This window comes from Kitasatospora sp. NPDC088160, from assembly GCF_044741445.1.
Classification (GTDB): domain Bacteria; phylum Actinomycetota; class Actinomycetes; order Streptomycetales; family Streptomycetaceae; genus Kitasatospora.
Map to the genome: position 1 here is coordinate 1 of NZ_JBIUSS010000017.1, position 54,543 is coordinate 54,543.

The following is a 54,543-nucleotide window of genomic DNA, read 5'->3' on the forward strand; positions in this document are numbered from 1 at the left end:
AAGTCGACGCTGACGTTGTCGAGGGCCACGACGCGGGTCTCCCCGTCCCCGTAGACCTTGTTGAGGCCGGTGGCGCGGGCGGCCGCCAGGCCGGTACGGACGGCGGTTGCGGGGGTCGTCACGGGGGTGCTCCTGAGGGCGGGAACGGACATTCGGGGTTCCGTTCCATCCTCCCAATCCGTTCGAGCGCGATGCGTATGTCCCGAGGAGGGGCGACCCCCGCCGTCTCGGCGGCTCGGCGGGGGTCTTCTCCTCCTCAGGTATGACACCGACCCCTGAGGACCATGGTCCCCGTGCTGCGGACGATGGTCCCGTGCTACTCCACCGCGACGCCGAACGCGCCCGCCAGCCCGAGCAGACCGTTCGTCACCGCGCGGCCCGACGGGCTGAACTGCCAACCGTCGCCCGCACGCTGGAACGAACCCATGAGCATCGCGCTGTCCGGCACGCCGCCGGTGCCGGCCGCCCACTCCACCGGACCGGCCGCGCCCGGGCCGTACGTCGCCGCCAGGGCGACACCGTGCACGTAGCCGAGCGGCAGGGCCCGCGGCTCCTCCTCCTCGGTGGAGACGGCGACCACCACCTCGTCCACCGTGGCCGCCAGCCGCTCCAGGTTCAGGGTCAGCCGGACCGCGCGGGCCGGCTCGCCCGGCACCGAGTGGGTGGGGTGCAGCCGCACGGCGCCGTCCGGGTCCTGCGGGTTGTTGAAGAACACGAAGTGCTCGTCGCTCAGCACCCGCCCGGCGGCGCACAGGAACGCGGTGACGTCCAGCTCCACCGCGTCGCCGCCGGCCGTCCGGCTCTGCCAGCTGACCGTCAGGCTGCTGTGACGATCCGTCGGCGCGGCCGCCGGCGCGGGCTTCTCCTGTTCCGCGGAGCCGCCGCCGAGCCGCCCCCGCAGCCCCTGCTCGGCCAGCAGCTCCACCAGTTCCGGCCCGCTGACCAGCGTCAGCGGCTTCCCCTCGATGTAGCTGTACGAGCCGCGGCCGAAGCCGGCGGTGGTCACCAGGATGCCCTTGTTCGCCCCGTGGTGCCGGACGGTCGACTCCAGGTCGCGCACGGCCGTCGGGGGCACCGTCTTGCGGTAGCGCTTGGCCTGGATCACGATCTTGCCGCCGGTCACCGGGTCCAGGTCCTCGGCGACCACGTCCACCCCGACGTCGCCGCTGCGGGCCGTGGTCATCACCCGGAAGCCGCGCAGCCGGAACAGCTCGGCGATCAGCTCCTCGAACTCGATCGGGTCCATCTCGAACAGGTCCGGGTCGCCGTCGCCGCCGTGTCCGGCCAGGCTTCCGCCGACCGTCTCCGGCAGCCGGTCCGGCCGCACCTCGTCCAGCCGCTCCGGGCGCGCCGACAGCTTGCCGCCCAGGCCCTGGAAGCAGTCCACCGGCGCCACCCGGTCCAGCGCCAGCCCGGCGAACTCGGCCCGGGAGGCGGTCAGGGTGGACAGGAAGCGCTCCGCCTCCCGGCCGGTCGCCGGGTCGATGCCCAGGACGAAGCCGTTCAGCACCACCGAGTCCAGCATCCCGTCCCGGTCCGCCCGGAACAGCTCCGCCGCCAGCCGCAGCGCCGACTGCGCCAGCACCTCCCGATACAGCGCCTTGCGCTCCGTCGCCGGGCGGGCCACCTCCGCCTCGCGGTCGTCCGTCTTCACGTACCGCACCCGGCCGGCGGCCGGCACCACGTCCGGGCCGGGCAGCTCCCAGTTCACCACCAGCTGCCGGGTCGACGCCTCCCAGGCCGCCACCAGCCGGTGCGGGAAGCCCTCCGGCCAGGCCGCCGAGGCGTACAGACCGGCGGTGAAGTACTCCTGCACCGCCTCCGGCTCGCCCGCGCGCAGCCGCCGCAGCAACTCCTCGGTACGGGCGGCGCGGTCCTCGTCCTGGCGGCGGAACTGCGCCGCCCAGGCCAGGTACTCCTGGTGGTACACGGCCAGCCGGCGCTGCCGGTCGGCCTCCTGCGCCTGGGCGGCGTACCAGTCCTGCTCGAACCGGGCCCGGGCCTGCGCCAGGTACTGCTCGTACTGCCGCCGCACCCCCGGATTGCGCGCCTGCACCTGGTCCGGCGGCGGCACGTGGTACTTCGGGCCGCCCTGATCGGGCAGCTCCACCGGCCGGCCCAGCGGGCCCGGGTCGAACGGCGGCACCGGGCGCGGGGCCAGCAGTGCCTGCGGGCCGAACGCCGGCGCCGCCAGCCCGGCGGCCAGCAGCCCGCGCAACTCCTCGACCCGGGCGTCCAGTTCGGCCGTCAGCCGGGCCGCCTCCGCCTCCCGGGACTGCTGGTAGGCCCGCTGCGCCTCCCGCTCGTTGCGGGCGGTCGCCCGCTGCTCATCCCGCTGCTCGCGCTCCAGCCGGCGCTGCTGCGCCGCCTCGGCACGCCAGCGGGCCTCCTCCCGGCGCTGCTGCTGCCGCTGCGCCTCCGCCCAGATCGCCAGCACTCCGTCGTTCCGCCGCCCCGCCACCGTCCACCCCTTCATTGCACGCCGGACCGGTCGCGCCGCCCACCTCCCGGCCGCGCCGCCAACCGCGCCCGCAACAATAGAACGTGAACACCCCACCGGGCCAAGCCCCGGGAGCAGCGCGGCTGCACTGCACCGGTCAGTGCACCTGGGGGGCGTCCTCGGGCCGGGCGTGCCAGCGCCAGTCGGTGCGCAGCGGCCGGCCGGGCAGCGGGGTGCGGCCGGTGGCCCACAGGAGGGTCGGCCAGGGGGCGTCGGCGGAGGTGACGGGGACGTCGGGGAAGAGGCGGGCGAGGACGCGGCGGCAGAGGTCGGCCGGGGGGTCCCAGGGCAGGCCGAGGCCCTGGGCCACGTCGTGCAGGTGTACCAGCGTCTCGACCAGGCTCATCGCGACGAACCCGGCGGGGTCGGCGACACCCCACGGGTGGTAGGCGCGGACCTCGGGCGTCGCGGCGCGGGCGATCGCGACCATCAGCCCGCCGCTCGCCTCCAGCACCTCGATCAGCCCGTCGGGCCCGCTCGCGCGGTCGGCGCGGACGAAGTTGTTCGGCCCGCCGGGGAAGCGGCGCTCGGTGGCGAAGGGGACGTACCGCTCGCGCGGCGGGGCGGCCGGGCCGAGCTGGGCGGCGTAGGCGAGCAGGTCGTCGGCGAGGTGCTCGACGGTGGTCCAGCAGTCCCAGGTGACCGTTCCGGCGGGCTGGGACCAGTCGGCGTCCGCGGGTGCCGCGCGCAGGGTGGTGGCGGCGAGCCGGAGGACGAGCGCGAGGTCGTCGGCGGTGACGGGGGACTGGGCGGCGGTGTCGGCGGCGTCGGCGGGCTGGGCGGCGGTGTCGGGCGTCATGATCGCGGAGGCTAGCAGGGGGCACTGTCAGGGGGAGCACTGTCAGGGGTGGCGGGTACTCTGCACTGGTTCGAGAGGGAGGGATGCCCGTGACGATCGCACCGCAGCACCCGGACCGGCCCGCCGGCTGGGTCTCCACCGGGCTGAGCTGGCACGAGGGCCGCGCCCTGCTCGGCGCCGTGCGCGCAGGCCAGGCGCACGAGCGGGCCGTCACGCCCGGCGCGGAGGTCGGCTGGCTGCTGGGCGGGCCGCGCCGCTGCACCGGCGCCTGGCTGGCCGGGGCGGCGGAGCGCACCCCGTGCCCGCACCACGCGGTGATCGCGCCGGACGGCGCCGCGGTGCAGTGCCCGGCCTGCCAGAGCGTCGACCGCGGCCTGGCCCTCGCCCGGGACCAGATCCTCGACGACGGCCGGACGTACCTGCTCTACCTCGCCTGGTTCGGCGACGGCCTGCTGAAGGTCGGCCTGACCGCCGAGCAGCGCGGCGACAGCCGACTGCTCGAACAGGGCGCACTGGCCTACGCGTTCACCGCCCGGGGCGGGCTGCCGGCCATCCGGCGCGCCGAACTCACCGTCGCCGCCTCCGGGTTGGCGCGCGAGCGGTTCAAGGCCAGGCTGAAGACCGAGCACTGGTGGGCGCACGGCGACGAGCCGTACCGCCGGGCCGTGCTGGCCGAGGCCCGGGCGCAGGCGCACCGCTTGCTGGCCGGCCACGCGCTGGAACTGCTCGCCGAGCGCCCGGTGGTCGACCACGTGGCGCGGTTCGGGCTGTCCGACGGCGCCCCGGAGGCGTACCGGCAGGTCGGCGGCCTGGCCGACGGGGCGGTGATCGCGGGCACCCTGCGGCCGCCGGTGGGCCGCCACCTGTTCCTGGACCAGGCCGACGGCTCGGGGCCGCTGCTGCTGGACACCCGGCTGCTCACCGGCTGGACGCTCGCGCCCGTCTCCGGCCGTCCGACGTCCGGGGTGGCCCTGGAGGAGCGGGTCCGCCCGCCGGAGCCGGACACCCAGGAGGCGCTCTTCTAGAGCGGGCCAGGGACGCCGCCGGGCTGGGACGGTCCCTCGCGAGCGCGAGCGCGAGCGCGGGGGCGGGGCTGAGGGCTCAGCCCAGCTTGCTGCGCACCCCGCCCGGGCCGGAGTGGGCCCGGCGGGACAGCGGCGGCCGGGACGGGCGGACGTCGGCGCGCGCGACGGGCTCGCCCTCGGCGGTGCGCCGGGCGAGTGCGGCCCGGGCGGCGGCCAGGGCCACGCGGGTGAGCAGCGGGTCATCCTGGACACCGGCGGACCGTTTGGCCGCCTGGCAGCGCGAGCACCAGATCGGGGAGGCGGGCCCGTCCGGGTACGCCATGCTCTCGGGCGGAAGGTAGTGTGCGCCGCACTCGACACACTCGAAGACCAGCCTCATCCGGCGATCACCGTCCCGGATCCGTGGCACCGACCGCAGGGCGACCAGAAGGTGTGGATCCTCGGCACCATGCTCCCTTCCTCGTCCCGTTCGACCGTGGCTTCGGTCTTCTGGGTCCCCCCGGACCCGCCGCAACCGGAACAGGACTGAACCTCGGGCATATGCCGTCCTTCCGTAGCGGAGCACCACGGTAGCGCGAATTCCCGGGTGCGGGCGCGGGACCTGACGATCCACCACCCCTCGGAGGAGCGTGCGAATGCCCCGTACGCCCCACTGCACGCCGTCGGCCCCGCGCCCGGGGGCACGGGGCCGGTCGGCGTGGCCCGTCAACCGCGCGCGGCCCGCAGGAATTCGCGGTTCATCGCGGCGATGCTGGGCAGCGGGATGCCCTTGGGGCAGGCGGTGGCGCACTCGCCGGTGTTGGTGCAGCCGCCGAAGCCCTCGGCGTCCATCGCCGTGACCATGTTCCGCACCCGGGAGGCGCGCTCCGGCGCGCCCTGGGGGAGCACGTTGAGGTGGACCACCTTGGCGGAGGTGAACAGCATCGCCGAGCCGTTCGGGCAGGCCGCCACGCAGGCGCCGCAGCCGATGCACTCGGCGTGTTCGAAGGCGGTGTCGGCGGCCTCCTTGGGGACGGGCGTGGCGTGCGCGTCGGGGGCGCTGCCGGTGGGGGCGGAGATGTAGCCGCCGGAGCCGATGATCCGGTCGAAGGCGGAGCGGTCCACCACCAGGTCCTTGACCACCGGGAAGGCCGCCGCCCGCCACGGCTCGACGTCGATGGTGTCGCCGTCCCGGAAGTGCCGCATGTGCAGCTGGCAGGTGGTGGTCCGCTCGGGGCCGTGGGCCTGGCCGTTGATGACCATGCCGCAGGCGCCGCAGATGCCCTCGCGGCAGTCGTGGTCGAAGGCCACGGGCTGGTCCCCGCTGGTGATCAGCTCCTCGTTGAGGCTGTCGAGCATCTCCAGGAAGGACATGTCGGGGCTGATGCCGCCGACCTGGTAGGTCGTCATCGACCCGGGGGCGTCCGGGCCCGGCTGGCGCCAGATGCGCAGGGTGAGGTTCATGCGTAGCTCCGCTGGGTGGGGTGGACGTACGCGAAGTCGAGGGCCTCGCGGTGGAGGACGGGGGCGGTCCCGGTGCCGGTGAACTCCCAGGCGGCGGCGTAGCCGTACTCCTCGTCGCGCCGGGCGGCCTCGCCGTCGGGCGTCTGGCTCTCGGTGCGGAAGTGGCCGCCGCACGACTCGGCGCGGTGCAGGGCGTCCAGGCACATGAGTTCGGCGAGCTCGAAGTAGTCGACGAGCCGGTTGGCCTTCTCCAACGACTGGTTGAGCTCCTGCCCGGTGCCGGGCACCTTGATCCGGCGCCAGAACTCCTCGCGCAGCTGCGGGATCCGCGCCAGGGCTCGACGCAGTCCGGCCTCGTCGCGGGCCATTCCGCACTCGTCCCAGAGGAGTTCGCCGAGTTCGCGGTGGAAGGAGTCGGGGGTGCGGTCGCCGTCCACCGCGAGGATGAGGTTCAGCCGGTCCTCGACCTCGGCCTCGGCCTCGGTGACCGCCGGGTGGTCGGCGGGGACGGCGGGCAGCGGGTTGCGGGCCAGGTAGTCGTTCAGGGTGGGCGGCAGGACGAAGTAGCCGTCGGCGAGGCCCTGCATGAGCGCGCTGGCGCCGAGCCGGTTGGCGCCGTGGTCGGAGAAGTTGGCCTCCCCGACGGCGAACAGGCCGGGGACGGTGGTCTGCAGGTCGTAGTCGACCCAGAGTCCGCCCATCGTGTAGTGGATCGCGGGGTAGATCCGCATCGGGACCCGGTACGGGTCCTCGGCGGTGATCCGCTCGTACATGTCGAACAGGTTGCCGTACTTGGCGGCGACGGCGTCCCGGCCCAGCCGGCGGATGGCGTCGGCGAAGTCCAGGTAGACGCCCTGCCCGCCGGGGCCGACGCCGCGGCCCTCGTCGCAGACGTTCTTGGCGGCCCGGGAGGCGATGTCGCGCGGCACCAGGTTGCCGAAGGCCGGGTAGATCCGCTCCAGGTAGTAGTCCCGCTCGTCCTCGGGGATCTCGGCCGGCGGCCGGGTGTCGCCCTGGGCCCTGGGCACCCAGATCCGGCCGTCGTTGCGCAGCGACTCGCTCATCAGGGTGAGCTTGGACTGGTGGTCGCCGGAGCGCGGGATGCAGGTGGGGTGGATCTGGGTGAAGCACGGGTTGGCGAAGTGGGCGCCGCGCCGGTGGGCCCGCCAGATCGCGGTGGCGTTGGAGTTCTTGGCGTTGGTGGAGAGGTAGAAGACGTTGCCGTAGCCGCCGCTGGCGAGGACCACGGCGTCGGCGGTGTGGGTGCTGATCGCGCCGGTGACCAGGTCGCGGGCGACGACTCCGCGCGCCCGGCCGTCGACGACCAGCAGGTCGAGCATCTCGGTGCGCGGGTGGATCTCCACGTTCCCGGCGGCGATCTGCCGGGACAGCGCCTGGTAGGCGCCGAGCAGCAGTTGCTGGCCGGTCTGGCCGCGCGCGTAGAAGGTGCGGGAGACCTGCACGCCGCCGAAGGAGCGGGTGTCCAGCAGGCCGCCGTACTCGCGGGCGAACGGGACGCCCTGGGCGACGCACTGGTCGATGATCTCGACCGACACCTGGGCGAGTCGGTGCACGTTGGACTCGCGGGCGCGGAAGTCGCCGCCCTTGACGGTGTCGTAGAAGAGCCGGCGGATCGAGTCGCCGTCGTTGCGGTAGTTCTTGGCCGCGTTGATGCCGCCCTGGGCGGCGATCGAGTGAGCGCGCCTCGGGGAGTCCTGGAAGCAGAACTGGACGACGTGGTAGCCCTGTTCGGCCAGGGTGGCGCCGGCCGCGCCGCCGGCCAGGCCGGTGCCGACCACGATCACGGTGTGCTTGCGCCGGTTGGCCGGGTTGACCAGCTTGGCCTCGAACCGCCGCTGGTCCCAGCGCTGTTCGATCGGCCCGGCGGGGGCCTTGGTGTCGGCGACGGGCTCGCCGACGGTGTAGTCCAGGTAGCTCATTTGACGACTCCGAACATCACGGCCACGGGGACGGACAGGAAGCCGGCGGTCAGCACGAGCGCCAGGCCGTTGGCGGTCAGCTTGAGCGCCCGGTCCCGGCGGGCGTTGTTGGCACCGAGGGTCTGCGCGGCGCTCCAGAAGCCGTGCCGGATGTGCAGGCCGACGGCGAGCATCGCGACGATGTAGATCACGCAGCTGTACCACTGGCCGAAGGAGGCCACGATGTTCTGGTACGGGCGGCCGTGCTCGGCGGCGGGGTTCACGGTCAGCGTGGTCAGGTCGAGGATGTGCCAGACGATGAACAGCGCCAGGATCACCCCGCCCCAGCGCATGGTCCGGGTCGCGTAGCTCGCCCGGCGGCGCTTGTGGACGTACTTGCTCGGTCGGGCGGCGAGGTCGCGGCGGCTGAGCTGGTAGGCGGACACGCCGTGCAGCAGGACGGCGGCGAGCAGGCCGAAGCGGGCGATCCACAGGAACCACTCGTGGCCCAGGAACGGCTGGCCGATGGTGCGCAGCCAGGCCGCGTAGCCGTTGATGTCGTCCGGGCCGGCGAACACCTTGAGGTTGCCCAGCATGTGCGCGACCAGGTAGAGCAGCATGGCCAGTCCGGAGACGGCCATGACCGCCTTCTTGCCGACGGTCGACCGCCAGAGCGTCGCCAGGGTGGACGGATGCCGGGCCGTCCGAGTCGCGGTTGTCATGGCAGCAACGGTAGGGACGGTCGCCAGGGTGCGTCCAAGACATGCTGCGGCTCACGACGATAGTCAGGACCTATCGATGCGGCCTATCCTGGTGGGGTGCAGCTCCAGCAACTCCGCTACTTCCTGGCCGTCGCCGAGACCCGCCACTTCACCCGGGCGGCCGAGGCGGCGCACGTGGCGCAGCCGTCACTCTCGCAACAGATCCGTTCGCTGGAGCGGGAGTTGGGCGCCGAGCTGTTCCACCGCACCCGGGGCAACATCGCCCTGACCGACGCCGGGCAGGCGCTGCTGCCGCTGGCCCGGCGCATCCTCGCGGACACCGAGAGCGCCCGGCTGGCCGTCCAGGAGACGGTCCAGCTGCGCCGCGGCCGGGTCCGGCTGGGCGCGCCGCCGAGCCTGTGCACCAGCCTGGTGCCGGACGTGCTGCGGCTGTTCCGGGACCGCTACCCGGGGGTGGCGCTGGTGGTCCGCGAGGGCGGCTCGCGCGATCTGGTGCGCTGGCTGGCGGCGGGGGAGCTGGACCTCGCGCTGATCATCACCCCGCCGAGTGGCGAGGCGGCGCCGGCCCTCGCGGTCACCGAGCTGCTGCACGAGGAGCTGGTGCTGGTCTCCGCCGAGCGGCGGGCCCGGCGCAAGGTCCGGGTGGCGGAGCTCAAGGGGCGCCCGCTGGTGATGTTCCGGGAGGGCTACGACGTCCGGGAGGCGACCCTGGCGGCCTGCCGGGCGGCGGGCTTCGAGCCGGAGTTCGCGGTGGAGGGCGGCGAGATGGACGCGGTGCTCGGCTTCGTCCGGGCCGGCCTCGGGCCCGCGGTCGTCCCGGGGATGGTCGCGGCCCGCTCGGGCCTCGCGGTCACGCCCTTCGCCGGGCCGGGCCTGGGCCGCACCATCGCCGTCGCGCACGGCCACGAAGTGCCGCTCACCCGCGCCGCAGGGGCCCTGCGCACGACCCTGCTGGCACATCTGCACCACGCCGCCGGATCCGGTGAACTCCCACCGGGGACCCGCCTGTTGCTGTGACGGGGAGGGCTACCACCTGCGGCTCTCCCCGTCGGCGAGTGGGGATCAGGCCGACCGGACGGCATAGGAATGACTGGTCTTTTCGCCCTGGAGGAGTCCAGATGGACCAGAGCAGCCATGATGACGCGAGGAAACCACCTTGTCGTTTTAGGCAGTGACCACGTCGCTCGGCCGCCTTACCGCCTACAAGTCAGAATGCCACCGAGGCACGTGATCTTGAATGAGCCTTCTGTCTTGATGGCGGCGGCAGCGATCTCTGCCGCCCGACTGACCGTCTCGCGGAAAGGGACGCCGCATTGGTCAGCCCACGCTTCATAGGAGGCGAGGTGGGAAACGATCGGCGCAGGATCGGTGATCTCGATGGCGCCAGGCAGTTCCCGCACTCGGATGTCCTTGAACGCTGTTCCGAGGTAGCCGGGGGCCTTTTCCAGGGAGAAGCGGGAGCTGAGGGAAACCCGCGCCGGCCCCTCGGGAATCCCGAGGATGTCGCCTGCGGCCCGGGCCCAGAGCCGGTCCAACTCCTTTTTATCGATGGTGCTGTTGGTCGAGGCGATGAGCACACCGCCAGGCCGGAGGACGCGGGCCAGTTCCTCGATCGTGGCCTCGATATCGCTGACGTGGTACAGCATGTGCAGGGCCAACACGGCGTCGGCGCTGTCGTCGGCGAAGGGCAGGGCCTGGGCGTCGGCTACCAGGACCGGCTTCTCGACGTCGGCGAGGATGCCCGCCGAAATGTCCATCCCGACGACCTGAAGGTCCGGGCGATCCTTGTGCAGGCGGCTGACGAACTTGCCGTTGCCGCACCCGGCGTCCAGGACGATCCCGCTTGTGCCGGCCAGCTCTTCGAGGACGATCCCGGGCAGGTCGTACCGCGGCTGCTGCCACCGGTAGATGGACTGGCGGGCGGCCAGGTGGCGTCCGTCGGCGTAGGCGCTGTTCGCGAGGATCGCCTTGTCGGCGATAGCGGCGTCCTGCTGTGCGGTGTTGCTCGTCACTGGGGCAGCTCCGGAGGATTCGTGAGTGCGGGTCGAGAGCAGGCTTCTCTGACATTCTCGCGGAGACTCAGGACGATCGGGGAGCCTGCGTAGGCGGGCTCGGCGAGACGGGTGCTCAGGGCTCGAAGTCGGGCAGAGATGCTCGCTGTTCGCCGGTCCGGTGCGGCGTCCAGCACCACCGAGAGCTTCTCCTGCACGCCGTCGAGGTCGCCGTGGGCGAGGTGGGCGTTGGCGAGGTCGAGGCGGGCCGCCAACAGGTCACCGGAGGACTGTTCCTGCCGCGGTGCGGACTCGTACAGGGCAATGGCCCTGGAGGACGCCTCGATGGCACGGTTCACGTGAACCTGGCTGCCCAGGGCAAGGAGGGCGGTGCCGGCGTAGGTCCACTGCTTGGCATCGGGAAACGTGAATACGCCGGGAAGATCCACTCCGGCTACGGCGCTCCGCGCCGCCTCGGCAGCTTCTACGGCCCGTAGCGCGCTCGCGCTGTCGCCGAGCGCCGCAGCAGCCCGTGCTTCGAGGCTGAGCAGACGCGCTGCGATCGTCCCGCTGTCCGCATACGGCAGCCCGGCTCTGGCCAGCTCGGCCGCCTGGCCGTGGTCCTGCTGCCAGTAGGCGATCAGGGACTGGACGGATCGGATCCAGGCCCGGAGACCGTTGTGGCCGGCTGACTCCGCGCAGCGCCAGGCTGTTCGCGAATGCGTAGCCGCAGCTGTGTACTGGCCGAGGCCGAGGGCGACATGGGTGGCCAGGCCGCAGAGGCGTCCGGCCTGCAGGTAGAGATGGCTTGCCAGGTAAGGGTGTTGGCGACCTCGGAGTAAGTCGAACACTCCTCGCCGGAGGGTACCGATGTCGTGGAAGAGCTCGAACACCGGCTTGCTCACGTAGTCCCCTGCCAGCCTCGCAATGTCCGCGTCGATCTGTTCGAGCAGAGTGTCGTCCACGTTGGACGCGCTCGCGAAACGGAGGAACAGCGCGGACTCTGCCGAGTCGGCTGCCACGGCCGATACGAGGTCGTTGTCGTGGTCCGTGCGCCGGGCAGGCACAAGAAGCGAGGCTTCACTGACGCTGCTGGACGGTGGAACTGCTTTGGCGGCTGCAGGGGGTGCTGCCAGCAAGTCGGCCAACTGGTCGACCGAGAGTTTCAGGGCGCGGGCGAGCTTCGGCCGCATCCAGGGCTGTGGGGCGCCTCTGCCGCTCTCCCATCGCCCCACGGTCGTACGGTCCACGTCGAGGGCCTCAGCCAGAGATTCCTGGGTGTGGCCGACCGCCTCCCTGCGCTGGATCACCCGGGACCTCCTGGATGCCATCCCGCGTCCTGCGGAGGTACGTCAGTTCGTCTGTAGCCATAACAGGCCAGGTCATGCCCGGGTTTGCAGCACGGATGCCTCATTGCCGCTTCAATTCTGCTCTGGTTCACCGGCGTTGGAGGCGGTTCTGTAGATACCTGCCGGGTGAATCCCGGCGCGAATCGGCCCTCTGCCGACCTCGTCCGGTTGAAAGGTCCGCGCTCATGTCCGTCGCCACTCGCCAAACGGTCACCCCTGCCCCGTTCGGCTTTCGCATGCTGCCCACTGCCGAGGCCGTACCGAACGCCCGGCGGCGGGTGATACGGGCCGTGCGCAGTTCTACTGGCCCAGTTCAGTCGAGGCCGACTCGGCAATCGAGAGGGGCTGCTCGACGGCCCGGGGGAACGACGGACCGGCCCCGGGCGGGTGCCCGGGGCCGGTCCGTCGGCGGGTGGGTGGGGGTCAGGCCGGGAGGACGGCCTCGATCGCCGCGATCAGCTCGGCCGACTCCGGCTCGACCCGCGGCCGCAGGCGGGCGGCCACGGTGCCGTCGGGGGAGATCAGGAACTTCTCGAAGTTCCAGCTGACGTCCCCGGTCTCGCCCTCGGCGTCGGCGACCTGGGTCAGCTGCCGGTACAGCGGGTGCCGGTCGTCGCCGTTGACGTCGATCTTCTCGAACAGCGGGAAGGTGACGCCGTAGGTGGTGGAGCAGAAGGTCTGGATCTCCTCGGCGCTGCCCGGCTCCTGCCCGGCGAACTGGTTGCAGGGGAAGCCCAGCACGGTGAACCCGCGTGCGGCGTACCGCTGCTGGAGGTTCTCCAGGCCGGTGTACTGCGGGGTCAGGCCGCACTTGGAGGCGACGTTGACGATCAGCAGCGCCTTGCCCTTGTACTCGGCCAGCGAGGTGGGCTCGCCGGTGAGGGTGCGGAGCGGGATGTCGTACAGGCTCACGGTGGTGGTCCTTTCGAAAGGAGTGCGGAACAGGTGGTCGCCTGGCCACCGTAGTGGCCGCGACCACCTGGACCGAGCCCGACCTACCGGTCTTGCGACAGGTCGGCCCCGAAGGATGAGAAGTCGGCGCTCGACCAGCGCTCGGGCCGCATCCGGAAGGTGATGTCGGCGGCCAACTGTTCCCGGGCGGAGGCCAGGTAGTCGCGCGCGGCCTCGGGTGACAGGTAGCGGTTCGCGAGGGCGGCCCACTCGTCGCGGTCGAGCCGGTCCTCGACCGCCACCACGGGGCCCTCGACGCTCACGTACGCGGCCGGGCCCTGCTCGCGCTGGGCGCAGAGGGTGAACCGCCCGGCGGCGCGGATCCGCCGGGCCTTGACGGAGCCGCGGCCGGTGACGACGGTGAGCAGGCCGCCGGGGACGTAGGTGTACCAGACCGGTACGGCCAGCGGGCCCCGGTCCGCTCCGGCGCCGGAGTCGACGGCCAGCACACCGACGTGCGGTGCGGCGAGGAACCGCTCGCGCTCGGCCTTGCTCATGCTGAAGGGCATGGTGTCCGCTCCAGGGGGCTCCGGGCCCGCGCACGGAGGTCGGGCGCGAGCGTCTTCCGGTTTGTACCCGGTGCGCGTCCGGGCCACTCGGGGCGGGGCGCAGTGGTGGATCCGGGCCGGATCCCGCCCCGAGCGGCCCGCGGCGGGCTCAGGGCGCCAGCGGCTTGACGGCGGTCGGCGCGTGCTCGGGGAGGGTGGCGATCTCCTCCCACTCGTTGACCTTGTCGATGTCGGCGGCGGCCATCGAGATGTTGGTGACCCGCTCCAGGATCGCCTCGACGACGACCGGGACGCGGAACTCGGCGGCCAGCTTCTTGGCCTCCTCGAAGGCCGGCAGCAGGCCCTCGGGCTCGGTGACCCGGATCGCCTTGCAGCCCAGGCCCTCGGCGACCCGGACGTGGTCCACGCCGTAGACGCCCAGCTCAGGCGCGTTGATGTTCTCGAACTCCAGCTTGACCTGGAAGTCGATGTCGAAGTTGCGCTGCGCCTGGCGGATCAGGCCCAGGTACGCGTTGTTCACCAGCACGTGGACGTACGGGATGCGGTGCTGGGCGCCGACGGCCAGCTCCTCGACCATGAACTGGAAGTCGTAGTCGCCGGAGAGCGCGACGACCTGGCCCTCGGGGTCGGCGGTGGCGACGCCGAGCGCGGCCGGGATGGTCCAGCCGAGCGGGCCGGCCTGGCCGCAGTTGATCCAGTGCCGCGGCCGGTAGACGTGCAGCAACTGCGCGCCGGCGATCTGGGAGAGGCCGATGGTGGTGACGTAGCGGGTGTCCGGGCCGAACGCCTTGTTCATCTCCTCGTAGACGCGCTGTGGCTTGATCGGCACGTCGTCGAAGTGGGTGCGGCGCTGGAGCCGGGCCTTGCGGTCCTGGGTGGCGGCGGCCCACTCGCTGCGGTCCTTGAGCCGCCCGGCGGCCTTGAGCTCCTGGGCGACCTGGAGGAAGAGCTCCAGCGCGGCCTTGGCGTCGGAGGCGATGCCGAGGTCGGGGGCGAAGATCCTGCCGATCTGGGTGGGCTCGACGTCGACGTGGACGAACGTGCGGCCCGCGGTGTAGACGTCCAGGCCGCCGGTGTGGCGGTTGGCCCAGCGGTTGCCGATGCCCAGGACGAAGTCGGAGGCGAGGAAGTTCTCGTTCCCGTAGCGGTGCGAGGTCTGGAGGCCGACCATGCCGGCGTTCAGCTCGTGGTCGTCGGGGACGATGCCCCAGCCCATCAGGGTCGGGACCACCGGGACGCCGGTCAGCTCGGCGAACTCCCGCAGCAGTTCGGCGGCGTCGGCGTTGATGACGCCGCCGCCGGCGACGATCAGCGGGCGCTCGGACGCCTGGAGCAGCGCGAGCGCCTTCTCGATCTGGATCCGGTTGGCGGCGGGCTTGTAGACGGGGAGCGGCTGGTAGGCCTCGGGGTCGAAGTCGATCTCGGTCAGCTGGACGTCGATCGGCAGGTCGATCAGGACCGGGCCCGGACGGCCGGAGCGCATCAGGTGGAAGGCCTGCTGGAACACACCGGGGACCTGTGCGGCCTCCAGCACGGTGGTGGCGGCCTTGGTGACGGGCTTGGCGATCGAGGCGATGTCGACGGCCTGGAAGTCCTCCTTGTGCAGGCGGGCGACGGGGGCCTGGCCGGTGATGCACAGGATCGGGACGGAGTCGGCGATCGCCGAGTACAGACCGGTGATCATGTCGGTGCCGGCCGGGCCCGAGGTGCCGATGCAGACGCCGATGTTGCCGGCCTTGGCGCGGGTGTAGCCCTCGGCCATGTGGGAGGCGCCCTCGACGTGCCGGGCCAGCGTGTGCCTGATCCCGCCGGAGGCCTTGAGCGCGGCGTAGAACGGGTTGATGGCCGCGCCCGGCACGCCGAACGCGACCTCAACGCCTTCGAGCTTGAGGATCTCCACGGCCGCGCGGGCGGCTGTCATACGAGGCATCGGGTATCTCCTGCGTCGGCCCGCAGTGGGTCGGAGGGCTCATCTCCAGAATTCCACCATACGGAAGAACGGTTTCTGTATGTGGAAATACGGTACGGCTGGCCTCGGCGGGGCGTCAAGGGGAGGTCCAACAGAATGTGGAAGCCGGCCCCGGGGGGTGAAACCGCAGGTCGCCGCGGGCGTCCGAGGGGCGGGGAGACGGGGCCGGGCTCGTACAGGTGGGCGCCGATCGCGCTGGTGTGCCCGGGGAGCCAGTCGTTCCGCGCCGGAAAGCGCGGCCGGTGTGCAGTGCGGGTGAAGGGACGGTGCCCGAGGTCGGCCCACCCCGCACCTCTGGGTACCGTCGGTGGCACGCCGGGCCCGTGATGTCCAACTGAGGCCGTGGCAGGGGGATTCGGGACGGTCCGGGAGTGGGGGAGCTCCGGCGGCCGGTCCCGTCCAGGACCAGCGTGCCCGGTCCGCCGCACCCGAGCGAGGGACGCACCCCCTGGCCGCACCGACCCGACACCCGCCGCCGCCGTCCGGTCCGCCCGGACCTGCGGCCGTACCGCTGTCGCCCCCTCCGCGCGGTCCACCTCCCTTCCCTCTCCTCACCCCCCTGCGACCCCCATCACCTCCCTGTGACGGCGTGCCCGCAGCGGCGGGCGCGCGAAAGGAACGCCGCCATGCGCTGTCTCCCTGCCCGCCCCCCGGTGGTGACCGGGTGAGCCGAACGCCCCGCCGCCGCAAGGCCCCGCCGGGCCACCCCGGCAAGGCCGCCCCGCCGGGCCGCCGCCGGCCCCCGCTCGCCGTGCTGCGCGCCGTCCCCTGGCGCTACGACCTGCCCGCCTCGCTGGTGGTGTTCCTGGTCGCCCTGCCGCTGTGCGTCGGGGTGGCGGTCGCCTCCGGCGTCCCCGCCGAACTGGGTCTGGTCACCGGCATCGTCGGCGGCCTGGTCGTCGGCCTCCTGCCCGGCAGCAGCCTCCAGGTCAGCGGCCCGGCCGCCGGGCTGACCGTCCTGGTCTACGACGCCGTCCAGCGCTTCGGCGTCACCGCCCTCGGCCTGCTCGTCCTCGGCACCGGGCTGCTCCAGATCGCGATGGGAGCGCTCCGGCTCGGCCGCTGGTTCCGGGCGATGTCCGCCTCGGTGGTGCACGGCATGCTGGCCGGCATCGGACTGACCCTGCTGTTCGGCCAGCTGTACGCGCTCGCCGACCGCCGCGCCCCGGCCACCGGGCCGGAGAAGATCGCCGGACTGCCCGACCTGCTGGCGGACGTGGTCACCGGCGTGGCCGACCCGAGCGCGGTCGCCCTGGGCCTGGCCACCCTGCTCGTGCTGGTCGGCTGGAAGTACCTGCCCGGGCGCGTCGCCCGCGGCGTCCCCGCGCCGTTGGCCGCGGTCGGGCTGGCCGCCGCCGTCACGGCCGCCGCCGACCTGCCGGTGGCGAGGGTCCGGGTGTCCGGCCTGCTCGACGTCGTCCACCTGCCCGACCGTGCCGCGCTCGGCGCGGTGGCGGGCACCGCCGGCCTCGGTACGGTCGTCGCCTTCACCCTGATCGCCTCCGCCGAGACGCTGTTCAGCGCCGCCGCCGTCGACCGGATGCACCACGGCCGGCGTACCGACTACGACCGCGAGCTGACCTCCCAGGGCATCGGCAACACCGTCTGCGGGCTGCTCGGCGCCCTTCCGATGACCGCGGTGATCGTCCGCAGCGCGGCCAACGTCCAGGCGGGGGCGCGGACCAAGGCCTCGCGCACCCTGCACGGGCTCTGGCTGCTGCTGTTCACCGCGCTGCTGCCCGGCGTGCTCGGGCTCGTCCCGCTCACCGCGCTGGCCGCCGTCCTGGTCCACGCCGGCGCCAAGCTCGTCCCGCTGCGGCGGATCGCCGCACTCTGCCGCGGCCACCGGGGCGAGGCGCTGGTGCTCGCGGTGACCGCGAGCGCCATCATCGCCACCGACCTGTTCGAGGGGGTGCTGATCGGCATCGGCCTGGCCGTGGCCAAGTCCGCCTGGCAGACCTCGCACCTCCAGATCGGCCTGGAGGAACTGGTCCTGCCGTCCGGCGAGGCCCTGCAGCGCGTCCGGCTCACCGGCAACGCGACCTTCCTGCGGCTGCCCCGGCTGCTGGACGCCCTGGAACGGCTGCCGGCCGACCGGCCGGTGGAACTCGACTGGTCCGGGCTGCGCCACCTGGACCACGCCTGCACGGTGGCCCTCACCGCGTGGGCCGCCCAGCACCGGGCCCGCGCCACTGCTCCGCTCGCGGTCGAACCGCCGCTGCCGACCGTGGTGTGAGCGCCGGCAAGGCTGGTTAGCCTGGTCGCGGCCCGGACCGGAACCTGGTCCCGGCCACGACCAGTGCTGCCGGTGAGTGCCGTCGGCGGAAGGAGCGCAGAGCCGTGATCGCAGCCTTTTCGGTGACCCCGCTGGGGATCGGCGAGGACGTGGGAGAGGCGGTGGCAGCAGCCGTCCGGGTGGTCCGGGCGAGCGGACTGCCCAACCGGACCGACGCGATGTTCACCAGCATCGAGGGGGAGTGGGACGAGGTGATGCCGGTGATCCGGGCGGCGATCGAGGCGGTGAAGGCCTACAGCGGCCGGGTGAGCACGGTCATCAAGATCGACGACCGGGCCGGGGTCACCGACGGGCTCACCGCCAAGGTCGCCTCGGTGGAACGGCACTTGGCCGAGGACTGACCCCGCACAGTCAGTCCGTCGAGCCGCTCGTCGGGCCCTGGGCCGGGCCGGGTGCTCAGCCGGTCTGGCCCTGGTGTGCCCCGGCCGGGGCGGGCTGGGCGGCCGGCTCGGCCGTGGTGCGCCGGGCCAGCAGCCGGTCCAGGGCGTAGGGGCCGGAGCCGAGCACCGCGATGGCGAGGAAGGCCCAGCAGAACATGACGGAGGGTTCGCCACCGTTCTGCAGCGGCAGCAGGGAGTGCTCCTGGTGCACGGTGAAGTAGGCGTACGCCATCGAGCCGGAGCAGAGCAGGGCGGCGGTCCGGGTGCCGACGCCGAGCAGCACCAGGGCGCCGCCGACCAGTTGGATCAGCGCGGCCCACCAGCCGGGCCACTGGCCGAGCGGGACAGTGCCGCCGCCCTTGGTGCCACCGAGGACGCCGAAGAGCGAGGCGGCGCCGTGGCAGGCGAAGAGCAGCCCGACGACGACCCGGAAGGCCGTCAGGACGAGCGGGCGGGCGGCCTCGGCCGCCTGCTGGGGAGAGGTGGGAAGGTTCGCGGGCATGGGGAAACGCCTCCTGTGGGGGGAGGAGGAGGTACGGGGCGGTAAGGGTAGCCTTGGTCTAGTCCACTTGGCAATGCTCCGTCAGATCCCACGTGTGCGACCTTCGGGGAGGATCTTGACCGACCGTTCTGGAAAGGGTTAGCGTTCACCCATGGCGCGAACGAAGGAATTCGACCCGGACGCCGTGCTCCAGTCGGCCCTTGAGCTGTTCTGGCGGCGCGGTTACGAGGCCACCTCGATGGCCGACCTGGTCGAGGAGCTCGGGATCGCCCGGGCGAGCATCTACGCCACCTTCGGCAGCAAGCACGAACTGTTCCTGCGGGCGCTGGAGCGGTACGGCGAGCAGGCCGACCCGGCGCTCCTGGCCGAGCTCTCCCAGCCCGGCCCGGTGCTGCCGGCCGTCCGCGCGCTGGTCCGCCGGTTCGCGGCGGAGTCCGCCGAGGACGGGCTGAAGCGCGGGTGCTTCATCACCAACACCGCCGTCGAGCTCGCCGCGCGCGACCCCTCGGCGGCCCGCCGGGTGGAGGCCGGGCTCGGCCACCTGGAGACGGTGCTGACCGCCGCCCTGGTCCGGGCCGAGGCGCAGGGCGAACTGCCCGCCGGGCGGGACCCGAGGGCGCTGGCCCGGATGCTGCTGGTGCTGTTGCAGGGCGTGCGGGTTCTGGGCCGGACCGCCGACGGCGCGTCCCGGGTGCGGGACGCCGCCGAGCAGGCGCTGGTGCTGCTCGACTGACGGGTCGACTGACGAGTCGACTGACGGATCGGCTGACGGATCGGCTGACGGATCGGCTGACGGATCGTGGGGCGATGGCGGGGCGACGGTGGAGGCCGCCTCTTGCTGTCCCAATACTGGACCGAACGGTCATTATGGAGAGGGGGGTTTCCATGAGTGTCGCCACGGCCGACCGGCCCGGTTTCGCCCTGCTCGGCGGCGTGCAGGCCACGCTGATCTTCACGATCATGATCCTGTCCGTGCCACTGCCCCTGGTGGCCCGGGAGTTCGGGCTCGGCCCGTCCGGTGTGCTGCTGCTGAGCGCCGCCTACGGGCTCTCTTTCAGCGCCCTGCTGCTCCTCGGCGGGCGGCTGACCGACCGCCACGGCGGCCGCCGGCTGCTGCGGGTGGGCCTGGCCCTGCTCGGCACCTCCTCGATCGCCTGCGCCCTCGCGCCCGGCTACCCCGTCCTGCTGGCGAGCCGCTTCGCCCAGGGCGTCGGCGCGGCCCTGGCAGCCCCGGCGGCGGTCGCCGTGGTCCGGGTGCTGCGGCCCGGACCCGCCGAATACCGGCGGGCGATGGCCGCTTGGGGCGGCCTCTCGGTGCTCGGCGCCACGGCGGGCAACCTGCTCTCCGGCGCCGTCGCCGCCTGGGTCTCCTGGCGCTGGCTGTTCGCGGTGCCCGTCCTGGTCGCCCTCGTCGGCCTGGTCCGCTCCGGCTCGCTGCCGCCCGCCGAACCCGCCGGCCGACCATCGGCCGTCGGCCGGCCGGGGCTGGACCTGCCCGGCGCCGCCCTGGCCGCCGCCGGTGTCTGCGCGGCCAGTTACGGGCTGGTGGCGTCCACCGACCACGGCTGGCGAAGCCCCGGGACGCTGCTGCCGCTGGCCGCCGGGCTCGCCCTGCTGTGCGCCTTCGCCGCCGTCGAACGGCGCACCGCCGACCCGCTGCTGCCGCCCGGCTTCCTCGCCGACCGCCGCCGGGCCACCGCCCTCGCCGCCGTCATGGCGACCGCCGCCGGCACCGCGCTGACCTTCCTGCTGCTCGCGCTCTACCTCCAACAGGTCCGCGGCTGGGGCGTGCTGGCCACCTCCGCCGCCTTCCTGCCGTACGCGGCGGCACTGCTGACGGCCGGCCGCCTGGCCGGGCCGCTGACGGCCCGCTACGGCGCCGTCGCGGTCACCGCCGGAGGGCTCGCCCTCGCGGCGGCCGGGCTCGGCCTGCTGGCGGGCCTCGCGCCCGGCAGCGACTACGCCACCGGGCTGCTGCCCGGGCTGCTCCTGCTGCCCGCCGGGGCCGCTACCGCCTTCGCCGGCGCGGCCGTGCTCGCCACCGCGGGCGTGCCGCCCGAACGGACCGGCCTCGCCGCGGGCGTGCTCAACACCGCGATGGAACTCGGCCCCACCGCCGGGGTGGCCGCCCTGATGGCGCTCGCCGCCACCCGCCCGAGCGTGGTCGGCGGCTACGCCACGGCCTTCGCGGCGGCGGGCACCGCCCTGGCGCTCACCGCCCTCGCCGTCGCCATGCCGGCGCGGGTGACTCCCGAGACCACCACAGAGACCGACACCGCACCAGAACGCACCATCCAGATCAAGGAGCACCTCTCATGACCACGCGTTTCATCGGCAAGTCCGTCCTGGTCACCGGCGGCGGCAGCGGTATCGGACGGGCCGTGGCTCTCGCCTTCGCCCGGGAGGGCGCCCGGGTCGCGGTCGCGGGCCGCAGCGCGGGCCCGCTCGCCGAGACGGTCGAGCTGATCGAGCAGGCGGGCGGCAAGGCCGTCGCGCTGACCGGCGACGTGGCGGACGGTCAGGACGCCGCCCGGCTGGTCCGGGAGACCGTCGAACTCCTCGGCGGCCTGGACGTCGCCGTCAACAACGCCGGGGTGTTCGGCGCCGTCGGCCCGGTCGCCGACATCGACGAGGACGAGTGGCACCGGGTGTTCGCGGTCAACCTGACCGGCACCTGGCTCGCCATGAAGCACCAGATCGGCCACATGCGGGCCCACGACGGCGGCGCGATCGTCAACATCTCCTCCAACCTCGGCGTCCACATGCGTGTGCCCGGCCTCGGCGCCTACGCCGCCAGCAAGGCCGCCGTCACCGCGCTGACCCGCAGCGCCGCCCTCGACCACATCGCGGACGGCGTCCGGATCACCATGGTGAGCCCCGGCCCGGTGGACACCAGCATGTCCACCCGGCCCGGCGAGAACGCCGACGACAAGGCCGCGCGGATGAAGGACAGCCTCCCCGTCGGCCGGGCGGGTGCGGTCGAGGAGGTCGCCGCCGCGGTGCTGTACCTGGCCTCGTCCGAGGCGGGCTTCACCGTCGGCGCCGACCTGGTCCTGGACGGCGGCGCCACCGCCTGATCCACCCGTGGCCCAACGGCCGGGCAGCGACCCGTCGTTGGGCCATCGCCTGATCCACCCGTGGCCCAACGAGCGGGCGGGGTACCGTCGTTGGGCCATCAGATCACTGCTCGGCCAGTGCGTCCCGGGCCTCCTCGGTCCGGGCCCGGGCCACCACGAGGTCCTCGTCGAGCTCGACGACCAGCACGTCCGGCCCGGTGAACCAGCGGCAGCCACGGCCGAGCCGGGGCAGCTCCGCCAGCCCCTCCGGCACCTCCACTCCGGACTCGGCGAACACGCTCAACTCGTCGTCCTGCAACAGCTTCTCCACCATCACCATCGCCGTCGCGGCCGTCGAGAAGCGCTCCTCCCAGGGCTCCCAGCGCTCTTCCGACTTGTCCGCGAGGTCGAGCCGGCCCACCGTCGGCGGATCGTCCTGGTCGAGGTCGGCCAGCAGGACGCCCCAGTGCGCGCACGCCTGGTTCTCCTCCTGGTACACCAGGGCGCCGTCCAGGACGAACAGTTCCTCCGGCGACAGCAGCCGGTTGTGGTTGCCGGTGAGGTCCTCCCGGCGGCCGAACAGCCGGTACGCCTCGCGCAGCGCGGCCGGCAGCCGCAGGCCCAGGCGCCCTTCGGCGGCGTCGAGTTCGGCGTCCGTGAAGCCGTCGTCGGGCCGCAGCGGCTCGCCCCAGTAGGCGGCGAAGCCCTCGACCAGCGCCCGGGTGCCCGCGCGGCCCCGCAGGGATTCGGCCATCGCGGCCCGGATGTCGAATTCGGTGTCGTCCATCCGGGAACCGTACGACGCCCCACCGACAGTCCGGGAACCGTACGACTCCCCACCGACAGTCCGGTGCCACCGGAGGGCGTACCGGAACGGGTGGGGGCGCGCCGCACATCCTGCCCGCCCACGACCGGCCGGGGACGCGCCCCAACGCCCGTCCGCCCACGACCGGCCGAATCTGACGCGAACGCGTAATCCCGCCGACACCCGTTGCTCACCGTGGGGTTTCCGACCCGTCGTGTGGGCAGGACACGGTTTCGGCCGGAACCGACGCAACGAAAGGCGGGACGCGCAAACCCATGCCGACCGCACCACACACCAAGCCCCACCCGGGCCGCCGAAGCCGCTGGGGTGAGCACGGCCTCGCCTGGGCCTTCCTGCTGCCCTCCCTGGTGGTCTTCGTCCTCTTCATCGGCTACCCGCTGGGACGGACCATCTACCTGAGCGGACACGCCAACGACCTGTTCGGCGCGCCCTCGCGCTACGTCGGGCTGAAGCACTACACCGAGCTGCTGACCTCGGCGGACTTCCGGCGCACGCTCGTCACCACTGCCCTGTTCACGCTGCTCACCGTGGTGCCCGGCGTGCTGGGCGCGCTGGTGCTGGTGCTGCTCCTGGAGAACCGGATCCGGGGCGTGCGGCTGCTGCGCTCCGCGTTCGCGCTGCCCTTCGCCTTCTCGGTGGCCAGCGCGTCCGTGGTCTTCGCGGTGTTCTTCAACCCCGCCAGCGGGGTGCTCAACGGCCTGCTCTCGCACGTCGGGCTGGGCCCGATCGGCTGGCTGACCGACTCCCGGTACGCGCTGGTCTCGGTGGCCGTCACCACGGTGTGGATGAGCCTCGGCTACAACGTGCTGGTGCTGTCCGCGGGCATCGGCTCGATCCCCGGCGAGATCCTGGAGGCCGCGCGGATCGACGGCGCCTCGGGGCTGCGGCTGGCCCGTTCGATCACCGTGCCGATGCTCGGCCCGAACCTGTTCTTCCTGACCGTGGTCTCCACCGTCCACTCGCTGCAGAGTTTCGGCCAGATCCACATCCTCACCAAGGGCGGCCCCGACGGCGCCACCCGGACCCTCGTCTACTCCGTCTACGAGAAGGCCTTCGCCTACGGCTCCAGCGACTTCGGCACCGCGAGTGCCCAGGCCGTGGTGCTGCTCGTGGTCGTCCTCGCCTGCACGGCCGTCCAGTTCGGCGTCCTGGAGCGGAAGGTGCACTACGCATGACCGTGACCGCCACCGAGGCCGGGCCCGGGGCCCAGGACGGGGCCGCCGCGCCGCGCCCGCGCCCCCGCGTGCTGGCCGGTCGTTCGCCGCGCGACCTGCTCGGCCGCGCCGCCGTCTACCTGCTGCTCGCCGTCGCCGTCGTCACCGTGGCCTTCCCGGTGTACTACGCGATCGCCGGCGCCTTCATGAGCCCGTCCGAACTCTCCTCCTACCCGCCGGCGCTGGTGCCCCACTCGGTCACCGGGCGGAACTTCGCCGGCGCCGTCGACACCGTCCCGCTGGCGAGGCAGTACGCCAACTCGGCGATCGTGGCGACCGTCATCACGCTCGCCCAGCTGTTCACCTCGGTCCTCGCCGCGTACGCCTTCGTGTTCCTGCCGCTCAAGGCGCGGGCCGTGGTGTTCGGGGTGTTCCTGGCGACGCTGATGGTCCCGTGGGAGGCCATCATCATCCCCAACTACCTGACACTGTCCGGCTGGGGGCTCGGGAACACCTACTTCGGCCTGGTGCTGCCCTTCCTCGCCTCCGGCTTCGGCACCTTCATGCTGCGGCAGGCCTTCCGGCAGCTGCCCGGCGAACTGCGCGACGCCGCGCGGATCGACGGCGCGGGCCACTGGCGGTTCCTGTGGCGGATCGTCGTCCCGCTCAACAAGCCGGCCCTGGCGGCGCTGTCGATCTACGTCTTCCTGTCCGCCTGGAACCAGTACTTCTGGCCGCTCATCATCACCCGCACGGCGAACATGCAGACCCTGCAGATCGGCCTCACCTCGCTGCGCGACTCCGAGATGTCCGATCCGGGCCTGATCCTGGCCGGCGTCGTGCTCTCCCTGCTGCCCACGCTCGCCCTGGTGGTCTTCGGCCAGCGCTTCATCGTCCGCGGTCTCACCGCGGGCGCCGTCCGCTGACCCGCTCCGCCGCTTCCTCCCGCTCCTTCGAGCACGTCCCTCCCGACAGAGAGAGAACCCTCCCGTGAAGAAGAGTGCCCGCGCGCTCGCGGCCCTGCTGGTGGCCGGCCTGTCCCTGACCGCCTGTAGCTCCGGCGACTCCACCTCCGGCTCCGGCGGCTCCTCCGACGCCGTCCCCGGTGCCCAGGCGCTCGACCAGGCCTCGGGCGTCACCGGCGTCGAGTTCTGGCACTCGATGACGGGGAAGAACGCCGAGGTCCTCACCGGGCTGGTCAGCCAGTTCAACGCCGCCCACCAGGGCAAGATCGAGGTCAAGGCGCAGTTCCAGGGCAAGTACGACGACCTGGTCGCCAAGTACAAGGCCGCGGTGCAGCAGAAGGGCACCCCCGCCCTGGTGCAGGTCTACGACATCGGCACCCGGTTCATGATCGACTCCAAGCAGACCGTCCCGGCCCAGGCCTTCGCCGACAAGGACGGCTTCGCCCTCGACGACCTCGACCCGAACATCCGCAACTACTACTCCGTCGGCGGCAAGCTCGTCTCGATGCCGTTCAACTCCTCCATGCCGCTGCTCTACCTCAACGCCGACGCCTTCAAGGAGGCCGGTCTCGACCCGGCCCAGCCGCCCAAGGACCTCGCCGACCTCGGCGAGCTGGCGAAGAAGCTGACCAAGAAGGACGCCGACGGCAAGACCGTCCGCTACGGCTTCGGCGCCGCCATCTACGGCTGGTTCGTCGAGCAGCTGCTCGCCGAGTCCGGCACCATGTACTGCGACCAGGACAACGGCCGCACCAACAAGGCCGGCAAGGCCGTCTTCGACTCCGCCCAGGGCGCGCAGATCGTCCAGTGGTGGGCCGACCTCGTCAAGGGCGGCTACGCGGCCAACACCGGCCGCAACACCGACGACGCCCAGGCCGCGTTCAAGGCCGGCACCGTCGCCATGCACCTGGAGTCCACCGGCGTGCTGCGCGGCTACACCGAGGCCGCCAAGTTCGCCGTCGGCACCGCGGCCTTCCCCAAGGTCGCCGCCGCCGACCAGGGCGGCCCGGTCATCGGCGGCGCCTCGCTGTGGATCAGCGGCCCCGGCCACTCCGACGCCGAGAAGCGCGCCGCCTGGGAGTTCGAGAAGTTCGTCACCGCCCCCGAGCAGCAGGCCGCCTGGCACACCGGCACCGGCTACTTCCCGGTCAACCGCAAGTCCCTGGACGACCCCAAGGACAAGGAGTGGGTGGCCAAGTACCCGCAGTTCCAGACGGCCATCGAGCAGCTCAAGGCCACCAAGCCCTCCCCGGCCACCGCCGGCTGCCTGCTCGGCGTGATGCCGCAGGCCCGCAAGGGCGTCGAGACGGCCATCGAGCAGACCATCGCCGGCTCCAAGACCGCCCAGCAGGCCCTGGCCGACGCGGCCAAGGAGCTCCAGCCCGCCATCGACAGCTACAACAGCTCCGTGAGCTGACCACCTCCCTGCCCCACGGTCACCGGCCCGACTCACGGCCACCGGCCCGCCCCACGACGGCCCGCCCGGCGCAGCACGCGCCCGGCGGGCCGCCGCCGTTCGGGACCATCGTCGGGGACGGCCGGTCGGGGCTCAGCCGTCGGAGTCCGCCCCGGGGATCTCCGAGAAGAGGAAGATCCCGGCCAGGATGAGCGCGGCCCCCACGTACTGCCAGACGTCGATGCGCTCGCCCAGGAGCGCCACGGCGAAGGCGAGTCCGAACACCGGGATGATGTTGAGCAGGACGCCCGCCGTGGTGACCGGGGTCCGCGTCACGGCGTAGTTGTACATCAGGAACGCCCCGGCCAGCCCGCCGCCGCAGACGCCCGCCGCGACGATCCAGTGCAGCGGGCGGGCGCCGCCGGTGACCAGACTGCCGCTGATGACCCACTGGCCCACGAACAGCGGCAGGGAGAACAGCAGGCCGAAGCCGAACTGGTAGGCCGTGGCGACCAGCGGATCGGTCTCCCTGACGACGCGTCCGGTGATGATGGTGGCCGCCGCGGCGGCGAACGTCCCGGCCAGCACCAGGAGATCCCCCACGCCGAGCCCCAGCAGGGCGTGGCTCCCGCCCAGCGCGGCGACGCCGACCGCGCCCAGCACGACGCCGCCGACACCGCGCGGCGTGGGTGCCCGGCGGCTGATCACCGCGGCCAGCGCCACGACGAAACAGGCCTCGGAGCCGCGGAGGATCGACGCCTGGGTGGCGTCGATCCGCGCCATCCCCAGTCCGATGGCCCCGTACCCCACCATCGGCTCGAACAGCCCGAGGAGGGCGAGGCGCTTCAACTGGTCGCGCGACGGGCGCCGGTGGCCGCCCCGGTACAGGAGGACGGCCCACGGCAGGGCGGCGGCGGTGAACAGGGAGGCGGCGAGCACCGTCATGACGGGAAGTCCCCGGATGGAGTACTTCTCCGCGGTGGTCCACAGGCCCCAGATCGCCGAGGCCCCGATCAGCGTCAGCGTCCCTCCCGGGTGGCGGACGGCGTTGCCGAGCACGCCGGTGCCGGAGCCCCGGGGCGGGGGCGGCAGGGTGGGGTTCGGCCGGCGCGGGGTGGGTTCGGAGACCATGGGCCGGTGGTTCCCTTCGGCGGGGGCGGTCAGTCCTCGGTGGTCTTGGGCGGGTAGGTGTGCGTGATGCCCCACGGGTCGGTCACGGTCCCGTTCCCGTTCAGGTAGGTCGGGCCGATGGGCACCTTGCCGTGGCCGCCGGGGATGTCGAGCACGTAGGTGGGCTGGCACAGGCCCGAGACGCGGCCGCGCAGGCTGCGGGCGAGCGCCTGCCCTTCCTTGATGGTGGTGCGGAAGTGGCTGGTGCCCACGGCGAGGTCGCCGTGGTGGAGGTAGTAGGGCTTGACCCGGTTGACGATCAGGGTGCGGAACAGGTCCTCCAGCGCCTCGGGGTTGTCGTTGACCCCCTTGAGCAGCACCGTCTGGCTGACCAACGGGATCCCGGAGCCGGCCAGCAGCCGCAGCGCGCGCCGCGCGCCGTCGCCGATCTCCTGGCTGTGGTTGGTGTGCACGACGACCCAGACCGGAGTGTCCATGGTGAGGGCTTCGACCAGGTCCTCGGTCACCCGGTCCGGGTCCACCACGGGCACGCGGGTGTGGAAGCGGATCACCTTGACGTGTTCGATCCCGTCGAGCGCCCTGAGGATCGGCCGCAGGCGGTCGGGCGACATGATGAACGGGTCGCCACCGGTGAAGATCACCTCCCAGATCTCCGGGTGGGAGCGGATGTAGTCCAGCGCGGCGGCGAGTTGGGACTCCTTCAGCATCGAGTCGCCGGGGCCGACCACCTCCCGGCGGAAGCAGAACCGGCAGTACACCGGGCACACCAGGACGGGCTTGAGCAGCACGCGGTCCGGGTAGCGGTGGGTGACGCCCTTCACCGGGGTGAAGGGATCGTCGCCGATGGGGTCCTCCCGCTCCTCCGGCAGGGAGGTCAACTCGTCTTCGGTGGGCACGAACTGACGGGCCACCGGGTCGTCCAGCTCGACGATGCGGCTGCGCATCGCCGGTGTGATGCTCAATGCGTACCGTTTGGCGACATCGGTGATCGCCGCGACCTGATCCTCCTGGATCAGGTGCTGTGCGAGCAGTTCCTTGGGAGTGCGGATCGGGCGCGAACCAGCCATGGGTTCAACTCCTGGAGAGAAACCGAATGGGGATCGTTCAGCGACCGGGCACGGAGGTGCCCGGGGAGAATCCGGGAACGCACGTCGGCGGACAGTGGAATTCCGGGGGCGATAGCGCCGCGAGGCTGCGAGGGTGCGGATCCGGAGGGCGATCCGGCGGCGAAACCCAGTCGGGACAGGTCCGTTTGTCCCTCGGCTGAAGGCCGACAATCAAGGACGCTACCCTCGGTGGTCTGAACGCGTCAAGGATCGTCTGTGGCGGTGTCCGGAGCCTCGGGTCATCGAATGGTGATGATCGATTCCGGCCCGGCAAAAGGCCGTTAAGCCGGTAAGGCGTTAAAGCGGTAAGGCGTTAAAGCGTTAAGGCGTCACGCCGAGAGGGCTTCGCCGTCCTCCGGGAGCGCGCACACGGCCGCCAGCTCGTCCAGCGACAGATCCAGCGCGAACGCCAGCGCGGCGATGGTGAAGAACGACGGCGTCGGCGCCCGTCCGGTCTCGATCTTGCGCAACGTCTCCGCCGAGACGCCGGCCACCGCCGCCACCTCGACCATGCTGCGCGCGCCGCGCGCCTCGCGCAGCAGCGCCCCGAAGCGCTCCCCGCGCTCGCGCTCCCACGGGGTCAGTGGAGTCCTCACCATGCCGTCGATACTAGGCCCTCCCTCCGGGGTCGCGTCGTGCTCCCGCGAGGTCGCGCCGTGCGCCCCGCTCCGGTGCTCCCGTCCTGCCGCGCGGCCGCCCCGCCTTCGACCGTGATACAAATACCGGTATAAGAATTGGATTGAGGGGAGACGACCCACCATGGTCGAAATCAAGTCGGACGCCGCCCTGGACGCGATGCGCGAAGCCGGGCGGGTGGTGGCGGACGCGCTGGCCGCCGTGCAGGACGCGGCGGCCGTGGGCGTCAGCCTGCTGGAGCTGGACGAGGTGGCGCACGGCGTGCTGAGGGCGGCCGGGGCCACCTCGCCGTTCCTCGGCTACCGGCCGTCCTTCGCGCCCGTGCCGTTCCCGGCCGTCATCTGCGCCTCGGTGAACGACGCCGTCGTGCACGGCATCCCGGGCGGCTACCGGCTGCGCGACGGCGACCTGGTGAGCATCGACTGCGGCGCCCTCCTGGACGGCTGGGCCGGGGACTCCGCCGTCAGCTTCACCGTCGGCGCCGCCCGGCCCGAGGACGCGGTACTGATCGACACCACCCGGCGCGCCCTGGAGGCCGGGATCGCCGCCGCCGTGGTCGGCAACCGGATCGGCGACATCGCGCACGCCATCGGCAAGGTCGCCCGCGCCGGACGCTACGGCCTGCTCGAAGGCTTCGGCGGGCACGGCATCGGGCGGAGCATGCACGAGGACCCGCACGTACCCAACGAGGGCCGCCCGGGCCGGGGTTACCCGCTGCGCCCCGGCCTGGTGCTGGCGCTGGAGCCGATGCTGACGGCGGGCGGCCGGGGCGACTACCACACCGATCCGGACGGCTGGACGCTGCGCACCACGGACGGCAGCCGTGCCGCGCACATCGAGCACACCGTCGCCATCACCGAGGACGGCCCGCGCGTCCTGACCCTCCGGTAGCCGGAGCGCGGTGGGCTGATGGTCGGCGACGACCGGACCTGTGACGGCGGGGCGGCCGCCCTCGGCTGCGCCTTCCACCCGGTGGACCATCTGCCGGTCGAGCAGCGCCCGGCCGCCCTGACGCCGCTGCTCGACCTGCCGCCCTGACCGCCGCCGGCGGCTTCGCTTCCGGCCGCGTGAGCCGCCGTGTGCGCCGGCCTCCGAGCCGGATCCGCTGGAGGATTTGACGCACTGTCAAGTGCGGTCGGGCTTGCGGGGGTTTACCCCACCACCGGTCGGCCCGCTGCCCGGATGGGCCCAAGTCCCCGTGCCCGGAAGACTTCCGGGCATGCCGAACCTCAACCGCACCCTCGCCGTGGTCACCGCGGCCGCCGCGCTCTCCGTCACCGCCCTCGCCGCCCACCCCGCCGCCGCGGCCGGCTCGGACCGCCTCACCTGGACGGCCTGCCCGGGCCAGGCCGATCCCCGCCAGCAGTGCGCCACCGTCACCGTGCCGCTCGACTACGCGCACCCGGACGGCGAGCGCATCACCATCGCCGTCTCCCGGATCACGGCCGCCAAGCCCGGTCTGCGCCGTGGTGTGCTGCTGACCGTCCCGGGCGGGCCGGGCGGCTCCGGTGTGGACGTCCCGAGCGGCGCGGTGAAGCGCCTGCCGCAGTCCGTCCTCGACCGCTACGACCTGGTCGGCTTCGATCCGCGCGGCGTGGGCCGCTCCACGCCGGTCAGCTGCGGTCTGGAGCACGCCGATCTCGCGATGGTGAAGCTGCGCCCGTGGCCGGCCGCGGACGGCTCGATCGACGATAACCTGGCCACCGCCCGCCGGATCGCCGAGACCTGCGCCCGCAACGGCGGCCCGGTGCTGCGCAGCATCTCCACCCGGAACGAGGCCCGGGACATCGACCGGATCCGCGAGGCCCTCGGCGAGCGCCGGCTCTCCGCCTGGGGCACCTCGTACGGCACGTACGCGGGGGCGGTGTACGCCACCATGTTCCCCGGGCGCACCGACCGGATCGTGCTGGACAGCAACGACGACCCGGGCCCGTCGCGGGTGGGGCGCGGCTGGCTCGCCGCCTTCGGCCGGGGCGCCGAGGACCGCTTCCCGGACTTCGCCGCGTGGGCTTCGGCGCCGGGCAACCCGGACCGGGTCGCGGACACCCCGGACGAGGTCCGCCCGCTGTTCCTGGACCTCGCCGCCCGCCTCGACGCCGCGCCGCTGCCCTGGCCCGGCGCCAACCCTGCGGAACTGAGCGGCAACGTGCTGCGCGAGACGATGCTGGAGAGCCTGTACGCGGACGCCAAGTTCCCCGACCTGGCCCGGCTGATGTTGGTCGGCCTCGGCCGTCGGCCGCTGCCCGCCCCGGTGCTGCCGCCGGACGAGGCGGTGCAGAACACCATCGCCGTGTCGGTCGGCGCCCTCTGCAACGACGTCGGCTGGCCCGCCGATCCGGCCGGTTACGTCCGGGACGTGGCCGCCGAGCGCGCCGCCCGTCCGCTCACCGCGGGCATGCCGGTGAACGTGATGCCGTGCGCCTTCGGGCCGTTCGCGCCGGGCGAGCCGCCGGTGCGGGTGACCGGCCGGGGCCCGGCGAACATCCTGCTGGCGCAGAACCTGCGGGATCCGGCCACCCCGTACGCGGGTGCGCTCAAGCTCCGTGCGGCGCTGGGTGATCGGGCCCGGATGGTGACGGTGGACTCCGGCGGCCACGACGTCTACCGGGCCAACGGGAACGCCTGCGGCGACGCGGCGGTGACGGACTTCCTGGTCACCGGTCGTCGCCCGGCCGGGGACGTGTCCTGCCCGGCAGGCTGAGCAGGGGCGGGCCGGCCGACCGGCGGACGGCGGGATCAACAGGCCGTAGACGAACGGTCCTTGTCCGAACCCGGGCGTCCGTCCGACCGGCTGGAATGAGCCGAATCTGTGGCGGATTTGTGACAAAGCTTCGCCAACACCCTGCCCTGGCACGGTATTCGCGGCCGTAGTGTTCCAGTTATGTCACCGAAGAGCCGCATACCTGCCCCGGACGCGGGCGACACCTGGGTGCCGCGCCCGCGGCGTCGTGAGACCCCGATCGGATTCCTGGGTCACACGGTCACGTTCCTCGGCTGCTGCACTCTCGGCGGTGTCCTGCTGGCCGGCCTCATCCTTCCCGCGGCGGGCGCCGTCGGGCTCGGGGCCAAGAGCAGCGCCGAGGGCTTCGAGAGCATCCCCGACGACTTCAAGGCGCCGGCGCTGACGCAGGCCACCCAGGTCTTCGACGCCAAGGGAGGCCTGATCGCCAAGGTCTACGAGCGGGACCGCACGGTGATACCCGCCGAGCAGATGTCACCGCTGATGCGCCAGGCGCAGGTGGACATCGAGGACGCCCGCTTCTACGAGCACGGCGCCGTCGACCTCAAGGGCATCCTGCGGGCGATCACCAAGAACGCGGAGAGTGGCGCCGCCGTCCAGGGCGCGTCGACGCTGACCCAGCAGTACGTGAAGAACGTCAACGTGGAGAAGGCCGGCGACGACCCGGTGGCCGTCCTGGAGGCGCAGCGCAAGACGCTCGGCCGCAAGATCCAGGAACTCCGGTACGCCATCAAGCTGGAGGAGGATCTGACGAAGGATCAGATCCTCACCAACTACCTGAACATCACCTTCTACGGCCATCAGGCGTACGGCATACAGGCGGCCTCCCAGCGCTACTTCAGCAAGGACGCGAAGGACCTCGCCCTCCCCGAGGCGGCCATGCTCGCCGGGCTGGTGCAGAACCCGTCCCAGTACGACCCGAAGCTGCACCCGGTGGCCGCGCAGAAGCGTCGGGACACCGTCATCGACAAGATGGTCGAGAACAAGCACATCACCGCGGACCAGGCCAAGGAGGCCAAGGCCGCGCCGCTGGGCCTGAAGTACCGGGACCCGCAGAACGGCTGCATCACCGCCCAGGCCGGCATGGGCTTCTTCTGCGACTACGTGCGCCACGTGGTCAAGCAGGACCCGGTGTTCGGCAAGAGCGCCGCCGAGCGCAAGAAGCTGTGGGACACCGGCGGCCTCAACATCTACACCACGCTGGACCCGGACAAGCAGGCCGCCGCCCAGAACGCCGTCTCCGAGCAGGTGTACGTCACCGACCCGGTCTCGGCGGCGATGACGATGGTCGAGCCCGGCACCGGCAAGATCCTGGCGATGGCGCAGACCCGCCCCTACGGTCTGGCGAAGGAGAAGAACCAGACCGTCGTCAACTACAACGTGGACGCGGCGATGGGCGGCGGCATCGGCTTCCAGCCCGGCTCCAACTTCAAGCCGATCGTGGCCGCCGCCGCCCTGGAGGCCGGCCTGCCGCCCACCCAGCGGTACGACTCGCCCAACCGGATGGACTGGCCGACGACGAGGACCTGCGACGGCACCTGGAAGAACCCGAACAAGGGCAAGAAGGAGGGCAGCATCCCGAACGAGAGCCCGCGCGAGGTCGGCCCGTACGAGCTCAAGGAGGCGATGGCCCTCTCGGTGAACACCTACTTCGTGCAGATGGAGCAGGAGATCGGCCTCTGCGCGGTCAAGCAGATGGCCAACAAGCTGGGCGTCACCGGCAAGGCCGACGGCAAGCCGCTGGAAGAGGTCCCCGCCCTCGGCCTCGGCACCCAGGAGGTGAGCCCGTTGACGATGGCCAACGTGTACGCGAGCTTCGCCGCCCGCGGCACCTACTGCGTGCCGCTGGCGATCAACAAGATCTCCACGGTGGACGGCAAGGACGTCCCGGTGAGCCCGGCCAAGTGCACCGAGGCGATGTCCACGGACACCGCCGACGTGATCAACAGCGTGCTGCTCGGGGTGACGGAGAAGGGCACCGCCAAGGAGCTCAGGCTGGACGACCGCCGGCAGATCGCGGCCAAGACCGGGACGACGGACGAGAAGAAGTCGGCCTGGTTCACCGGCTACACCGGCAACCTGGCCGGCTCGGTCTGGCTGGGCAGCCCGGGCACCAAGGTGCCGATGAAGAACATCCGGATCGGCGGCCACTACCAGCAGGAGGTCTTCGGCGCGACCGGCCCGGGCCCGATCTGGGAGCAGGCGATGAGCGACGCCGTCCGGAACATGCCGGAGAAGGACTTCCCGACGGTCTACATCCCGGACCCGCCCAAGCGCGACCCGAACTGCGCCACCCCCAGCGGCTCGCCGACCGGCACCTGCGGGAGCGGCTCGGGCAAGCAGCGCCCGAGCAGCCCCGGCAACCCGAGCAGCCCCGGCACCCTGAGCACCCCGGGCACCCCGGGCGGTCCGCTCAACCCGAACAGTCCGGTCGGCCGCTCCGCGCCGTCCACGCCGTCGGGGCAGCCCGGGCAGTCCACCCCGTTGGCTCCCCCCGCGCCGGCCGACCCCGGCGACAACCAGGACCAGTGAGCCGCCCGGTCCCGCCTGAGTACCCGTACTCAGGCGGGGCCGCGGACCGGCGGCGGACGATGGGTGCCATGCCGCACAGCATCCTCGGTGTCCCCGCCGTGTTCTGGCCCTCGATCGGCTACCTGGCCGGGTACCTGGTGATCGGGCTAGCCGCCGCCCGCGAACTGCGCGCGGGCACCAGCGCGGCCAACGCGGTCCGGCAGTGGACCGCCGCCGTCTGGACGATGCCCGGCTTCCTGCCGGCGATGCTCGTCAACCCGTTCCCGGACGGCAGTGCGGCCCGCTTCCTGTCCGCCACCGCCGTGGGCGCGGCGGGCAACGCGGCGCTGCTCGCCCTGCTCGCCCACGTGGTGGGGCTGCCGTAGCGCGGACGCTACCGTGCCTCGACCGGCTCGCCGGTGTCCTGGTCCAGGTTGAAGACCCGCCGGTAGGAGTCGGTGACCACGGTGATCTGGTCCCGGCCGGTCCAACTCGCCTCCACCAGCCGGGCGTCGTCCGGTGCCCGGCCGATCTGGGCCAGCGACCAGCGCCGCCCGGACCAGCCCGCGCCGACCTCCAGCAGCACCTGCCAGTCGTCGTTGTCCTTCGGCGCGGTGGCGTACGAGCGGTGCACCACGACCAGGGCCAGCTCCGGGCGGGCCGGGGCGGTCTCCCGGCTGCGCGTCTCGGCCGCCGAGACCTTGTGCGCGGCCAGCACGCCGAGCAGGAACACCACCCCGGCCGTCACCGTGACCGCCCGGGTGGCCGTCCGTACGGCGGTGCGCCGGTCGCCCAGCCAGGCGGCGGCGATCAGCGCGGCCAGCGCCGCGCCGAGCAGCAGCTCGGGCCGGTTGAGCAGGTCGGCGACCAGCATCAGCCCGCCCGAGCGGCTCTCCCACTGCCCCTCGGTGTAGAGCAGCACGGCGGCCGCCCCGCCCGCCAGCAGCAGCCGGACCAGGACGCGCCTGGCCTTCGGCATCCGGTTCCTCATCGTCCCCCCGTCCGATGCGTCACAGCTCTGCGAGCAGCTTGCGGCCCTCCGGCCAGTCGCCCAGCCCGGAGTCCGAGTTGAGGTGTCCGTACGCGCCCGGCTCGACGTACCGGGCGCCCCACGCGCCGGCGAACAGCCGGGCCCGCTCGGGGCTGACCCACGGGTCGTCGGTGCTGGCGACGACCACGGCCGGGAACGGGAACGGCGCCAGGGCCACCGGCCGGAAGCCGGTCAGCTGCGGGACTTCGGCGGTGTCGATGTCCGCGGGGGCGACCAGCAGCGCGCCGCGCACCGCGGCGGTCCGCCCGGCGGGCGCGGCGGCCACCCAGCGGGCCACCGTGACGCAGCCGAGGCTGTGGGCGACCAGCACCACCGGCCCTTCGGCGGCGGCCTCGGCCACCGCCGCGTCCACCCGGGCGATCCAGTCGCTCTGGTCGGGGTGGTCCCAGTCCGCCTGCTGGACCCGGCGGAAGGCGTCCGGTTCGGCGGCCTCCCAGCGGGTCTGCCAGTGCTCCGGGCCCGAGTTCTGGTAGCCGGGCAGGACGAGGTGGGTGGTGCGGTCCGGCATGGGCTCCTCCGGTGTGCGGTCGTGGCGGGTAGCAGGAGTCTAGGACGCGGGCAGCCGCGGCCCGCAGCCGGGCGGTGACCCGGCGCGCACGACCCTCGGCAGGCGCGCACACCCGGTGACGCGCCGCATTACGCCCGGTGCGCCCTGTTGCCAACGGCACGGCCGGTGCGGGAGGTTGGTCCGGGCCCGCGGCCGGTGGCCACCGGCCGGGGCCCACGCCGTGTCGGACGCTCGACCATGTGGAGGGATGTCGGCGATGACATCGAAGATCCTGCTCGTCACCGGGGACGCCGCCGAGTCGCTGGAGGTGTTCTACCCGTACCAGCGGCTGCGCGAGGAGGGCTACCAGGTCGACATCGCCGCCCCGACCAGGAAGCGACTCCAGTTCGTCGTCCACGACTTCGTCGACGGCTACGACACCTACACCGAGAAGCCCGGCTACACCTGGCCCGCCGACCTCGCCTTCGCCGACGTCGACCCGGCCGACTACGTCGCGCTGGTCATCCCCGGCGGCCGCGCCCCCGAGTACCTTCGCAACGACCCGGACGTGCAGCGGATCGTCCAGCACTTCTTCGCCGGCGACAAGCCGGTCGCACAGATCTGCCACGGCCCGCTGATCACCGCCGCCGCCGGGGTGCTGTCCGGCCGCCGCAGCGCCGCCTACCCGGCGCTGGCGCCGGACGTGAAGGCGGCGGGCGCCGAATTCGTCGACGGCGAGGCGGTGGTGGACGGCGTGGTCGTCTCGGCCCGCGCCTGGCCCGACCACCCGGCGTGGCTGCGCGCGTTCATCGAGATCCTGCGCACCAAGGCGCCGGCTTCCTGACCCGCCCGCCCAGGCCCGTCGCGCCCCCGACCCGTCTCGGGGGCGCGACTCCGGGAACCCGTCAGGGTCACGCCCCTCCCCAGGTAGCAGGCGCGCCGCCCCGGAGGCTGACGACCGCCCCGCAGTCGCCCTGCCATGGTGTCAAAGACCATGGCAGCGGCGGAGGTTGACAGCCCTGCCGGCCGGAACAGGGAGGACGTCATGACCACCGACCCAGCCGCCACCACCCGGCGCCGCCGACGCGGGCCGGCCCTGCGCGCCGCCGTCGCGGCCCTCGCGGGCGCGGGCCTGATCGCCGCGCTCGCCCCGGCCGCCGCCGCCCAGGACGCGGCCCGCCCGGCGAGTGCCACCGACCGCAGCGCCGACTGGACGGCCCTCGACACCGCCCTCGCCGACCTGACCGCGAAGAACGTCGCCACCTCCTCCCTCGCCGCCGTGCGCGAGAACGGCCGGCTCGTCCACCGCGCCGCCGGCGGCGTCGCCCGGCTCGGCGCGGACACCCCCGCCGACCCCGCGGGCCGCTTCCGGATCGGCAGCACCACCAAGACCTTCGTGGCCACCGTGCTGCTCCAACTCGTCGGCGAGGGACGACTGGGACTGGACGACCGCCTGGAGAGCCTGCTGCCCGGCGCGGTGCCGAACAGCGCGGACATCACCGTCCGCGAACTCCTCAACCACACCAGCGGCGTCGCCGACTACACCCAGGACCCGGCCTTCAACTCCTACGACCAGAACTGGCTCGACACCGGCCGCTACACGTCCTACAGCCCGCAGGACCAGGTGGACATCGCCGACAAGTACCCGCCCGCCTTCCGCCCCGGCCAGGACTGGCAGTACTCCAACACCAACTACGCCCTGGTCGCGCTGATCATCGAACGCCTCACCGGCCACGGCTGGAACGAGGAGGTGGAACGCCGGATCATCCGCCCGCTCGGCCTGACGGGCACCTCGATGCCGCTCTACTCCCCGGTCATCCCCGGCTCGCACGCCCACGCCTACCTCAAGCTCGACAGCGGCCCGGCCGACGTCACCTCGCTCAACCCCTCCATGGCCGGCCCCTCCGGCGCGGGCATCTCCACCACCGCGGACCTGACGACGTTCATCCGCGCCCTGCTCGGCGGCCGGCTGCTGCGCCCCGCCGAACTCGCCGAGATGCAGAAGACCACCGCCCACGGCGGGGGCCAGGCCTACGGGCTCGGCCTCCAGCGGGTGGACACCCCGTGCGGTGCGTTCTGGGGCCACGCCGGCGGGATCCCCGGCTACAGCACGATGATGCTCGGCTCGCTCGACGGGAAGCGCCAGTTCGCCAACAGCACGACCTTCTACGACGCGCCGGATCCGGCCGCGGCCCTCGCCGCCTGGCAGCGGGCGGTGAACGCCGGCGTCTGCGGCGGGCAGGGGTAGGACGGGTGCTGCGGATCCGCCCCCTACGCTGTCCGGCGACAGGAACGGCCGACCGTCACCAGGAGGACGAGACATGGCAGAGCCGCTGATCGCCGCAGTCGGGGGCAAGGTGCCCACCGTCGACCCGGGCGCCTTCCTCGCACCGAACGCCGTCGTGGTCGGGGACGTGACGATCGGCCCTGGCGCGGGCGTCTGGTACGGGGCGGTGCTGCGCGGCGACGCCGAGTCCATCACCGTGGGCCGGGACAGCAACATCCAGGACAACTGCACCCTGCACGCCGACCCCGGCTTCCCGCTGGTGGTCGGCGAGCGGATCTCGGTCGGGCACAACGCGGTGCTGCACGGCTGCGTGGTCGAGGACGACGCCCTGGTCGGGATGAACGCCACCGTGCTCAACGGCGCCCGGATCGGCGCCGGTTCGCTGGTCGCGGCGGGCGCGGTGGTGCCGCAGGGCATGCGGGTGCCGCCCGGCTCGCTGGTCGCCGGGGTCCCGGCCAAGGTCCGCCGCGAGCTGACCGAGGACGAGAAGGCCGGCATCAAGGCCAACGGCGAGGGCTACCTGCTGCTGGCCGCCGCCCACCGCGAGCTCGAACCCCTGGCGCAGCCCCGGGCCCAGATCCAGCCCCAGCCCTAACGCTGGACGCCGACCGGAGCCGCCGCGGCCGGAGCCGTCGCGGCCGGAACCGTCGCGGCAGGCTCCGGTGCGGCGGGCACGGGCCGGCGCCGGTCGGCCGCCCAGGCGAGCACCGCGATCAGCGCGCCCGAAGCGGCCAGGCCTGCGCCCACCAGGGTCGGCGCCGTCCAGCCGAACCCGGCGTCCAGGGCCAGCCCGCCGAAGTAGGCGCCCTGCGCGTTGGCCAGGTTGAACGCGCCCTGCACCGTCGCCGAGGCCAGCGTCGGCGCGCTGCGCGCCTTCTGCAGGACCAGCGTCTGCACCGCCGGCACGATCGCGAAGCCGAACAGCCCGATCAGCACCACCGTGACGGCGGCCGACCAGCGGGCGTGCGCGGTCACCGCGAACAGCGCCAGGGTGGCGGCCAGCAGCACGAAGGCGGCGCAGACCGTCGGGCGCAGCGCCCGGTCGGCCGCGAACCCGCCGATCACGTTGCCGATCGTCATCCCCACCCCGAACAGCGCCAGCACCAGTGTCACCGAGCCGGTGGCGTACCCGGACACCTCGGTGAGCAGCGGCGCGATGTAGCTGTAGCAGGCGAAGAAGCCACCGCAGCCGAACACCACGGTGGCCAGCGCCAGCCACAGCTGCCCGTCGCGGAAGGCCCGCAGCTCGTGCCGCAGCCCGGCCTGCCCGGGGGAGGGCAGCGACGGCACCAGCCGGGCGATGGCGAGCGTCCCGGCGGCGGCGATCAGGACGACCACCAGCATGGTCGCCCGCCAGCCCAGGTGCTGCCCCAGCAGTGTGGCGGCCGGCACGCCGACGATGTTGGCGATGGTCAGGCCGGAGAACATCACGGCCACCGCCCGGGCCCGGCGGTCCGGGGCCACCAGTTCGGCCGCGGCCACCGCGCCGGCCCCGAAGAACGCGCCGTGCGGCAGTCCGGTGATCAGCCGGGCGGCGGCCAGCGTCCAGAAGTCCGGTGCCAGCGCGCACAGCAGGTTGCCGGTGGCGAACAGCCCGGCGAGCGCCACCAGCACGGCCTTGCGCGGCCGGCCGGAGGCGAGCGCGGTGAGCAGCGGGGCGCCGATGACCACGCCCAGCGCGTACGCGGAGATCAGCCAGCCGGCCTGCGGGATGGAGACGTGCAGATCGTCGGCGACCTGGGGGAGCAGCCCCATGGCGGCGAATTCGGTGGTGCCGATGGCGAACGCGGTGACGGCCAGCGCGAGCAGCGCGAGAGGCAAGGGGGTGACTCCGGGGTGACGCCCGCGGACGGGGAGGCGCGGCGGGACGGGGGGATTCGTTCGTCCGGCATCCTAATCCGGCCGGATGACGCCGCCGTGAGGTGCGTGTGACGGGAGGGGGTCGCCAGTACGGCGTCCACGCGCGAGACTGGGTGCATGTGCCGCAACATCAAGACGTTGCGCCCGCCGGTGACGCTCGACGCCGACGAGGACGACTTCCGCGCCGCCGCGCTGCAGTACGTCCGCAAGGTGTCCGGGTTCCGCGCCCCGGCGGCGCACAACCGCGAGGCCTTCGACCGGGCCGTGGACGCGGTCGCCGAGGCCACCGCCCGGCTGCTCACCGAGCTGGAGGTCCGCGGCGCGCCCGCCCGGGCCGCCGAGGCCACCGCGTAGGCCGACCGCCGTCCGGCGGGTCCGCCGACCGCGGCCACGCATCGGGACCAGGAGATCGGGACAATCGGGACAGGAGATGGAGATGACCCCCGCGAACCGTTACGTGCTCACCTTCCCCGGCACCCCCGGCACCCAGGCCCCGCAGGACGTCGTCGTGGTCGTCCGCACCAGCGCGACGGGCCCGGGCGGACACCCGGTGTACGAGGACGCCAGCGGCATCGTCCGCGCCGAGATCAGCGACGCCGGCGAGGTCCGGATGCTCGCCAGCGGCGGCCACCAGTCCCCGCACCTGCCGGTCCACGCCGAGCCGCTGCCCTGACCGTTGCCCCGGCTGTTGCCCTGACCGTCCGGCATCCGCCGACGATTTCCGCGAACCCCCCGGGTGCCGTCCGTCCCTGGGGCAGAATCGGCCGCATGACCACAGCGCGCTGGCAGGGCACCGTCGTCGCCGAGAGCGACGAGACCGTCGTCGTCGAGGGCAACCACTACTTTCCGGTCGAATCCGTCCGGACCGAATTCCTGCGTCCGTCCGACACCACCACCGTCTGCGGCTGGAAGGGCACCGCCGGTTACTACACGTTGGAAGTGGACGGGCGGACCAACCCCGACGCGGCCTGGTACTACGCCGACCCGAAGCCGGAGGCCGAGGAGATCCGCGGCCGGGTGGCGTTCTGGCGCGGGGTCGAGATCACCGGGTAGGGCGTACCCCGGGAGCGGAGGGGGTACCGGACATCTATGGCAGTCTTCCGTAAACCCGGACGTTCCAGGCCTGTCCCCGAGCCCGCCCCCACCCCCGCCGCCGTGCCCGACGCCGGCTTGGCCGGCGAACTCGCCGAACTGGTCGAGCAGGCCGAGCAGCCCGAGGGCGAGTGGCGGATCGCCGAGTACCGGGCCGGCCGCGGCCGCGGCCGGGCCCTGGTGGCGAACGCGGCCCACCTGCTCGGCCGGGGCGGCCGGGTCGCCGCCAAGGGTGCCGCGTTCGGCGGCCGCGCCCTCACCGAGCAACTGGTGCGGGCCGCGCCGCGGATCCCGGTGCGCGACCTCGCCACGCTGCGCGCCCAGCACCCCGGCGCGGCCGACCCGGAGGCGCTGGCCGACCTGCTGGTCACCGGCGCGGCCCGGGCCTCCGGCGCGCTCGGCGCCGGCGTGGGCGCGGCGGCGATGCTGCCGGTGCCGCCCGCGATGCCGGTGGAGATCGCGGCGGAGACGCTCGCCGTCGCGGCCTTGGAGATCAAGCTGATCGCCGAACTGCACGAGGTCTACGGCGCCCGGGCGCCGGGCGGTGTCACCCAGCGGGCCGGGGCCTACCTGGGCGCCTGGGCCAACCGCCGGGGGATCGACGCGAGGTTGCTGTCCCGGCCGGCCGGGTTCGCCGCCCTGGCGCTCGGGGCGGAGGTGCGCCAGCAGGTCAGCCGCCGGCTCACCCGCAGCTCGCTGCGCCGCCTGCCGTCGCTCACCCCGCTGCTGGTCGGCGCCGGCATCGGCGCCACCGTCAACCGGCGCGACACCCGCCGGCTGGCCGCCGAGGTCCGCGCGGACCTGCGTGCGCGTCCCCCGGTCGACCGCGCCTACTGGGCCGCCGCGGCGCCGGCGGTGCGGGGCGAGGTCGTCCCGGGGGACTGAACAGCTAGGGCCTGTCCGGCGGGGCCGGGGCGGCCGCGCCCCGGCCGGCCTTGACGCCGTTCACCATCGCCTGGTGTATCGCCCGCGCGGTGGTCTCGTCCGCCGCCGGGACGGGGCTGCCGGTCACCGTGTACCAGTCCAATGCGCCGGTGTACTGGACGGTGAGCCGGGCCTCGCCGTCCACCCAGGTGGTGTGCACGGTGAGGTCGCCGGAGATGGGGCCGATCTCGGTGGTGGTGACCCCGCCGGGTCCGCTGATGATCGACTGCGTGGTCCAGGTCGCCCACGACGTGCGCGGGTCGACGGGCGGTCGGGCCTGCCTGCCGTTTTGATCGTGTTCGGTCATGCGCTTATCCTCCCCCGCCGGTGAGTCGCTGCCCGGGCAGCGACACCTGCGGTCGCGAAGACCGCCCGGTCCCACCGGGCGGTCGGGTGCTCACAGCTGTTCAGCGGTCCGGACCGGACTCCTCCAGGGTGGGCTCGCCCTCCGCCTGGGAGGTGTCCTGCGCGTGCAGGTTCTGCATCGAGGTGATGCCCTCTTCGGGATCCGCGGCGCGGACGTCCTCGTCACGGTCCGTGCTCATCTCGGCCCGTTCGCTCATGTCGGTCATGGCGGGCTCCGTCTCCTCGGCCGGTCCGGGCGCGCTCCGAGCCGGGGTGCGGCAGGGCCGGGTCTGTCTCTCACCCCCCAGCCTGCCCCCGCCCCGGCCCCGGGGCCAGCCGAACGGGCTAGGGCGGGTCTGACAATTCCCGCCGCGTGCTGATCCGACGCGAATTGTCGGACACGCCCTAGTCGCCGGCCGGCCCCGCCCTCCGTCCGACGGCCGTCACCAGGTGACGGGCAGCGACCGCATTCCGTAGATGAACGCCTCCGAGCGGAACTTCCGCCCCTCCCCGGTGGCCGCCGGCCGCAGGCCGGGCAGCCGCCGGAACAGGGTGGCCAGGGCGATCTGGAGCTCGGCGCGGGCGAGCGGCTGCCCGAGGCACTGGTGCACGCCGAAGCCGAAGGCCATGTGCCGCCGGGCGTCCCGGTCGAGGTCGAGCTGGTCGGCCGGTCGCAGGTCGGCGCCGCCGAACATCTCCTCGTCCTGGTTGGCGGTGGAGATCAGCGCGATCACGCCCTCGCCGGCCCTGATCACGGTGCCGCCCAGCTCGACGTCCTCCAGCGCGACCCGGGGCAGGCCGTGGTCCACGATGGTCAGGTGGCGCAGCAGTTCCTCGACGGCGCCGGGCAGCGCGGCCGGGTCGGCCAGCCTGGCGATCTGCTCGGGCTGGTCGAGGAGCAGGGCGGTGGAGAGCGAGATCATGTTCGCGGTCGTCTCGTGCCCGGCTATCAGCAGCAGGATGCCGGTCGTGGCGACCTCGCCCGGCGTGAGGTCGTCCCGGACGGCGAGCCGGCTGAGGATGTCGTCGCCCGGCTCCTCCCGCTTGCGGGCGGCCAGGCCGCCGAGGTACTCGCGCAGTTCGTCCGAGGCGGCCTGGACCTCCTCGGCCGAGCTGTGCTTGTTGAGCAGGGTCCGGCTGAGGCCCTGGAAGCGGTCCCGGTCCTCGTACGGGACGCCGAGCAGCAGGCAGATCACCAGCGAGGGGACGGGCAGCGCGAAGTCGGCGACCAGATCGGCCTCGGTCCGGCCGTCGGTCATCCGGTCGAGCGCCTCGTCGACGATCTGCTGGATGCCGGGGCGCATCGCCTCGACCCGCTTGACCAGGAAGTCGCCGGTGACCATCCGGCGCTGCCGGGCGTGCTCGGGGTCGTCGAGCCGCAGGAAGCTCGGGTTGGCGAGGAGGGCTTCCCGGCGGCCGGGCACCAGCAGCGGGAACCCCTGGTGGCGGGCGTCCGCGCTGAACCGGCGGTCGGACAGGATGGTGCGGACCTCGGCGTAGCCGGTGGCCAGCCAGCAGGACTCGCCGTCGGGCAGGGCGGCGCGGGTGATGGGTGCCGTCGCGGCGGCCTCGGTGTAGGCGGGCGGCGGGCTGAACGGACAGCCGGCGTCGCGCGGGGCGGGCATCGGAAAGGTCCGGGCGGTGGGTGTGCTCGTCAAGGTGGGGTCTCCTTGCGTCGCAATGTCCTCGGGTGGGTGGGGTGGCGCCGGGGCCGACGGTTCGCGCGACGACGGCCGGGAGCGGCGGTCGTCACGGTGGCCGGGGTCGGCGCGGGCGGGGGACCGTCGGGAGCCGGCGGGGGCGTCAGCCGGCGTCCTCGGCGGAGTCCTCCTCGGTGACGGTGATCGCGCCGCCCGGGCAGAGCTCGGCGGCGAGCCTCAGCACGGCGAACTGCGGGGGCTTGAACTCGGTCTGACGGAGGACCACCAGACTGTCCTGCTCGTCCTGGTCGAAGATCTCCGGAGCGTTCAGGACGCACATCCCGGAGCTGCAGCAGCGGTCCCGGTCGACGCTCACCTTCATGGTCGAGCACCTCTCGCCAGTGCGGCGCCGGGCGTCCGGCGGCCGCCTCTCGTTGTCATTGCCAACCTAACCGCCACCCTTGCGTCCACGGAGGGGCGATGCGGGGATCGTCCAGAATGGCCGATTCGGGTCGGAGCCGGTCCAGCGCCGCCGCAAAGGGGGTTTGAAATTGACGTTACTCCGCCAAAGGACGGCTCACAGCCCCTCTGCGGCGGCAATCTCCCGGACGGTGGCGACGGTGTCGGCCTCGGCCGCACCCTTGTCCGGCCGGTAGCGCACTACCCGGGCGAACCGCAGGGCCAGCCCCGCCGGGTAGCGGGGGCTGCGCTGGAGACCGTCGAAGGCGATCTCGACGACCAGTTCCGGCCGGACCCGCACCGTCCAGTCGTCCCGCCCGCTCTCGCGGGCGAGGAGTTCGGCGGTCTGCCAGGCGAGCGTCTCGTCGGTGAGGCCCTTGAAGGTCTTGCCGAGCATCACCCACGGGCCCAGCCCGGGCTCGCCCGCCGCCCGGGCGCCCAGGTGCAGATTGCTGAGGAGGCCGCGCCGCCGGCCGCTGCCCCACTCGGCGGCCAGCACCACCAGGTCCAGGGAGTGCCGGGGCTTCACCTTGATCCAGCCGGCGCCGCGCCGCCCGGCCGCGTACCCGGCCGCCGGGTCCTTGACCAGGACGCCCTCGTGACCGCGGGCCAGGGTCTCGCGGAAGAACGCCAGTGCCCGCTCACCGTCCCCGGTCTCGGTGCGGGGCACCCGCAGGCCCTCCGGCACCGCCTCGTCCAGCGCCGCCCACCGCTCCCGGCCGGGGCGGTCCACCAGGTCCTCGCCGTCCCGGTGCAGCAGGTCGAAGAAGAAGGCGCTGAGCGGGACTTCGGCGCGCAGCCGCTCCGGATCCCGCCGGGAGGCGGTGCGCGCGGCGGTCTCCTGGAACGGGCGCGGTCGCCCGTCGGGCCCGAGCGCGATCGCCTCGCCGTCCAGCACCGCCGAGCGCAGCGGCAGCGCGAGCGCCGCCTCGGCCACCTCGGGGACGCGCGCGGTGATGTCGTCCAGGCCGCGGGTGAACACCGCGACCTCCGCGCCGTCCCGGTGCACCTGCACCCGGACGCCGTCCAGCTTCCACTCCAGGGCGGCCGGGCCGGTGCGCTCCAGCGCCGACGCCACGTCGGGCGCGGAGGCGGCCAGCATCGGCCGCACCGCCCGGCCCACCTCCAGCCGGAACGCGGCCAGCGCGGGCGCCCCGCCGGTCAGCGCCGCCTCCGCGACCGCCCGGGCGGAGCCGCGGAACATCAGCGCCCGGCGCACCGCCGCCGCGGGCACCCCGGCCGCCTGGGCGACGGCGTCGCCGACCAGCGCGTCCAGCGCGCCCTGGCGCAGCTCGCCGACCAGCACCGCCCGCAGGAACGCCTGCTCGACCTCGGTCGCCCGGGCGAACAGCCCGGCCAGCAGCCGCCGCCGCTCGGCCTGCGCGCCGGGCCCGTGCACCCCGGCGATCCGCTCCAGCTCCCGTTCGGTCTCCCGGACGCCGAGCGAGGCCTCGGCGGCGGGCGGCGGCAGGTCGCGCAGGCCCGCCGGGCCGACGCCGGTGCGCAGCCGCTGCGACTCGCCCGACAGCAGGCCCACGGCCGCCGGGGCCTCGGCCGGGCCCAGTGCGCGCAGGCAGTCCGCGAGCAGCGCCGTCTTGGCCCGCCGTCCGGGCTCGGCGGCGACGGCGCGGGACGTCTGGGCCAGGTGCCGCAGCCGCATGGCGCTCCTCGGGTGGTGCGTGGCCGGGCGTCCAGGATCGGCCACCCGACCGGCCACCGCACGGCGGGCGGTGCGCCCGTACCGCGCCGGAGTGGAGTGCGCGGGCGGCCGGTCTTGGCCGTGGTGGAGCTCGGCGCGGAGCCGACGGCCCGTCATGCTGGCGCCACACCGCGGCCCGGCGACCCCGGGGCCCGCCCGCCCGATCAAGGGAGACCGAGTTGACCACCACGACCCGCTGGAGCGTCGGCGCGCCGGAGCGCGCCGACTACCCCGTCTGGCGCGAACTCTTCCGCGGCTACTGCGCGTTCTACCGGCTGCCGATGCCGGAGGAGAAGGCCGAACTGGTCTGGTCCTGGCTCCACGACCCGGACCACGAACTGGAGGGCCTGCTGGTCCGCGACGGCGACGGCACGCCGGTCGGACTCGCCCACTACCGCCCGTTCGCCCGCCCCCTGCACGGCGCGGTCGGAGGCTTCCTCGACGACCTGTTCGTCGCGTCCGAGGTGCGTGGCGGCGGCGCGGTGGACCAGCTGCTGGCCCGGCTGCGGGCGATCGCCGCCGAGCGCGGCTGGAACACCGTCCGCTGGATCACCGCCGACGACAACCACCGCGCCCGCAGCAAGTACGACCAGGTCGCCACCCGGACCATGTTCGTCACCTACGACATGGCCCCGGACGCCCCGTGACCCGCGTCCGGGCGGCCTGAGGGCGTGCCTCGGGAGCGGGCCCCGGGTCCGGCCGCGGCCGGACCCGCGACCCTGCCACCGGACATTCGTTCGGACTTTCTGTTATCGGCGCGTCGCCGGGTGGTCTCCCAGGTGTCGGCACCCGACCCGCCGACCTGGACAGAAAGCGTGGGCACGTGAACAGCGACGACAGGACGACCATCCTCCCGGCGAACGGTGCCGAGAGCGGTGCACGGAGCGGAGCCTCCGGCCGACCCGGCGGCCGCGCCGCGCGCCGGGCCGCCCAGCGGCACACGGAACGCCCCGGAGACCGGGGCCGCCGGGCCCGACGGCGCGGTCCGGTCGGCCCGGTCGCCGCCGTCGCCGCCGCCGTGGCCGGCACTGGACTGCTCGCCGCCCTGGTCGGCGCCGGCTACGCGGCCTACGGCGGCAAGCAGGCCGACCGGGACGCCACCGGCCAGGCGCTGGCGGCGGACGCCGCCCTGATAGCAGCCGAGGCCGGCACCCACGACGGCATCCAGGTCCCCGGCGCCGGGGGAGCGGGCCCCGACGTCGCCGCGCCGCCGGTCACCCCGGCCGCCACCGACGTGGCACCGGCCCCGACCAGTGCCGCCGCGACCACCCCCGCCGCTCCGGCGTCCCCGACGGCCCCGGCGACCGCGACGCCGACCCGGACGGCCACCGGGAGGCCGAGCCCGAGCACGCCCGTGACCGCTCCCGCTCCCGCCAAGCCCGCCGGCACCCCGGCCGCCGCGCAGCGCACCGGCGCCCCCGCCCCCACGAGCGCCTCGGCGCCCACCCCGGTCGGCGGCGGCGCCGTTCCCTCCTCCGCCCAGCAGGTCGTCGACCTGGTCAACGTCGAACGCGCCAAGGCCGGCTGCGGCCCGGTCAGCGCCGAGCCCCGGCTGGCCGGCGCCGCCCAGTCGCACAGCGACGACATGGCGGACCGCAACTACTTCGACCACGCCAGCCCCGACGGCGACCACGCCGACCACCGCATCGAGGTGACCGGCTACCGCTGGAGCACCTGGGGCGAGAACATCGCCCGCGGCCAGAAGGACCCGGCCGCGGTGATGGATTCCTGGATGAACAGCCCCGGTCACCGTGCGAACATCCTGAACTGCGCGTTCAAGCAGCTCGGGGTCGGTGTGCGGACCGGTTCCGGCGGCCCCTGGTGGACCCAGGTCTTCGCCGCCCCGGCCTGACCGGCCCTCCGGCAGGGTCCGTTTTCCGATTCCGCGCAAATTGTTGTTATCTGATCACTCACCACAGGTCTCCGAGGAGGCAGCGGCGAACGGAACACGGCAAGACGGAGTGCGGACCATGAACGCTGACGTGCAGAACAGGACCGGGACCACCCTGGTACGCGCGGCCCAGGCGGGCGACCGGCAGGCCCAGGAGGCGCTGGTCGCCGCCTGGCTGCCGCTCGTCTACAACGTCGCCGGGCGCGCCCTGGACGGTCACGCCGACGTCGACGACGTCGCCCAGGAGACCATGATCCGCGCCCTGGACGGCCTGGACGGGCTGCGCGAGCCGGAGTCCTTCCGCTCCTGGCTGGTCGCCATCACGATGAACCAGATCCGTCGTCGCCACGCCGCCGGCCAGCAGCAGCCCACCGTCGGGGGCCTCGACGAGACCTGGGAACTCGCCGACCCCAGGGCCGACTTCACCGACCTCACCGTCCTGCGCCTCGGCCTCTCCGGCCAGCGCCGGGAAGTCGCCGAGGCCACCCGCTGGCTCGACCCCGACGACCGCGAACTCCTCGCCCTCTGGTGGCTGGAGGCCAGCGGCGAACTCACCCGCGCCGAACTGGCCGAAGCCCTCGACCTGACCCCGCAGCACACCGCCGTCCGCGTGCAGCGGATGAAGAAGCAGCTCGAAGCCGGCCGGATCGTCGTCCGCGCCCTCGGCGCCTACCCCCGCTGCCCCGAACTCGCCGACGTCACCACCGGTTTCGACGGCACCCCCAACTCCGTGTGGCGCAAGCGCATCGCCCGCCACATCCGCGGCTGCGCCACCTGCGACCGCCTCGGCCGCGACCTCTTCCCCGCCGAAGGACTGCTGGCCGGCCTCGCCCTGGTGCCGATCCCGCTCGGCTCGCCCGCGCTGCTGCACTTCCAGCACACCGCAGCCACCGTCGCCACCACCGCCCCGACCGCCGCGAGCACCCACGCGGGCTGGGCCGGGACCGCCGCGCGCAAGGCCGTTCTGGCGAGCGGTGCGGTGGCGGTGGTGACCGTCACCACCCTCGCCCTGGTCTGGTCGCACCCCGCCGACACCCCGAGGGAGGCGACCCCCGAACCCACCACCCCGGCCGCCGCTCCCGCAGCCCCGGTGCCCCCCGCGACCCCGGCCGCCGCCCCGGTCACCCTGTCGGCCACGCCCACGCCCACGCCGACCCCCAGCGAGACACCGACGGCCACGCCGTCACCCACCGCCACCCGGTCGGTGGCCCCGCCGCCGCCCAGCCCGGAGCGCCAACTCGTCGACCTCGTCAACGCCGAACGCGGCAAGGTGGGCTGCGCCCCCCTGCGGATCGACCCCCGGCTGCACGGGGCCGCCCAGAAGCACGCCGACGACATGGTCGCCCGTGGCTTCTTCGACCACGTCAACCCGGACGGCGTCCGCACCGACGCCCGGCTGACGGCCGTCGGCTACCGCTGGTCCCAGTGGGGCGAGAACCTCGACCGGGGTCCGACGTCCCCCGCCACGGTGGTCGCCCACTGGATGGACGGCGGCATCCACCAGACCAACATGCTGGACTGCGGCTTCAAGGACGTCGGCGTCGGTCTGGCCACCGGCCCCGCCGGCGCCTACTGGACCCAGGACCTCGGCGCCCCGCTGCCCTGACACCGCACCGCAGCACCGTCGTACCGACACGTTGTCGCGCTGCTGCGAGCTAGGCGGGGGTGACCCCGACCAGTCCGTCGGCCGAGCCCGTCACGTACCCGGTCGCCTCCCCGACCACACCGCCCGCGTCCCCGACCTGCCCCGGCAACGCGTCCGGCGCGCTGGTCAGCGATCCGGACAGTCCGTCCTGCCCCCCGACGGCACTGGCGTGCGCACTCGGTGCGGTGAGCGAGGCCACGAAACCCACGGCGAGCGAGGCGACGGCGAGCATGCTGCGCTTCTTCATGGCGGGTCCAACGACGATCCGCCGGGCGGGTTACGAGGACGGCGGCGGATTCCCTCGTCCGTGGCCGCGCGGCCGGGGCCGCGGCACAGCCGCAGCCCGGTGACGGCCGGTCGGCCGAACGCTGGCGCCGCGGGCCCCGGACGGGCTGTCGGGCCCCGGGCCTTTTCCGGTGGCGGGAGGCGTGGGAGGGCGGTGGGATGGGGAGGGGTCGGGAATGATTCCGGCAAATCGGTTGAATCACCACACTTTCGGTCTCATCGACGTCGGTCTCATCGACCAGGACCCCCCACCGCGACACGAAGGGCACCCGATGCACGCAGCCGAGCTCACGCCAGCCGTCCTCGCCGAGCTGCGCCGCCCCCGGCGCTACCCGGCCGTCTCCGTTCTGCTGCCCACCCACCGCAGCGAGCCCGACAACACCCAGGACCCGGTCCGCCTGCGCAACCTCGTCGCCGAGGCGAAGAACCGGCTGCACGCCGACGAGGCGGTCAGCCGGGCCGACCGGCTGGACGTCGTCGAGCAGCTGGACCGCGCGCTCACCGAGGTCGACCTCGTGCACGCCGAGGACGGCCTGGTGATCTACGCCGCCCCCGGTGAGCACCAGGTGTGGTCCCTGCCGCGCCCGGTGCCCTCCCGGGTCGTGCTGTCCGAAACCTTCCTGACCCGCAACCTGGTCTCCGCCTACACCGCCGGTGCGCCCTACTGGGTGCTGACCGTCGCCGCCGACCGGGTCGCCCTGTTCAGCGGCAGCGGGGCGCACCTGGCCGAGCACACGGGTGCCGCCTTCCCGCTCGACCAGGTCCGGCCGGACTGGGACGTCGAGCGCCAGGAGCGGATCGGGGACGTACCGAGCACCTTCCGCGACGAGGAGACCCGCCGCTTCCTGCGTTCGGCCGACACCGCGCTGGCCGCCGTGCTGGAGGCCGACAACCGCCCGCTGTACGTGCTCGGCGAGGCCGCCGCGATCTCCCTGCTCGACGAGGTCGGCACCGCTGCCAAGCGGGCCACCGCCCAGGTCTCGCACGGCGGCCTCGGCCACGCCGCCGCCGCCGCGGTGGCCGAGGCCGTCCGGTCCACGGTCGCCGAGCAGGGCAGCAAGGCCGTCACCGAGTTGCACGAGCGCCTCGACCAGGCCCAGGGCGTGAAGGGCCTGGCCGCCGGCATCGACGAGGTCTGGCAGACCGTCGCCGAGGGCCGCGCCGCGCTGGTCGCGGTGGAGGAGGACTACTGGCAGCCCGTCCGGGTGACCGACAACCACCTCGTCCCGGCGGCGGCCGGTGAGCCCGACGTCCGCGAGGACATGGTCGACGAGATCGTGGAGCGCGCCCTCGACACCGGCGCCAAGGTGCAGTTCGTCCCCACCGGCGAACTCGACGCCCGCGGCCACATCGCGGCCGTCCTGCGGTACTGACCCGCCCGGTACTGACCCGCCCGGTACTGACCCGCTCGGTGCGGGCCCGGCACGGCACCGGGCCCGCACCGCCGTGTCACGGCCGCGTCAGGACCGGTGGAACGCCCGCCCGGCGGCACCCGAGGAGACCGACCCGACCCCGGGTATCAGCCCGCCGGTGATCGGCCGGGCGTCCGCACCGCGCAGGGCCGCCCCGCCGCCCGCGCCGTACCACCGCGCCGTCCACCGGTCGCAGCCCCGGCACCTACCCGTCGCCGCTCGCCACCCATGAGAGGACCCCCGTTCTCTGATCGTGCTCGGGACGCTAGCAGGAGCCACTGACACTGAACCCAGGTCGGCCAGGTCGGCCCGGACGGTCCTCAGCGGGTCGTGGTCGAGGAGGGAGTGCTCCCCTCGGAGGTCCGGATCGAGTCCAGCACCTGCTGCACCTGCTGGATCGTCACGTGCGACGGCTCCCGCAGGCAGGCCGTCAGCTGGATCAGCACCAGCGTGCCGGTCCGGGCGACGGCCCGATGGCCGATGAGCTCGCGGGTGCCGCCGAGCGTGAGGCATTCCTTGTCGAGCGTGACGTCGGAGGTGACGGCCAATGAGGTGGTGAACTTCCCGACCAGGTCCGGTTGGTCCACCAGCCGGAGGGTGAGGAGGGCGCCGCCGACGGGCAGCAGCGTGTCGGACGGGCAGGCGATGCCCGCCGTCCGGCAGGGGGACGCGGGGCTGATCGGCCCGGTGGCCAGGTAGCCGATGCCGTTCCGGGGGTCGCCGTTGAAGGTGCTCTGGCTGTACCAGCCGCTCGGCAGGTCGAGCGCCAGGTTCGGGTACGACGAGAAGCGGACCTGCGATCCGGGCGTCGGCACCATGGTCGGTGTCGCGCTGGGGCCGATCGTCGGAGTGGGCGGTACCCCGCCCGGCACCGTTTCGGCCGGTCCGGTCACCCCCGGTCCCGCAGCCGTCCCCAGTCCCGCGCCCACCCCGCGCTCCGGCGTGGGCGCGATCGCGGGCGCGGCGGCCAGCGCCGCGGCGACCAGCCCGGCGGTCAGTCCGGCCCCGAGCCCGGCGGCCCGCCGTCGGCGCCGGGTGCCGATGGCGCGGGCGCGTACCCGTTCCATCCGGTCCTCGGGCGTGGCGAGCTCCGGTACGGCCTGGTGGAGCAGGATCCGCAGCTCCTCGCCCTCACCGCCGTCCGGCCTCGGGTCGTCCGGGTCCAGCAGGTCAGTACCGATCACGGGGTCCCCCCGCCAGCAGCAGTTCCCGGGCCGGCAGTCGGCCGCGCAGCGCGGCGAGCGCGCGGTGCGTCTGGCTCTTGACCGTGCCGGTGCTGCAGCCCAGGACCTCGGCGGTCTCCTCGACGCTGAGGTCCTCGAAGAAGCGCAGCACCACCACGGCCCGTTGGCGCGGCGGCAGGGCACGGACGGCCTGGGCGACCACCTCTCCGAGCACCACCCCTTCGTACGGGTCCGCGCTCGCCGGCGGCGGCTCCGGCAGTTCGCCGTGCGGCAGTTCGCCGGTCCAGCGGCGGCGCCACCAGGAGACGTTGCAGTTGACCAGCACCTTCCGCAGGTAGGCCTCGGGCCGGTCGATGGAGATCCGGTCCCATTTGGGCCAGATCTTGGCGAGCGCGGTCTGCAGCAGATCCTCCGCCTGGTGCGGGTCGCCGGTCAACAGCCAGGCCACCCGCAGCATCTTCGGGCCGCAGGCGGAGACGAACTCCTCGAAGTCCGGTGTGCCATCCCTCATCCCGCCGTCCCCGCCATGGTGTCCGTGCCGTCCCTGTCAGCCGTGGCGGCCTGCTGGGCCGCGATCGTGGTGTCCTACTCACAGCTGATGAACGTGCTGGACGGTGTTTCGGGTTGTCTTCCGGGCACGGGGATTTTCGGCCGGCCGGCGCGGGGAGGTTGGACGGCCCGCGAGCCGGCCGGGACTCGGCCGGGCGGCGGGCGGGCCGTGGGCACCACGATGGCCGCGTCGGGCCCGTCCGGCCAGAGGCGCTCACGGGGCGTCCGGGCGCACGATGCGGCGCGCCAGGGGCGTACGGGTGGGACGCAGGGGGCGGCGGACCACGGACCGGGCCAACCGGGTGGCGGTGGGTCAGAGCGTCCCGGAGCCGTGCGGCGCCTCGGTGGGGACACCGCGGGCGGCGGCCGCCGGGTCCGAGGTCACCGGGGTGACCGTCCAGTCGGGGTGGCCGGGCATCGGCGGGGTGCGCAGCCCGTACAGCCAGTCGGTGAGGAAGCCGGAGAGGTCCTGGCCGGAGACCTCGGAGGCGGTGCGCAGGTAGTCCCGGGTGGTGGCGGTGCCGTACCGGTGCTCGCGCAGGAAGGTGTGCTCGATCCGGTCGAAGGTCCCGGCGCCGACCCGCTCGCGCAGTGCGAACAGCACCAGCGCGCCGCCGGTGTAGCGCTGGCTGTCGAAGAGCTTGGCAGCGCTGGGAGCGGCGACCGGTCCGGAGTCGTGCCGCCACTGGTCGCCGAGGCCGTAGAGGGCCCGCATCCGGTCGACCAGGGTGGTGTGGCCCCAGGCGTCCGGCCAGCCGCGCTCGTAGCGGTAGACCAGGGCGTAGTAGTCGGCGTGCCCCTCGTTGAGCCACAGGTCCGCCCAACTGGCGGGGGAGACGCTGTCGCCGAACCAGGAGTGCACCAGCTCGTGCATCTGGTGCGAGCCGATCGCGGACTCGGGCTGGCGCAGGAAGTCAGGCTTGTAGAGGGTGAGGGTCTGGGTCTCCAGGCCGGTGAAGCCGAACGCGGCGGGGTCGTCGGTGTCGGCCGGCAGGAGGCCGTAGGTCTCGAAGGGGAACGGCCCGAGGTGCTGCTCGGCCCAGGTCAGCTGGTCGGCGGTGAGCGCCAGGGCGGGTTCGAGGTCGGCGGCCCGGGCGGTCGGGACGACGTCGCGCAGCGGCAGGCCGTGCGGGCCGGTGCGCTCGCGGACGGTGTAGTTCCCGACGGAGACCTGCACCAGCTCGGTGGCCATCGGCTCGCGGGAGGCGTAGCGCCGGGTGGTCCGGCCGTCGCCGAGCCGTTCGGTCTGCGTCAACTCCCCGTTGGCGACGCCCAGCAGGCCGTCGGGCGCGGTGACGGCGATGGTGAACCGGGCCTTGTCGCTGGGGTGGTCGTTGCACGGGAAGACGGTGTGCGCGCTGTCCGGCTGGCCGGCCACCGCGAAGCCGTCCGGGGTCGGGACCCAGCCGGTGTGCGGGAGCCTGGCGCGAGGGTCGGCGGTGTACTCGACGGTCAGCCGCGCGGTGGTGCCGCGGTGCAGGGGCCGGGGCGGGGTGATGGTCAGTTTCTCGTCGTGGGCGGCGAACCCCGCCGGGCGCCCGTCGACCCGGACGGCGCGCACGGTCAGGCCCAGCGCGTCCAGCTCCAGGTGTGCCAGGGTGCGGGACGGCCGGGCGGTGATCGCCGCGGTCGCGTCGACCGTGCGGGTATCGGCGCGGTAGTCGAACGACAGGTCGTAGGCGAGCGCGTCGTACCCGCTGTTGCCGAGTGAGGGGAAGACCGGGTCGCCGAGGCCGTCCGCGGCGGTGGCGGCCGGGGTGCCGGCGGACAGCAGCACCGCACTGAGCACGAGTGGGAGGACGAGGCCGACACGGGGCCTGGACAGGGTGATCACCGCACTTCGGGAGTCGTGGCCTC

Annotated in this window: 53 protein-coding genes and 1 pseudogene; 26 read left to right on the forward strand and 28 right to left on the reverse strand. The window is 73.6% G+C overall.

From position 1 onward, the window contains the following. Positions 1-316 precede the first annotated feature (316 nt). Positions 317-2,461, reverse strand: coding sequence for a restriction endonuclease (locus ACIOGZ_RS25310; RefSeq protein ID WP_363587278.1), 2,145 nt, complete (start codon positions 2,459-2,461; stop codon positions 317-319). A 136-nt stretch (positions 2,462-2,597) separates the two neighbouring features. Beyond that, positions 2,598-3,299, reverse strand: a complete 702-nt coding sequence (locus ACIOGZ_RS25315) for a maleylpyruvate isomerase N-terminal domain-containing protein (protein WP_363587279.1) — start codon at positions 3,297-3,299, stop codon at positions 2,598-2,600. An 89-nt stretch (positions 3,300-3,388) separates the two neighbouring features. On the opposite strand from ACIOGZ_RS25315, the gene ACIOGZ_RS25320 reads away from it, so the two are divergent. Beyond that, positions 3,389-4,324, forward strand: a complete 936-nt coding sequence (locus ACIOGZ_RS25320; protein WP_363633590.1) for a DUF2797 domain-containing protein — start codon at positions 3,389-3,391, stop codon at positions 4,322-4,324. Positions 4,325-4,400: 76 nt separating this feature from the next. Here the strand turns inward: ACIOGZ_RS25320 and ACIOGZ_RS25325 are convergent, their stop codons facing one another. The 4 genes from ACIOGZ_RS25325 to ACIOGZ_RS25340 form a co-directional block, all read right to left on the reverse strand. After that, on the reverse strand, positions 4,401-4,703 hold the full coding sequence (locus ACIOGZ_RS25325; protein ID WP_400987423.1) for a hypothetical protein: 303 nt from the start codon (positions 4,701-4,703) through the stop codon (positions 4,401-4,403). 326 nt (positions 4,704-5,029) lie between these two features. Next, on the reverse strand, positions 5,030-5,767 hold the full coding sequence (locus ACIOGZ_RS25330; protein ID WP_363587282.1) for a succinate dehydrogenase/fumarate reductase iron-sulfur subunit: 738 nt from the start codon (positions 5,765-5,767) through the stop codon (positions 5,030-5,032). Further along, positions 5,764-7,707, reverse strand: a complete 1,944-nt coding sequence (locus ACIOGZ_RS25335) for a fumarate reductase/succinate dehydrogenase flavoprotein subunit (protein ID WP_363587283.1) — start codon at positions 7,705-7,707, stop codon at positions 5,764-5,766. Before ACIOGZ_RS25335 ends, ACIOGZ_RS25330 begins: the two co-directional genes overlap by 4 nt. Continuing rightward, on the reverse strand, positions 7,704-8,408 hold the full coding sequence (locus ACIOGZ_RS25340; protein WP_363587284.1) for a succinate dehydrogenase cytochrome b subunit: 705 nt from the start codon (positions 8,406-8,408) through the stop codon (positions 7,704-7,706). The genes ACIOGZ_RS25335 and ACIOGZ_RS25340 overlap by 4 nt, the downstream gene beginning before the upstream one ends. Before the next feature lie 96 nt (positions 8,409-8,504). On the opposite strand from ACIOGZ_RS25340, the gene ACIOGZ_RS25345 reads away from it, so the two are divergent. Next, on the forward strand, positions 8,505-9,425 hold the full coding sequence (locus ACIOGZ_RS25345; protein ID WP_400987425.1) for a LysR family transcriptional regulator: 921 nt from the start codon (positions 8,505-8,507) through the stop codon (positions 9,423-9,425). A gap of 176 nt (positions 9,426-9,601) precedes the next feature. Here ACIOGZ_RS25345 and ACIOGZ_RS25350 read toward each other — a convergent pair whose 3' ends face one another. The 5 genes from ACIOGZ_RS25350 to gcl form a co-directional block, all read right to left on the reverse strand. Beyond that, positions 9,602-10,420, reverse strand: coding sequence for a class I SAM-dependent methyltransferase (locus ACIOGZ_RS25350; protein WP_363621945.1), 819 nt, complete (start codon positions 10,418-10,420; stop codon positions 9,602-9,604). Then, complete coding sequence (locus ACIOGZ_RS25355; RefSeq protein ID WP_400987428.1) at positions 10,417-11,709, reverse strand: helix-turn-helix transcriptional regulator; 1,293 nt, start codon at positions 11,707-11,709, stop codon at positions 10,417-10,419. The genes ACIOGZ_RS25350 and ACIOGZ_RS25355 overlap by 4 nt, the downstream gene beginning before the upstream one ends. 462 nt (positions 11,710-12,171) lie before the next feature. Next, the gene (locus ACIOGZ_RS25360; RefSeq protein WP_363587294.1) at positions 12,172-12,660 is read right to left on the reverse strand and encodes a glutathione peroxidase; all 489 of its coding nucleotides are present in this window, start codon (positions 12,658-12,660) and stop codon (positions 12,172-12,174) included. Positions 12,661-12,743: 83 nt separating this feature from the next. Further along, a complete protein-coding gene (locus tag ACIOGZ_RS25365; RefSeq protein ID WP_400987431.1) occupies positions 12,744-13,208 on the reverse strand; it encodes a pyridoxamine 5'-phosphate oxidase family protein in 465 nt (154 codons plus the stop codon). Between the two features lie 148 nt (positions 13,209-13,356). After that, complete coding sequence (gene gcl / locus ACIOGZ_RS25370; protein WP_363587296.1) at positions 13,357-15,138, reverse strand: glyoxylate carboligase; 1,782 nt, start codon at positions 15,136-15,138, stop codon at positions 13,357-13,359. Between the two features lie 790 nt (positions 15,139-15,928). Between gcl and ACIOGZ_RS25375 the strand changes: the two genes are divergently transcribed. After that, on the forward strand, positions 15,929-17,413 hold the full coding sequence (locus tag ACIOGZ_RS25375) for a SulP family inorganic anion transporter (protein ID WP_363587322.1): 1,485 nt from the start codon (positions 15,929-15,931) through the stop codon (positions 17,411-17,413). Between the two features lie 104 nt (positions 17,414-17,517). Continuing rightward, a complete protein-coding gene (locus ACIOGZ_RS25380) occupies positions 17,518-17,814 on the forward strand; it encodes an MTH1187 family thiamine-binding protein (RefSeq protein WP_400810127.1) in 297 nt (98 codons plus the stop codon). Positions 17,815-17,869: 55 nt separating this feature from the next. Here ACIOGZ_RS25380 and ACIOGZ_RS25385 read toward each other — a convergent pair whose 3' ends face one another. Then, positions 17,870-18,355, reverse strand: a complete 486-nt coding sequence (locus tag ACIOGZ_RS25385) for a DoxX family protein (RefSeq protein ID WP_363587298.1) — start codon at positions 18,353-18,355, stop codon at positions 17,870-17,872. Between the two features lie 151 nt (positions 18,356-18,506). Between ACIOGZ_RS25385 and ACIOGZ_RS25390 the strand changes: the two genes are divergently transcribed. The 3 genes from ACIOGZ_RS25390 to ACIOGZ_RS25400 all read left to right on the forward strand — a co-directional run bounded on the left by ACIOGZ_RS25390 (position 18,507) and on the right by ACIOGZ_RS25400 (position 21,432). Continuing rightward, the gene (locus tag ACIOGZ_RS25390; RefSeq protein ID WP_400987433.1) at positions 18,507-19,088 is read left to right on the forward strand and encodes a TetR/AcrR family transcriptional regulator; all 582 of its coding nucleotides are present in this window, start codon (positions 18,507-18,509) and stop codon (positions 19,086-19,088) included. A 152-nt stretch (positions 19,089-19,240) separates the two neighbouring features. Continuing rightward, entirely contained in the window at positions 19,241-20,674 is a 1,434-nt protein-coding gene (locus tag ACIOGZ_RS25395) for an MFS transporter (protein ID WP_400987435.1), read from the forward strand. Beyond that, positions 20,671-21,432, forward strand: a complete 762-nt coding sequence (locus ACIOGZ_RS25400; protein WP_400987437.1) for an SDR family NAD(P)-dependent oxidoreductase — start codon at positions 20,671-20,673, stop codon at positions 21,430-21,432. Before ACIOGZ_RS25395 ends, ACIOGZ_RS25400 begins: the two co-directional genes overlap by 4 nt. 103 nt (positions 21,433-21,535) lie before the next feature. Here ACIOGZ_RS25400 and ACIOGZ_RS25405 read toward each other — a convergent pair whose 3' ends face one another. After that, on the reverse strand, positions 21,536-22,198 hold the full coding sequence (locus tag ACIOGZ_RS25405) for an SMI1/KNR4 family protein (RefSeq protein ID WP_400987439.1): 663 nt from the start codon (positions 22,196-22,198) through the stop codon (positions 21,536-21,538). A 293-nt stretch (positions 22,199-22,491) separates the two neighbouring features. Here ACIOGZ_RS25405 and ACIOGZ_RS25410 point away from each other — a divergent pair, with 293 nt between their 5' ends. The 3 genes from ACIOGZ_RS25410 (at position 22,492) to ACIOGZ_RS25420 (ending at position 25,773) form a co-directional block, all read left to right on the forward strand. After that, positions 22,492-23,412 (forward strand): sugar ABC transporter permease, encoded by a 921-nt coding sequence (locus ACIOGZ_RS25410; protein ID WP_363629634.1) that lies wholly within the window; start codon positions 22,492-22,494, stop codon positions 23,410-23,412. Beyond that, positions 23,409-24,317, forward strand: a complete 909-nt coding sequence (locus ACIOGZ_RS25415; protein WP_400329282.1) for a carbohydrate ABC transporter permease — start codon at positions 23,409-23,411, stop codon at positions 24,315-24,317. Before ACIOGZ_RS25410 ends, ACIOGZ_RS25415 begins: the two co-directional genes overlap by 4 nt. Positions 24,318-24,381: 64 nt before the next feature. Continuing rightward, on the forward strand, positions 24,382-25,773 hold the full coding sequence (locus tag ACIOGZ_RS25420) for an ABC transporter substrate-binding protein (RefSeq protein WP_363587305.1): 1,392 nt from the start codon (positions 24,382-24,384) through the stop codon (positions 25,771-25,773). Positions 25,774-25,905: 132 nt separating this feature from the next. Here ACIOGZ_RS25420 and ACIOGZ_RS25425 read toward each other — a convergent pair whose 3' ends face one another. The 3 genes from ACIOGZ_RS25425 to ACIOGZ_RS25435 all read right to left on the reverse strand — a co-directional run bounded on the left by ACIOGZ_RS25425 (position 25,906) and on the right by ACIOGZ_RS25435 (position 28,588). After that, positions 25,906-26,883, reverse strand: coding sequence for a DMT family transporter (locus ACIOGZ_RS25425; RefSeq protein ID WP_400987441.1), 978 nt, complete (start codon positions 26,881-26,883; stop codon positions 25,906-25,908). Positions 26,884-26,912: 29 nt separating this feature from the next. Further along, complete coding sequence (locus ACIOGZ_RS25430; RefSeq protein ID WP_363587307.1) at positions 26,913-27,950, reverse strand: lysine-2,3-aminomutase-like protein; 1,038 nt, start codon at positions 27,948-27,950, stop codon at positions 26,913-26,915. Positions 27,951-28,318: 368 nt separating this feature from the next. Next, positions 28,319-28,588, reverse strand: coding sequence for a helix-turn-helix domain-containing protein (locus tag ACIOGZ_RS25435; protein ID WP_063346085.1), 270 nt, complete (start codon positions 28,586-28,588; stop codon positions 28,319-28,321). 160 nt (positions 28,589-28,748) lie between these two features. Here ACIOGZ_RS25435 and map point away from each other — a divergent pair, with 160 nt between their 5' ends. The 5 genes and pseudogenes from map to ACIOGZ_RS25460 all read left to right on the forward strand — a co-directional run bounded on the left by map (position 28,749) and on the right by ACIOGZ_RS25460 (position 34,262). Further along, positions 28,749-29,516: a type I methionyl aminopeptidase gene (gene map, locus ACIOGZ_RS25440; protein ID WP_363587308.1), complete on the forward strand. Its 768-nt coding sequence runs from the start codon at positions 28,749-28,751 to the stop codon at positions 29,514-29,516. A gap of 15 nt (positions 29,517-29,531) precedes the next feature. Next, a pseudogene (locus ACIOGZ_RS25445) lies at positions 29,532-29,663 on the forward strand (hydrolase); the annotation flags it as partial. A gap of 181 nt (positions 29,664-29,844) precedes the next feature. Then, a complete protein-coding gene (locus ACIOGZ_RS25450) occupies positions 29,845-31,326 on the forward strand; it encodes an alpha/beta hydrolase (protein ID WP_400987443.1) in 1,482 nt (493 codons plus the stop codon). Between the two features lie 180 nt (positions 31,327-31,506). Beyond that, a complete protein-coding gene (locus ACIOGZ_RS25455) occupies positions 31,507-33,897 on the forward strand; it encodes a transglycosylase domain-containing protein (RefSeq protein ID WP_400987445.1) in 2,391 nt (796 codons plus the stop codon). A 68-nt stretch (positions 33,898-33,965) separates the two neighbouring features. Further along, on the forward strand, positions 33,966-34,262 hold the full coding sequence (locus tag ACIOGZ_RS25460) for a hypothetical protein (RefSeq protein WP_400844517.1): 297 nt from the start codon (positions 33,966-33,968) through the stop codon (positions 34,260-34,262). A gap of 8 nt (positions 34,263-34,270) precedes the next feature. On the opposite strand, the gene ACIOGZ_RS25465 is transcribed toward ACIOGZ_RS25460, so the two are convergent. Further along, positions 34,271-34,855: a hypothetical protein gene (locus tag ACIOGZ_RS25465; protein ID WP_350886005.1), complete on the reverse strand. Its 585-nt coding sequence runs from the start codon at positions 34,853-34,855 to the stop codon at positions 34,271-34,273. A 31-nt stretch (positions 34,856-34,886) separates the two neighbouring features. Continuing rightward, entirely contained in the window at positions 34,887-35,435 is a 549-nt protein-coding gene (locus tag ACIOGZ_RS25470; protein WP_363629645.1) for an alpha/beta fold hydrolase, read from the reverse strand. 256 nt (positions 35,436-35,691) lie between these two features. Here ACIOGZ_RS25470 and ACIOGZ_RS25475 point away from each other — a divergent pair, with 256 nt between their 5' ends. The 3 genes from ACIOGZ_RS25475 (at position 35,692) to ACIOGZ_RS25485 (ending at position 38,296) form a co-directional block, all read left to right on the forward strand. Further along, on the forward strand, positions 35,692-36,258 hold the full coding sequence (locus tag ACIOGZ_RS25475) for a DJ-1/PfpI family protein (RefSeq protein WP_363587313.1): 567 nt from the start codon (positions 35,692-35,694) through the stop codon (positions 36,256-36,258). 201 nt (positions 36,259-36,459) lie between these two features. After that, a complete protein-coding gene (locus ACIOGZ_RS25480) occupies positions 36,460-37,662 on the forward strand; it encodes a serine hydrolase domain-containing protein (protein WP_363587314.1) in 1,203 nt (400 codons plus the stop codon). Between the two features lie 73 nt (positions 37,663-37,735). Then, entirely contained in the window at positions 37,736-38,296 is a 561-nt protein-coding gene (locus ACIOGZ_RS25485) for a gamma carbonic anhydrase family protein (protein WP_363587315.1), read from the forward strand. Here the strand turns inward: ACIOGZ_RS25485 and ACIOGZ_RS25490 are convergent. After that, a complete protein-coding gene (locus ACIOGZ_RS25490; RefSeq protein WP_400987447.1) occupies positions 38,293-39,522 on the reverse strand; it encodes an MFS transporter in 1,230 nt (409 codons plus the stop codon). The genes ACIOGZ_RS25485 and ACIOGZ_RS25490 overlap by 4 nt on opposite strands. A 156-nt stretch (positions 39,523-39,678) precedes the next feature. On the opposite strand from ACIOGZ_RS25490, the gene ACIOGZ_RS25495 reads away from it, so the two are divergent. The 4 genes from ACIOGZ_RS25495 to ACIOGZ_RS25510 all read left to right on the forward strand — a co-directional run bounded on the left by ACIOGZ_RS25495 (position 39,679) and on the right by ACIOGZ_RS25510 (position 41,538). Continuing rightward, complete coding sequence (locus tag ACIOGZ_RS25495) at positions 39,679-39,915, forward strand: DUF2277 domain-containing protein (protein WP_350886016.1); 237 nt, start codon at positions 39,679-39,681, stop codon at positions 39,913-39,915. Between the two features lie 82 nt (positions 39,916-39,997). Beyond that, the gene (locus tag ACIOGZ_RS25500) at positions 39,998-40,234 is read left to right on the forward strand and encodes a DUF6296 family protein (protein WP_350886018.1); all 237 of its coding nucleotides are present in this window, start codon (positions 39,998-40,000) and stop codon (positions 40,232-40,234) included. 95 nt (positions 40,235-40,329) lie between these two features. Beyond that, positions 40,330-40,614 carry a DUF427 domain-containing protein gene (locus ACIOGZ_RS25505; protein WP_063346074.1) on the forward strand — a complete coding sequence of 95 codons (285 nt, stop codon included), beginning with the start codon at positions 40,330-40,332 and terminating at the stop codon, positions 40,612-40,614. A gap of 102 nt (positions 40,615-40,716) precedes the next feature. After that, positions 40,717-41,538 (forward strand): hypothetical protein, encoded by an 822-nt coding sequence (locus ACIOGZ_RS25510; protein ID WP_400987449.1) that lies wholly within the window; start codon positions 40,717-40,719, stop codon positions 41,536-41,538. Positions 41,539-41,542: 4 nt separating this feature from the next. Here the strand turns inward: ACIOGZ_RS25510 and ACIOGZ_RS25515 are convergent, their stop codons facing one another. The 5 genes from ACIOGZ_RS25515 to ACIOGZ_RS25535 form a co-directional block, all read right to left on the reverse strand. After that, on the reverse strand, positions 41,543-41,884 hold the full coding sequence (locus ACIOGZ_RS25515; RefSeq protein ID WP_363587318.1) for a hypothetical protein: 342 nt from the start codon (positions 41,882-41,884) through the stop codon (positions 41,543-41,545). A gap of 100 nt (positions 41,885-41,984) precedes the next feature. Beyond that, on the reverse strand, positions 41,985-42,149 hold the full coding sequence (locus ACIOGZ_RS25520; RefSeq protein WP_159398310.1) for a hypothetical protein: 165 nt from the start codon (positions 42,147-42,149) through the stop codon (positions 41,985-41,987). A gap of 216 nt (positions 42,150-42,365) precedes the next feature. Further along, positions 42,366-43,580 carry a cytochrome P450 gene (locus tag ACIOGZ_RS25525; protein ID WP_400810145.1) on the reverse strand — a complete coding sequence of 405 codons (1,215 nt, stop codon included), beginning with the start codon at positions 43,578-43,580 and terminating at the stop codon, positions 42,366-42,368. A gap of 145 nt (positions 43,581-43,725) precedes the next feature. After that, complete coding sequence (locus ACIOGZ_RS25530; protein WP_363587319.1) at positions 43,726-43,944, reverse strand: ferredoxin; 219 nt, start codon at positions 43,942-43,944, stop codon at positions 43,726-43,728. A gap of 195 nt (positions 43,945-44,139) precedes the next feature. Continuing rightward, entirely contained in the window at positions 44,140-45,681 is a 1,542-nt protein-coding gene (locus tag ACIOGZ_RS25535) for an ATP-dependent DNA ligase (RefSeq protein WP_400987451.1), read from the reverse strand. Between the two features lie 218 nt (positions 45,682-45,899). Here ACIOGZ_RS25535 and ACIOGZ_RS25540 point away from each other — a divergent pair, with 218 nt between their 5' ends. The 3 genes from ACIOGZ_RS25540 to ACIOGZ_RS25550 all read left to right on the forward strand — a co-directional run bounded on the left by ACIOGZ_RS25540 (position 45,900) and on the right by ACIOGZ_RS25550 (position 49,217). Further along, positions 45,900-46,367 (forward strand): GNAT family N-acetyltransferase, encoded by a 468-nt coding sequence (locus ACIOGZ_RS25540; RefSeq protein WP_363587321.1) that lies wholly within the window; start codon positions 45,900-45,902, stop codon positions 46,365-46,367. 176 nt (positions 46,368-46,543) lie between these two features. Next, positions 46,544-47,572, forward strand: coding sequence for a CAP domain-containing protein (locus ACIOGZ_RS25545; protein ID WP_400987454.1), 1,029 nt, complete (start codon positions 46,544-46,546; stop codon positions 47,570-47,572). 118 nt (positions 47,573-47,690) lie between these two features. Continuing rightward, the gene (locus tag ACIOGZ_RS25550) at positions 47,691-49,217 is read left to right on the forward strand and encodes a sigma-70 family RNA polymerase sigma factor (protein WP_400987456.1); all 1,527 of its coding nucleotides are present in this window, start codon (positions 47,691-47,693) and stop codon (positions 49,215-49,217) included. Positions 49,218-49,266: 49 nt separating this feature from the next. On the opposite strand, the gene ACIOGZ_RS25555 is transcribed toward ACIOGZ_RS25550, so the two are convergent. Next, positions 49,267-49,503, reverse strand: coding sequence for a hypothetical protein (locus tag ACIOGZ_RS25555; RefSeq protein ID WP_363585617.1), 237 nt, complete (start codon positions 49,501-49,503; stop codon positions 49,267-49,269). A 310-nt stretch (positions 49,504-49,813) separates the two neighbouring features. Here ACIOGZ_RS25555 and ACIOGZ_RS25560 point away from each other — a divergent pair, with 310 nt between their 5' ends. Beyond that, the gene (locus ACIOGZ_RS25560; protein WP_400329230.1) at positions 49,814-50,914 is read left to right on the forward strand and encodes a chemotaxis protein; all 1,101 of its coding nucleotides are present in this window, start codon (positions 49,814-49,816) and stop codon (positions 50,912-50,914) included. 359 nt (positions 50,915-51,273) lie between these two features. Here the strand turns inward: ACIOGZ_RS25560 and ACIOGZ_RS25565 are convergent, their stop codons facing one another. The 3 genes from ACIOGZ_RS25565 to ACIOGZ_RS25575 form a co-directional block, all read right to left on the reverse strand. After that, positions 51,274-52,137, reverse strand: a complete 864-nt coding sequence (locus ACIOGZ_RS25565) for a hypothetical protein (protein WP_400810151.1) — start codon at positions 52,135-52,137, stop codon at positions 51,274-51,276. Further along, positions 52,124-52,648, reverse strand: a complete 525-nt coding sequence (locus ACIOGZ_RS25570) for a SigE family RNA polymerase sigma factor (protein WP_363585614.1) — start codon at positions 52,646-52,648, stop codon at positions 52,124-52,126. Before ACIOGZ_RS25570 ends, ACIOGZ_RS25565 begins: the two co-directional genes overlap by 14 nt. 351 nt (positions 52,649-52,999) lie before the next feature. Next, entirely contained in the window at positions 53,000-54,520 is a 1,521-nt protein-coding gene (locus ACIOGZ_RS25575) for a M1 family metallopeptidase (protein WP_400987458.1), read from the reverse strand. Positions 54,521-54,543: the final 23 nt, after the last annotated feature.

Bases quoted from the DNA above. Each gene is read 5' to 3' on its own strand.
- ACIOGZ_RS25470 (WP_363629645.1), bottom strand. From the start codon at position 35,435: ATGCCGGACCGCACCACCCACCTCGTCCTGCCCGGCTACCAGAACTCG.
- ACIOGZ_RS25315 (WP_363587279.1), bottom strand. From the start codon at position 3,299: ATGACGCCCGACACCGCCGCCCAGCCCGCCGACGCCGCCGACACCGCC.
- ACIOGZ_RS25330 (WP_363587282.1), bottom strand. From the start codon at position 5,767: ATGAACCTCACCCTGCGCATCTGGCGCCAGCCGGGCCCGGACGCCCCC.
- ACIOGZ_RS25430 (WP_363587307.1), bottom strand. From the start codon at position 27,950: ATGGCTGGTTCGCGCCCGATCCGCACTCCCAAGGAACTGCTCGCACAG.
- ACIOGZ_RS25530 (WP_363587319.1), bottom strand. From the start codon at position 43,944: ATGAAGGTGAGCGTCGACCGGGACCGCTGCTGCAGCTCCGGGATGTGC.
- ACIOGZ_RS25410 (WP_363629634.1), top strand. From the start codon at position 22,492: ATGCCGACCGCACCACACACCAAGCCCCACCCGGGCCGCCGAAGCCGC.
- ACIOGZ_RS25395 (WP_400987435.1), top strand. From the start codon at position 19,241: ATGAGTGTCGCCACGGCCGACCGGCCCGGTTTCGCCCTGCTCGGCGGC.
- ACIOGZ_RS25535 (WP_400987451.1), bottom strand. From the start codon at position 45,681: ATGCGGCTGCGGCACCTGGCCCAGACGTCCCGCGCCGTCGCCGCCGAG.
- ACIOGZ_RS25495 (WP_350886016.1), top strand. From the start codon at position 39,679: ATGTGCCGCAACATCAAGACGTTGCGCCCGCCGGTGACGCTCGACGCC.
- ACIOGZ_RS25450 (WP_400987443.1), top strand. From the start codon at position 29,845: ATGCCGAACCTCAACCGCACCCTCGCCGTGGTCACCGCGGCCGCCGCG.
- ACIOGZ_RS25550 (WP_400987456.1), top strand. From the start codon at position 47,691: ATGAACGCTGACGTGCAGAACAGGACCGGGACCACCCTGGTACGCGCG.
- ACIOGZ_RS25325 (WP_400987423.1), bottom strand. From the start codon at position 4,703: ATGAGGCTGGTCTTCGAGTGTGTCGAGTGCGGCGCACACTACCTTCCG.
- ACIOGZ_RS25505 (WP_063346074.1), top strand. From the start codon at position 40,330: ATGACCACAGCGCGCTGGCAGGGCACCGTCGTCGCCGAGAGCGACGAG.
- ACIOGZ_RS25425 (WP_400987441.1), bottom strand. From the start codon at position 26,883: ATGGTCTCCGAACCCACCCCGCGCCGGCCGAACCCCACCCTGCCGCCC.
- ACIOGZ_RS25475 (WP_363587313.1), top strand. From the start codon at position 35,692: ATGACATCGAAGATCCTGCTCGTCACCGGGGACGCCGCCGAGTCGCTG.
- ACIOGZ_RS25465 (WP_350886005.1), bottom strand. From the start codon at position 34,855: ATGCCGAAGGCCAGGCGCGTCCTGGTCCGGCTGCTGCTGGCGGGCGGG.
- ACIOGZ_RS25570 (WP_363585614.1), bottom strand. From the start codon at position 52,648: ATGAGGGATGGCACACCGGACTTCGAGGAGTTCGTCTCCGCCTGCGGC.
- ACIOGZ_RS25400 (WP_400987437.1), top strand. From the start codon at position 20,671: ATGACCACGCGTTTCATCGGCAAGTCCGTCCTGGTCACCGGCGGCGGC.
- ACIOGZ_RS25385 (WP_363587298.1), bottom strand. From the start codon at position 18,355: ATGCCCGCGAACCTTCCCACCTCTCCCCAGCAGGCGGCCGAGGCCGCC.
- ACIOGZ_RS25340 (WP_363587284.1), bottom strand. From the start codon at position 8,408: ATGACAACCGCGACTCGGACGGCCCGGCATCCGTCCACCCTGGCGACG.
- ACIOGZ_RS25415 (WP_400329282.1), top strand. From the start codon at position 23,409: ATGACCGTGACCGCCACCGAGGCCGGGCCCGGGGCCCAGGACGGGGCC.
- ACIOGZ_RS25435 (WP_063346085.1), bottom strand. From the start codon at position 28,588: ATGGTGAGGACTCCACTGACCCCGTGGGAGCGCGAGCGCGGGGAGCGC.
- ACIOGZ_RS25455 (WP_400987445.1), top strand. From the start codon at position 31,507: ATGTCACCGAAGAGCCGCATACCTGCCCCGGACGCGGGCGACACCTGG.
- ACIOGZ_RS25500 (WP_350886018.1), top strand. From the start codon at position 39,998: ATGACCCCCGCGAACCGTTACGTGCTCACCTTCCCCGGCACCCCCGGC.
- map (WP_363587308.1), top strand. From the start codon at position 28,749: ATGGTCGAAATCAAGTCGGACGCCGCCCTGGACGCGATGCGCGAAGCC.
- ACIOGZ_RS25555 (WP_363585617.1), bottom strand. From the start codon at position 49,503: ATGAAGAAGCGCAGCATGCTCGCCGTCGCCTCGCTCGCCGTGGGTTTC.
- ACIOGZ_RS25485 (WP_363587315.1), top strand. From the start codon at position 37,736: ATGGCAGAGCCGCTGATCGCCGCAGTCGGGGGCAAGGTGCCCACCGTC.
- ACIOGZ_RS25390 (WP_400987433.1), top strand. From the start codon at position 18,507: ATGGCGCGAACGAAGGAATTCGACCCGGACGCCGTGCTCCAGTCGGCC.
- ACIOGZ_RS25480 (WP_363587314.1), top strand. From the start codon at position 36,460: ATGACCACCGACCCAGCCGCCACCACCCGGCGCCGCCGACGCGGGCCG.
- ACIOGZ_RS25335 (WP_363587283.1), bottom strand. From the start codon at position 7,707: ATGAGCTACCTGGACTACACCGTCGGCGAGCCCGTCGCCGACACCAAG.
- ACIOGZ_RS25460 (WP_400844517.1), top strand. From the start codon at position 33,966: ATGCCGCACAGCATCCTCGGTGTCCCCGCCGTGTTCTGGCCCTCGATC.
- ACIOGZ_RS25365 (WP_400987431.1), bottom strand. From the start codon at position 13,208: ATGCCCTTCAGCATGAGCAAGGCCGAGCGCGAGCGGTTCCTCGCCGCA.
- ACIOGZ_RS25560 (WP_400329230.1), top strand. From the start codon at position 49,814: ATGCACGCAGCCGAGCTCACGCCAGCCGTCCTCGCCGAGCTGCGCCGC.
- ACIOGZ_RS25515 (WP_363587318.1), bottom strand. From the start codon at position 41,884: ATGACCGAACACGATCAAAACGGCAGGCAGGCCCGACCGCCCGTCGAC.
- ACIOGZ_RS25405 (WP_400987439.1), bottom strand. From the start codon at position 22,198: ATGGACGACACCGAATTCGACATCCGGGCCGCGATGGCCGAATCCCTG.
- ACIOGZ_RS25520 (WP_159398310.1), bottom strand. From the start codon at position 42,149: ATGACCGACATGAGCGAACGGGCCGAGATGAGCACGGACCGTGACGAG.
- gcl (WP_363587296.1), bottom strand. From the start codon at position 15,138: ATGCCTCGTATGACAGCCGCCCGCGCGGCCGTGGAGATCCTCAAGCTC.